The sequence below is a fragment of the Siccirubricoccus sp. G192 genome (assembly GCF_019084075.1).
Classification (GTDB): domain Bacteria; phylum Pseudomonadota; class Alphaproteobacteria; order Acetobacterales; family Acetobacteraceae; genus G192.
In genome coordinates this window covers 3144654-3202324 of sequence record NZ_JAHREN010000001.1, presented here as the reverse complement: position 1 = coordinate 3202324, position 57671 = coordinate 3144654, and the positions used below count along the sequence as shown (strand labels likewise).

48 protein-coding genes, 3 tRNA genes and 6 pseudogenes (2 of these 57 cut by a window edge) are annotated in these 57671 nt (G+C 67.5%); 8 read left to right on the top strand and 49 right to left on the bottom strand.

The features are described from left to right. The 3 genes from KSF81_RS15370 to KSF81_RS15360 all read left to right on the top strand — a co-directional run. Positions 1–274: the 3' end of a bifunctional enoyl-CoA hydratase/phosphate acetyltransferase gene (locus KSF81_RS15370; RefSeq protein ID WP_375293333.1), read on the top strand. It extends 677 nt beyond the left edge of the window; 274 of the gene's 951 nt are visible here — the last part of the coding sequence; the start codon falls outside the window, past its left edge; the stop codon is at positions 272–274. Positions 275–384: 110 nt separating this feature from the next. Further along, complete coding sequence (locus KSF81_RS15365) at positions 385–1362, top strand: tripartite tricarboxylate transporter substrate binding protein (protein WP_217379740.1); 978 nt, start codon at positions 385–387, stop codon at positions 1360–1362. Between the two features lie 4 nt (positions 1363–1366). After that, positions 1367–2359 (top strand): tripartite tricarboxylate transporter substrate binding protein, encoded by a 993-nt coding sequence (locus KSF81_RS15360; RefSeq protein ID WP_217379739.1) that lies wholly within the window; start codon positions 1367–1369, stop codon positions 2357–2359. Positions 2360–2370: 11 nt separating this feature from the next. On the opposite strand, the gene KSF81_RS31500 is transcribed toward KSF81_RS15360, so the two are convergent. The 18 genes and pseudogenes from KSF81_RS31500 to dnaE all read right to left on the bottom strand — a co-directional run bounded on the left by KSF81_RS31500 (position 2371) and on the right by dnaE (position 22764). After that, entirely contained in the window at positions 2371–3249 is an 879-nt protein-coding gene (locus KSF81_RS31500; RefSeq protein WP_217379738.1) for a DUF697 domain-containing protein, read from the bottom strand. Further along, positions 3246–4649, bottom strand: coding sequence for a YcjX family protein (locus tag KSF81_RS15350; RefSeq protein ID WP_217379737.1), 1404 nt, complete (start codon positions 4647–4649; stop codon positions 3246–3248). The genes KSF81_RS31500 and KSF81_RS15350 overlap by 4 nt, the downstream gene beginning before the upstream one ends. Positions 4650–4660: 11 nt before the next feature. Further along, positions 4661–5053: a lactoylglutathione lyase gene (gene gloA, locus KSF81_RS15345; RefSeq protein ID WP_217379736.1), complete on the bottom strand. Its 393-nt coding sequence runs from the start codon at positions 5051–5053 to the stop codon at positions 4661–4663. Further along, a complete protein-coding gene (locus KSF81_RS15340) occupies positions 5050–5943 on the bottom strand; it encodes an LpxI family protein (protein WP_217381713.1) in 894 nt (297 codons plus the stop codon). Before KSF81_RS15340 ends, gloA begins: the two co-directional genes overlap by 4 nt. Positions 5944–5945: 2 nt before the next feature. Beyond that, entirely contained in the window at positions 5946–6806 is an 861-nt protein-coding gene (gene lpxA / locus KSF81_RS15335; RefSeq protein ID WP_217379735.1) for an acyl-ACP--UDP-N-acetylglucosamine O-acyltransferase, read from the bottom strand. 5 nt (positions 6807–6811) lie between these two features. Further along, the gene (gene fabZ, locus KSF81_RS15330) at positions 6812–7315 is read right to left on the bottom strand and encodes a 3-hydroxyacyl-ACP dehydratase FabZ (protein WP_217379734.1); all 504 of its coding nucleotides are present in this window, start codon (positions 7313–7315) and stop codon (positions 6812–6814) included. 3 nt (positions 7316–7318) lie between these two features. Further along, a complete protein-coding gene (gene lpxD, locus KSF81_RS15325; protein ID WP_217379733.1) occupies positions 7319–8359 on the bottom strand; it encodes a UDP-3-O-(3-hydroxymyristoyl)glucosamine N-acyltransferase in 1041 nt (346 codons plus the stop codon). 18 nt (positions 8360–8377) lie between these two features. Continuing rightward, positions 8378–8911, bottom strand: a complete 534-nt coding sequence (locus tag KSF81_RS15320; RefSeq protein ID WP_309139572.1) for an OmpH family outer membrane protein — start codon at positions 8909–8911, stop codon at positions 8378–8380. Positions 8912–9234: 323 nt separating this feature from the next. Further along, positions 9235–11568 (bottom strand): outer membrane protein assembly factor BamA, encoded by a 2334-nt coding sequence (gene bamA / locus KSF81_RS15315; protein WP_217379732.1) that lies wholly within the window; start codon positions 11566–11568, stop codon positions 9235–9237. A gap of 165 nt (positions 11569–11733) precedes the next feature. Beyond that, positions 11734–12864, bottom strand: coding sequence for an RIP metalloprotease RseP (gene rseP, locus KSF81_RS15310; RefSeq protein ID WP_254453544.1), 1131 nt, complete (start codon positions 12862–12864; stop codon positions 11734–11736). A gap of 50 nt (positions 12865–12914) precedes the next feature. Beyond that, positions 12915–14096 carry a 1-deoxy-D-xylulose-5-phosphate reductoisomerase gene (gene dxr / locus KSF81_RS29755; protein WP_309139571.1) on the bottom strand — a complete coding sequence of 394 codons (1182 nt, stop codon included), beginning with the start codon at positions 14094–14096 and terminating at the stop codon, positions 12915–12917. Continuing rightward, positions 14087–14965: a phosphatidate cytidylyltransferase gene (locus KSF81_RS29750; protein WP_309139570.1), complete on the bottom strand. Its 879-nt coding sequence runs from the start codon at positions 14963–14965 to the stop codon at positions 14087–14089. The genes dxr and KSF81_RS29750 overlap by 10 nt, the downstream gene beginning before the upstream one ends. Beyond that, the gene (uppS, locus tag KSF81_RS15300; RefSeq protein WP_217379730.1) at positions 14949–15710 is read right to left on the bottom strand and encodes a polyprenyl diphosphate synthase; all 762 of its coding nucleotides are present in this window, start codon (positions 15708–15710) and stop codon (positions 14949–14951) included. Before uppS ends, KSF81_RS29750 begins: the two co-directional genes overlap by 17 nt. A gap of 19 nt (positions 15711–15729) precedes the next feature. Then, positions 15730–16296, bottom strand: a complete 567-nt coding sequence (frr, locus tag KSF81_RS15295) for a ribosome recycling factor (RefSeq protein WP_217379729.1) — start codon at positions 16294–16296, stop codon at positions 15730–15732. 73 nt (positions 16297–16369) lie between these two features. Further along, complete coding sequence (pyrH, locus tag KSF81_RS15290) at positions 16370–17092, bottom strand: UMP kinase (RefSeq protein WP_217379728.1); 723 nt, start codon at positions 17090–17092, stop codon at positions 16370–16372. 152 nt (positions 17093–17244) lie between these two features. Beyond that, complete coding sequence (gene tsf / locus KSF81_RS15285) at positions 17245–18165, bottom strand: translation elongation factor Ts (RefSeq protein WP_217379727.1); 921 nt, start codon at positions 18163–18165, stop codon at positions 17245–17247. Between the two features lie 26 nt (positions 18166–18191). Beyond that, positions 18192–19064 carry a 30S ribosomal protein S2 gene (gene rpsB, locus KSF81_RS15280; protein WP_217379726.1) on the bottom strand — a complete coding sequence of 291 codons (873 nt, stop codon included), beginning with the start codon at positions 19062–19064 and terminating at the stop codon, positions 18192–18194. Between the two features lie 248 nt (positions 19065–19312). Continuing rightward, positions 19313–22764: pseudogene (gene dnaE / locus KSF81_RS15275) on the bottom strand (DNA polymerase III subunit alpha). A gap of 114 nt (positions 22765–22878) precedes the next feature. Between dnaE and KSF81_RS15270 the strand changes: the two are divergent. From KSF81_RS15270 to KSF81_RS15260, 3 genes are all read left to right on the top strand, one after another. Further along, complete coding sequence (locus KSF81_RS15270) at positions 22879–23082, top strand: hypothetical protein (RefSeq protein ID WP_217379725.1); 204 nt, start codon at positions 22879–22881, stop codon at positions 23080–23082. A gap of 119 nt (positions 23083–23201) precedes the next feature. Continuing rightward, positions 23202–23807 carry a DMT family transporter gene (locus KSF81_RS15265; protein ID WP_217379724.1) on the top strand — a complete coding sequence of 202 codons (606 nt, stop codon included), beginning with the start codon at positions 23202–23204 and terminating at the stop codon, positions 23805–23807. 62 nt (positions 23808–23869) lie between these two features. Beyond that, complete coding sequence (locus KSF81_RS15260; RefSeq protein WP_217379723.1) at positions 23870–24289, top strand: hypothetical protein; 420 nt, start codon at positions 23870–23872, stop codon at positions 24287–24289. Positions 24290–24292: 3 nt separating this feature from the next. On the opposite strand, the gene KSF81_RS15255 is transcribed toward KSF81_RS15260, so the two are convergent. The 31 genes and pseudogenes from KSF81_RS15255 to KSF81_RS15110 form a co-directional block, all read right to left on the bottom strand. Continuing rightward, the gene (locus KSF81_RS15255) at positions 24293–24979 is read right to left on the bottom strand and encodes an ABC transporter ATP-binding protein (protein WP_217379722.1); all 687 of its coding nucleotides are present in this window, start codon (positions 24977–24979) and stop codon (positions 24293–24295) included. Further along, positions 24972–26225 carry a lipoprotein-releasing ABC transporter permease subunit gene (locus tag KSF81_RS15250; RefSeq protein WP_217379721.1) on the bottom strand — a complete coding sequence of 418 codons (1254 nt, stop codon included), beginning with the start codon at positions 26223–26225 and terminating at the stop codon, positions 24972–24974. The genes KSF81_RS15255 and KSF81_RS15250 overlap by 8 nt, the downstream gene beginning before the upstream one ends. Before the next feature lie 2 nt (positions 26226–26227). After that, positions 26228–27535, bottom strand: coding sequence for a proline--tRNA ligase (gene proS, locus KSF81_RS15245; protein ID WP_217379720.1), 1308 nt, complete (start codon positions 27533–27535; stop codon positions 26228–26230). Between the two features lie 430 nt (positions 27536–27965). Then, positions 27966–28229: a DUF1467 family protein gene (locus tag KSF81_RS15240; protein ID WP_217379719.1), complete on the bottom strand. Its 264-nt coding sequence runs from the start codon at positions 28227–28229 to the stop codon at positions 27966–27968. 86 nt (positions 28230–28315) lie between these two features. Further along, positions 28316–29989 (bottom strand): ribonuclease J, encoded by a 1674-nt coding sequence (locus KSF81_RS15235; RefSeq protein ID WP_254453543.1) that lies wholly within the window; start codon positions 29987–29989, stop codon positions 28316–28318. Positions 29990–30027: 38 nt separating this feature from the next. Continuing rightward, positions 30028–30816 (bottom strand): type III pantothenate kinase, encoded by a 789-nt coding sequence (locus tag KSF81_RS15230; RefSeq protein ID WP_217379718.1) that lies wholly within the window; start codon positions 30814–30816, stop codon positions 30028–30030. Between the two features lie 4 nt (positions 30817–30820). Beyond that, positions 30821–31573 (bottom strand): biotin--[acetyl-CoA-carboxylase] ligase, encoded by a 753-nt coding sequence (locus KSF81_RS15225; protein ID WP_217379717.1) that lies wholly within the window; start codon positions 31571–31573, stop codon positions 30821–30823. Positions 31574–31592: 19 nt separating this feature from the next. Then, a pseudogene (gene nuoN, locus KSF81_RS15220) lies at positions 31593–33015 on the bottom strand (NADH-quinone oxidoreductase subunit NuoN). 5 nt (positions 33016–33020) lie between these two features. Next, positions 33021–34533: pseudogene (locus KSF81_RS15215) on the bottom strand (NADH-quinone oxidoreductase subunit M). Positions 34534–34535: 2 nt separating this feature from the next. Beyond that, entirely contained in the window at positions 34536–35846 is a 1311-nt protein-coding gene (nuoL, locus tag KSF81_RS15210) for an NADH-quinone oxidoreductase subunit L (protein ID WP_375293332.1), read from the bottom strand. A 61-nt stretch (positions 35847–35907) separates the two neighbouring features. After that, a pseudogene (locus KSF81_RS32185) lies at positions 35908–36234 on the bottom strand (proton-conducting transporter membrane subunit); the annotation flags it as partial. A 219-nt stretch (positions 36235–36453) separates the two neighbouring features. Next, the gene (nuoK, locus tag KSF81_RS15205) at positions 36454–36762 is read right to left on the bottom strand and encodes an NADH-quinone oxidoreductase subunit NuoK (protein ID WP_217381710.1); all 309 of its coding nucleotides are present in this window, start codon (positions 36760–36762) and stop codon (positions 36454–36456) included. A 1-nt stretch (position 36763) separates the two neighbouring features. Beyond that, positions 36764–37450: an NADH-quinone oxidoreductase subunit J gene (locus KSF81_RS15200; RefSeq protein ID WP_217379716.1), complete on the bottom strand. Its 687-nt coding sequence runs from the start codon at positions 37448–37450 to the stop codon at positions 36764–36766. Between the two features lie 81 nt (positions 37451–37531). Further along, a pseudogene (gene nuoI / locus KSF81_RS15195) lies at positions 37532–38019 on the bottom strand (NADH-quinone oxidoreductase subunit NuoI). 7 nt (positions 38020–38026) lie between these two features. Further along, positions 38027–39037, bottom strand: a complete 1011-nt coding sequence (nuoH, locus tag KSF81_RS15190; RefSeq protein ID WP_217379715.1) for an NADH-quinone oxidoreductase subunit NuoH — start codon at positions 39035–39037, stop codon at positions 38027–38029. 6 nt (positions 39038–39043) lie between these two features. Beyond that, positions 39044–41092 (bottom strand): NADH-quinone oxidoreductase subunit NuoG, encoded by a 2049-nt coding sequence (nuoG, locus tag KSF81_RS15185; RefSeq protein WP_217379714.1) that lies wholly within the window; start codon positions 41090–41092, stop codon positions 39044–39046. 4 nt (positions 41093–41096) lie between these two features. Beyond that, on the bottom strand, positions 41097–42410 hold the full coding sequence (gene nuoF, locus KSF81_RS15180) for an NADH-quinone oxidoreductase subunit NuoF (protein WP_217379713.1): 1314 nt from the start codon (positions 42408–42410) through the stop codon (positions 41097–41099). A 16-nt stretch (positions 42411–42426) separates the two neighbouring features. After that, positions 42427–43053 (bottom strand): annotated as a pseudogene (locus KSF81_RS15175) (complex I 24 kDa subunit family protein); the annotation flags it as partial. Next, entirely contained in the window at positions 43053–44285 is a 1233-nt protein-coding gene (locus KSF81_RS15170; protein WP_309139723.1) for an NADH-quinone oxidoreductase subunit D, read from the bottom strand. The pseudogene KSF81_RS15175 and the gene KSF81_RS15170, both read right to left, overlap by 1 nt. Before the next feature lie 26 nt (positions 44286–44311). Next, complete coding sequence (locus tag KSF81_RS15165; RefSeq protein ID WP_254454055.1) at positions 44312–44902, bottom strand: NADH-quinone oxidoreductase subunit C; 591 nt, start codon at positions 44900–44902, stop codon at positions 44312–44314. 49 nt (positions 44903–44951) lie between these two features. Continuing rightward, on the bottom strand, positions 44952–45509 hold the full coding sequence (locus KSF81_RS15160) for an NADH-quinone oxidoreductase subunit B family protein (RefSeq protein ID WP_217379710.1): 558 nt from the start codon (positions 45507–45509) through the stop codon (positions 44952–44954). A 7-nt stretch (positions 45510–45516) separates the two neighbouring features. Further along, on the bottom strand, positions 45517–45885 hold the full coding sequence (locus tag KSF81_RS15155) for an NADH-quinone oxidoreductase subunit A (protein ID WP_217379709.1): 369 nt from the start codon (positions 45883–45885) through the stop codon (positions 45517–45519). A 244-nt stretch (positions 45886–46129) separates the two neighbouring features. Beyond that, positions 46130–46206: transfer RNA gene (locus KSF81_RS15150), tRNA-Asp, on the bottom strand. 95 nt (positions 46207–46301) lie between these two features. Next, a tRNA-Val gene (locus KSF81_RS15145) sits at positions 46302–46373 on the bottom strand. A gap of 113 nt (positions 46374–46486) precedes the next feature. Continuing rightward, positions 46487–46759: an HU family DNA-binding protein gene (locus KSF81_RS15140; protein WP_217379708.1), complete on the bottom strand. Its 273-nt coding sequence runs from the start codon at positions 46757–46759 to the stop codon at positions 46487–46489. A 217-nt stretch (positions 46760–46976) separates the two neighbouring features. Further along, the gene (gene lon / locus KSF81_RS15135) at positions 46977–49394 is read right to left on the bottom strand and encodes an endopeptidase La (RefSeq protein WP_217379707.1); all 2418 of its coding nucleotides are present in this window, start codon (positions 49392–49394) and stop codon (positions 46977–46979) included. Between the two features lie 209 nt (positions 49395–49603). Then, positions 49604–50860, bottom strand: coding sequence for an ATP-dependent Clp protease ATP-binding subunit ClpX (gene clpX / locus KSF81_RS15130; protein WP_217379706.1), 1257 nt, complete (start codon positions 50858–50860; stop codon positions 49604–49606). Between the two features lie 174 nt (positions 50861–51034). Then, complete coding sequence (gene clpP / locus KSF81_RS15125) at positions 51035–51682, bottom strand: ATP-dependent Clp endopeptidase proteolytic subunit ClpP (RefSeq protein ID WP_217379705.1); 648 nt, start codon at positions 51680–51682, stop codon at positions 51035–51037. Between the two features lie 132 nt (positions 51683–51814). Beyond that, positions 51815–53158 (bottom strand): trigger factor, encoded by a 1344-nt coding sequence (gene tig, locus KSF81_RS15120; RefSeq protein ID WP_217379704.1) that lies wholly within the window; start codon positions 53156–53158, stop codon positions 51815–51817. Positions 53159–53213: 55 nt separating this feature from the next. Next, a tRNA-Leu gene (locus KSF81_RS15115) sits at positions 53214–53298 on the bottom strand. Positions 53299–53403: 105 nt separating this feature from the next. After that, positions 53404–55689: a 1-deoxy-D-xylulose-5-phosphate synthase N-terminal domain-containing protein gene (locus KSF81_RS15110; RefSeq protein ID WP_217381709.1), complete on the bottom strand. Its 2286-nt coding sequence runs from the start codon at positions 55687–55689 to the stop codon at positions 53404–53406. Between the two features lie 285 nt (positions 55690–55974). Between KSF81_RS15110 and KSF81_RS15105 the strand changes: the two genes are divergently transcribed. Together KSF81_RS15105 and KSF81_RS15100 are read left to right on the top strand one after the other, a co-directional pair. Then, positions 55975–57468: a CHASE3 domain-containing protein gene (locus KSF81_RS15105; RefSeq protein WP_217379703.1), complete on the top strand. Its 1494-nt coding sequence runs from the start codon at positions 55975–55977 to the stop codon at positions 57466–57468. Next, on the top strand, positions 57465–57671 hold the 5' end (the start) of the coding sequence (locus tag KSF81_RS15100) for a response regulator (RefSeq protein WP_217379702.1). Its footprint extends 228 nt past the window's final position; the window shows 207 of its 435 coding nt (coding positions 1–207); the start codon lies at positions 57465–57467; its stop codon lies off the right edge, out of view. Before KSF81_RS15105 ends, KSF81_RS15100 begins: the two co-directional genes overlap by 4 nt.

Here is a 57671-nt window from a genome sequence, read left to right as displayed (position 1 = left end):
CGCCATCAATGCCGATGCAGCGCGGGCCAAGGGCCTGACCGGCCCGGTGGCTGGCGATGCCGATATCCTGCTGGTGCCGGATCTGGAGGCCGGGAACATGCTGGCCAAGCAGTTGCAGTACCTGTCAGGGGCGGAAGCGGCAGGGGTGGTGATCGGCGCCCGGGTGCCGATCGCGCTGACCAGCCGGGCGGATGGCATGCGGGCAAGGCTGGCCTCCTGCGCGGTGATGCGGCTGGGGGCGGCGATGCGGCTGCGGAAGCATGGGGCGAGTTGAAGAATATTCTAAATACACAATCATAGGTAGTATTTGTGTTCGGCAGGCGCGCCGGTAGCGGCGGCGCCGGGCGGCCTGTAGCATCCCGAAAAACCACGGGAGGATCCGCCATGACCAGCCGCCGCGCCCTGCTCGCAGCCACTGCCGCCATGCTGGCCGCACCGCGCCTCCTGCGGGCCCAGGGCGCATGGCCGGAACGGCCGGTGCGGATCATCGTCCCTTTCCCGCCTGGCCAGGCCGCCGATATCTTCACCCGCGTCTATGCCGATGAGTTGTCGCGCCGCTGGCCGCAGCGCGTGGTGGTGGAGAATCGCGGCGGCGGCGCGGGCGCCCCGGCGCTGGAGGCAGGCGCGCGGGCAGCGCCGGATGGCTATACGCTGATCGCCGGCACCTCCGGCACGCTGGGTGTCAACCCGTCGGTGCTGCCGCGGATTCCCTATGATGCCGAGCGGGACTTCGCCTTCATCACCAATGTCGTCGTGCTGCCGCTGCTGATCGTGGCGCATCCCTCCTTCCCCGGCCGCACCGTGCAGCAGGTGGTCGAGGTGGCGCGGGCCGAGGACGGCAAGCTCGACCTTGCCACCGCCGGGCCAGCCAGCAGCCAGCACATGGCAGCGGAGCTCTTCGCGCACCGCACCGGCGTGAAGCTCAACATGGTGCATTACCGCGGCAGCGGCCCGGCCATGGCGGATCTATTGGCGGGCAACGTGAAGCTGATGATGGACAGCGTCGCTTCCTCCCTGCCGCATATCCGGGCGGGCTCGCTGGTGCCGATCGCTGTCACCACGCCGACCCGCGCGCCGCAATTGCCCGAGGTGCCGACCATCGCCGAGACGGTGGCGCCGGGCTATGGCGCCTATGGCTGGACCGGGCTCTGCGCGCCGGCGGCGGTACCGCAGGAGATCATCCGGAAGGTGAATGCGGATGTCACCGCCATCCTGCGCGAGCCCGCGGTGGTGGCGCGCTTTCTGGAACTCGGCGGCACCGCGACACCCACGACGTCGGAGGAATTCGGCAGCTTCGTCCGTGCCGAAATCGCGCAGTGGCGCGAGATCGCCCGCATCGCCAATGTCCGGCTGGAGGGCTAGCGCGATGCGCCGCCGCCATCTGCTCGCGCTGCCCGCCGCGCTGCTGCCGGGCGCGGCAGTGGCGCAGGGGGCCGCCCCGGGGACGGCCCAGACGGCCACCTATCCGAACCGCACGGTGCGGATCATCGTGCCCTATGGGCCCGGCGGCAGCAGCGACATCGTGGCCCGCATCCTGGCGCAGCGGGCCACGGAACTCACCGGCCATTCCTTCGTGGTGGAGAATCGCGGCGGCGGCGCCTCCATTCCGGGCACCCAGGCTGTCGCTGCCGCACCGCCCGATGGCTACACCATCGGCACGGCCGACAATGCGCTGGTGGTGAACCCGGCGCTGTTCCGCGAACGGTTACCCTACGACACCGAACGCGACCTCGGCACGCTTGGCCTTGCCGTCACTGCGCCGCTGCTTTTGCTGGCGCACCCTTCCGCACCCGCGCGCAATGTGGCGGAGGTGCTGGCGGAGGCGCGCGCGCAGCCCGGCGCCCTCGGCATTTCGCATGGCGGCATCGCCACGCCGACGCATCTGGCGGCCGTGCAATTGCAGCTCGCCACCGGGCTGGAATTCACCCAGGTCGGCTATCGCGGCGGCGGGCCGCAACTTGCCGGGCTGGTGGCGGGCGAGGTGCACTACGGGCTTGTGGCGATCTCCTCGGCGCTCGGCCATGTGCAGGGCGGGCGGCTGCGGGCGCTGGCCGTCACCGGCAATGCGCGCAGCCCGCTGCTGCCGGAAGTGCCAACCATGGCCGAGGCCGGGCTGCCAAGCGTCGATCTGGTTGGCTGGTGGGGCTTCATCAGCCCCGCCGGCCTGCCGCCGGAGGTGGCGCGGCGCCTCCATGCCGTGCTGCTGGCTCCGGCGCGGGAGGCGGCGATCAAGGCCAGGCTGGAGGGGCTCGGCTATGGTGTCGTGGCAGGCAGCCCGGAGGATTACGCGGCACTGATCCGGCGCGAAATCGCGCAATGGAACGAGATCGTGGCGCGGGTCGGGATCAAGGTGGAATAGCGCCGGCCGCCTCAGCGCGGCGGCGTGATCCGGCACGCCTCCGCCGCCACTCGCGCCAGCCGCAACATGCGCCGCGCCGCGAGCGCCCCCGCCGCGGCCTCCCCGGCGAATTGCTCCAGCAATTTGTTGGAGAGCAGGGCTCGCGCCGCCGCATCCACCGCGATATCGGTGGCCGCCACCGCCGCCGCATCGAAGACCGTGCGCCGCAGCAGCGCCACCGTGCCCGCCAGCCCCGGCCGCAGCCCGTGCAGCGCCGCCACCTGCCGCACCAGCCTGACACCGCGCCAGGCGAAGACCAGCGCATCCAGCCCTGGCGAGGGGCTGATGGCGGTGACGGCGAAAGCCTGCACCGCCGCGGCGCGGCCGAGCGCATTGGCCTGGGTTTCCAGCCCGGCCAGCGGCCCGGCTTCCAGCAGGGCGCGGAGTTCCGCGATGCTGCCGACCTGGCGGAGCGCCGGCTGCAAGGGCGCTGCCTCGGCCATGCCGCCGGCCCAGCGCAGCGCCTCGGATCGCGCGGCTTCCAGATCGCCACGGGCGAAGGCGGCGCGGGCGCGGTCCACGGCGCGGATGGACAGCAGGCCACGCAACTCGGCCCAGCCCGCGGAAGCGATCAGTCCAAACCCTGCGACGACCACGCCCAGCGTCAGCCAGCCCTGCACGGCACCGCGGGTGAATTGCGCGGCGGTGAAATTCGCGGCCTCCAGCGCCCCGAGGCCGAGCCCCAGCACCACCACCCCGGCAGCCGCGCGTCCAAACCCGGACCAGCGCGAGGGCGGGTTCGGCGGCACTACCGGCACCACCGCCTGGTCCCAGCCGAAATCGAGCCGTGGTGCGATCTGGGGCTGGTCATCCTCCAGGATCACGCGGGGCCCCTTGGGCGGGTCGCTCACAGCAGATCTCCGATCAGCCAAGCCAGCAGGCTATCCAGGCCGAGATGCGGAACGCCCGAGACCCCCTGCGCATCCAGGCGCGGTGGCTGGAATTCCGGCATCTCGAAGAATCCATGGTCCCAGAAGCCGGGCTCGGGTGGACGCAGCGGCACCTCGCCGGGATAGATGCGGGCGGAGCGGCCATCCCGCAGCAGCACGCCGCGCACCGCGGCGACCGGGCGGCCCTCCAGGGTTACGACATCATCCTCGGTGCAGCGGATGGCGGCGATGGCATGCACCGCGGTGGCGGCGCCGGCGCCCTCCGCCCGATTCTGCGGCGCAGCCACCAACGCGCCCAACAGGGCCGCCAGCGCATCCCGCTGCCGCCCCGGCACATGGTCGGCCTTGGTGGCAACGAAGGCGGCACGGTCGACGCCAGCGCCGGTAAGGCGATCGAGCCAGGAGCCACCATAGCGCAGTGCCGCGGCGATGGCGGCCAGGGCTTCGGCTGTATCCTCGAAAGCCTCCTGGCCGGCATGCAGCGCGCCCAGCACGTCCACCAGCACCGCCTGGCGCTGGAAACGGCGGAAATAGGGTTCGAAGAAATTATCGCGCTGATCCGCGACATAGGCCGCATGGCGACGCGCCAGTAGCATGGCGAGGCCGCTGCCCTCGGGGTGCGGCAGCGGGAAGAACCAGAGGATCGGCGCCTCGCCGCGTGGCCCCGGGTTGAGCACGCGGCCGGGCTGGAGGAAGCGGAGGCCGAGCCGGTCCCGGCAGTGCCGCAGCGCGTCGCGGTAGAGGATGAAGCCGCGCCGGGCCAGTGCCTCGTCATCCGGCGTGCCGGCGGGCAGTGCATCCACGAAGGCGAGGAAGTCCCGCGCCGCCTCCGCGCGCGGTCCACGTCGCAGGCGTTGCAGCGTTGCCGCCGACCACTCAGCGAAATCCTGCGACAGCATCGGCAGGTCGAGCAGCCATTCGCCGGGATAGTCGAGCAGTTCGAGCGTGATGCTGCGGCTGCCAAGCAGCCCGCCGAGCCAGGAGCGGCGCTCCACCTCCAGGGTGAGTTCCAGGGTGGAGAGATCCTCGGTGCGGCCGGGCCAGGCGGGCGGGTCGGCGGCCAGCGCCGCGAGATGCGCCGCCACATCGAAGCGCGGCAGGCTCTCGATACCGGCCGGCACCAGGCGCACGCCGCGCAAACGCCCGCCCGCCGCCGCCTCCAGCGCCGGCAAGGTCCGCCGCCCCTGCCCCGCCGCCAGCAGATTGGCGAGCAGCGAGGTGAGGAACACCGTCTTGCCGGCCCGGGTCAGGCCGGTGACGGCGAGCCGGATGCGCTCCTGCCCAAGCAGCCCGCGGCCGAGCTGCTCGGCGCCCATGGCGGCGTCGCGGAGCAGCCCGAGCGGGTCTGTGAGCGATGCCACGGCAGCGCGGATCAGCCGCGCTGGATCAGCTCAATCTTGTAGCCGTCCGGGTCTTCCACGAAGGCGATGATGGTGGTGCCGAATTTCACCGGCCCAGCCTGGCGCGTGACCTTGCCGCCGCCGGCCCGTACCGCTTCGCAAGTGGCGGCCACATCGGGCACGCCGATCGCCAGATGGCCGAAGGCGCTGCCCTGCTCGTATTTGTCGACGCCGTAATTATAGGTGAGTTCGATCTCGGCTCCGCCGGATGCATTGCCGTCGCCGAAGCCGAGGAAGACCAGCGTGTACTTGCCATCCGGCACGTCGCGCCGGCGCAATTCCTTGAGGCCGAGCAGGCGGGTGTAGAAATCGACACTGCGTTGCAGGTCGCCGACCCGGATCATGGTGTGCAGGAAGCTGCTCATGGGGATGTCTCCTTGGGCTGGAATTCCTCGGGGCGGAACGCCAGCAGGAAGAGTCCGGCCGCATCCGCCGCCGCCACCGTGGCCGCGCGGTCCACCAGGATGGTGCCCTCGGCCTCGATGGCAATGCCGGCGAGCCCCGCCGCGATAGCGCCCCGAATGGTGACCGGCCCAACGGTGGGCAGGTCCAGGCGCCGATCCTGCCCGGGCTTCACCAGCTTGACCAGCACCCCGCCCGGGCCCTCCCGCCTGAGCCCGCCGCAACGCGCGAGCAAGGCATCGGTGCCCTCGATGGCTTCCACGCCAAGCACCAGCCCCTGCTGCACCACCGCACCCTGGCCGACATCTACGGCACCGAGCGCCTGCACCACGGCGATGCCGCGGGCGATATCGGCGCGGGACGCTGCATCAGGCACGGCCCGAGTCAGCAGGCCAGGAGGTGGCAGGATGTCCTGGAGCACAGCATGGGCCGCCTGGATGTCAAAGCCTTCCTCCTCCAGCACGCGGGCCACGGCACGGAGCAACCCGTCATCGCCGGCGAAGAAGGCGCGGCCGATCCGCGCCAGCAGTCGTGCCCCGGCGGCATCGGGCCTGAGCCCGAGCATGGAGGGGCGTTGCGCCTGCCCGATCATGACCAGTTGCCGCACGCCCTCGGCCCGCAGCCGAGCCAGGATGCGGCCGGCGGCGCCGGGGCGCTCCAGCACATGCGGAATGCCGGCCCAGGCAGCGGGATCGGCCCAGCCGGCCAGCGCCACGACGAAGACCGGGCGGCCGGCGGCCAGCGCGGTCCGAGCAACGTGCAGCGGCAGTTCCCCGCCGCCGGCCAGAATGCCAAGCGGCGCGCCCGAGGCCCGATGGTCGGGCCCGGGGGTCTGAACCGAACCGCCAGACAGACTCACGGTCCTTCCCCGTTCTCCTCATCGACGCCGCCCAATTCCGGGGCGGCCATGCGGCCGGGGCGGACCAATTGGCGGCGGCGGGAGGGCTCGCGGATGAAGGCGATGATCTCCTCCACCAGGGCCTCCCCGGCGAAGCGGGTGGCGGCCTGCTCCATCTTCGCGGCGAATTCGCCGGGGTCCTTGAACAGCAGGTTGCTGGCGACGCGCAAGGTGCGAAGCTGCTCGCGCGAGGCGCCGCGGCGCAGCAAGCCGATTCGGTTGAGACCAACGAGCCGGGCCGGCAGGCCGAAGACATAGCCGAAGGGTGGGATGTCGTTGGTCACGCCGGCCAGGCCGCTCACCATGGCGAGCCGGCCGATCCGCACCGTCTGGTGCACCGCCGCGCCGCCGCCGATGAAGGCACCGTCGCCCACATGCACATGGCCACCCAGCATGACGTTGTTGGCGAGGATCACGCCATCGCCGAGCATGCAGTCATGCGCGACATGCGCCATGGCCATGATCATGCAGCCGGCGCCGACCCGCGTGACACCCTCGGCGCCGACGCTGGCGCGGTGGATGGTGACCCCCTCGCGTACCAGGGTGCGGGCACCGACCTCGCAGCGTGTGGGTTCGTTCTTGTATTTCGTATCCTGCGGCGGCGTGCCGATGCTGGCGAAAGGCAGCACCTTCACACCAGTGCCGAGCCGTGTGGCGCCGTCGAGCACGACATGCGAGACGAGTTCGACACCTTCCTCGAGCACCACTTCGGGGCCGATGCTGCAGAAGGGACCGATGCGGCAGCCGGCGCCGATGACGGCACCCGAAGCAATGCTGGCGCTTGGGGCGATGACGGCGCCTGGGTCGATATGGGACAAGAGAATCAGCGATCCATGATCATGGCGGCATAGGTGGCTTCCGCCACGATCTTCCCGTCGACCTTCGCCTCGGCATGGAATTTCCAGATATTGCCACGCTGGCGCTGCTTCACGACATGCACGCGCATCTGGTCGCCGGGACCCACGGGCCGGCGGAACTTGGCGTTCTCGACAGTCATGAAATAGACCAGCTTGCCACGCGCATCCGGGCCCAGCGTCTCCACCACCAGCACGGCGGCGGTTTGCGCCATGCATTCGATGATGAGCACGCCCGGCATCACCGGCCGCTCCGGAAAATGGCCCTGGAAGAAATTCTCGTTGATGGTGACGTTCTTGATGCCGATGGCGGAGACGTTCTTCACCACCTCCACCATGCGGTCCACCATCAGGAAGGGGTAGCGGTGTGGAATCGCGCCCATGATCTGCGCGATCTCGAAGGTCTCCACCGCGTACCCGCCAGCCTGTTGCGGGGCCGCGCCCTGCGCCGGTCCTTCGCTGGTCGCGTCCATACCCTAACCCGCCTTCCCATCATCTCGCCGGCTACCGACGCCGAGCTTCCTCAGCCGGGCTATGGCACGCCAGAACTCCCGCGCCGGCCAAGCCGGGCTGCCAAGCATATCACTGCCGGCAGGCACGTTGTTCGTCACGCCGGCCTGCGCACCGATCCGCGCCCTGGCGCCGACATGGAGGTGTCCGACCAGCCCCGCCTGTGCCGCGACCGTGACGTAGTCGCCAAGCGTGGTGGAGCCGGAAATGCCAGCCTGCGCCACAATCACGCAGCCGCGCCCAACCCGGACGTTGTGCCCGATCTGCACCAGATTGTCGAGGCGGGTGCCCGGGCCGAGCACGGTGTCGCCCTGGCTGCCACGATCCACGCAGGCATTGGCGCCGACCTCGGCACCGTCGCCGAGCAGCACGCGCCCGAGTTGCGGCATCGTCTCGAAGTGCCCGTCCGGCGTGGGCGCGAAGCCGAAGCCCTCCTGCCCGATCCGGGCACCGGGATGCAGCACCACACCCTCGCCCAGCACCGCATGGCTAACGCTGCAATGCGCATGCAACCGGCAGCGGTCGCCAATTTCAACGCCCGAGCCGACCACGGCATGCGGATGCAGGATGCAGAAGCGGCCGATACGCGCGCCCGCACCGACCACGACATAGGGGCCGATCTCCGTCCCCTCCCCCAGTACCGCATCCGCAGCAATGACGGCGGTGGGGTGAATGCCGGGCACCGGGGCGGGCATCGGGTGGAACAGTGCGGCGACGCGGGCGAAGCCGAGATAGGGTGTCTCGGTCAGGATCGCCGCAGCGCCTGCGGGCATCTCCCCGGCCATGGCGGGAGCGAGCACCACGGCGCCGGCGCGGGTGGCGCGCAATGCGTCCACATAGCGGCGGTTGTCGAGGAAGCTCACCTGATCCGGGCCGGCCTCCTGCAAGGGCGCGACGCCCTGGGATTGCCGCGTGCCATCACCCTCGAAGCGACCACCAGCCGCGGCGGCGATGGTGGCCAAGGTCTGCGGACCGCTCGAAGCGAAGAAGCGCGGATCGGCCGCCATGGCGGTAGTCCCCCGTGGTCAGCGGCGCTGCGCAGGCTGCCCCTGCTGTGCCGCAGGCGGCGGAGCAGCAGCGCGGGGCGGCGTTGCCGCTGGCGCCGCTGGCGCCGCGCTCGCCTCGGCCGGCATGCTGACATTGCGCAGCATGCGATTGAACTGCTGCGACACCTCCTCGGTCAGATCGAAGGGCGGGTCGTTGAAGATCACCAGCGGCCGCGGTAGCACCAGGTTGACGTTGCGGCTGGCGGCGACCTGGCGAATCACCACGCCGAGCGCCTGCTCGATCTCAACCAGGGCACCCTGCGCCGCCTGTTCGATGGCGCGGGAGCGTTCACGGAAGATGCGCTGGCTGTCGGTGATGCGATCCTGCAGGTCGCGTTCGCGCTGGCGAAGCTGCTCGGGCGGCAGGCTGGCGCGCTGATTGGCCAGTTGCTGCTGCTGCTCGCGCCAGTTGTTCTGCTCGCGCTGGAGGTCGTCGTTCAGCCGCTGCCGGCGACGCTCGATCTCTTCGCGCACCTGGTTGAAGGCGGTGGAGACGCGCTGGATCTCCGGCACATCCACGATGCCGATGACGGCGGCGGGTGGTTGTTGGCCAGCTGGCAGGGGCGGTGGTGCCTCGGTCCGGGTGGCAGGGGGGGCGCTGCTGCTGCTGCTGGCGCTGCTGCTGGCGCTGCTGCGGCTGGGCCTGGGCCGGACGCTGCTGGCCCTGGTTCGGCACGAACCACTCCTGCTGCTGTGCCGAAGCCGGCCAGGCCGCAACAGAGGAAAGCAGGAGCGACGAGGCCGCGATGGTGCCGAGGAAACGCCCCCGGGAATGCCGGTGGAGGCCGGGTTGGGCCGAAGCGGGCTGTGCTGGCATTTGCAATGGAATCCCGAATTCAGAAGCGGGTGCCGAAGCCGAAACGGAAGACCTGGGTCTCGTCATAGGACTTCTTCACCACGGCCTGGGCAAGGTCGATGTTGATCAGGCCGAAGGGGCTGCGCCAGGAAACGCCAACGCCTGCACCGACACGCGGGCTGGCATCGTCGCGCACCTCCGGCCCCTTCACCGATTGCGACAGCGAGCCGATATCGACGAAGGCCCGGCCGATCAGGCCAAGCTCCGCCGGCAGCGGCAGCGGATAGCGGATTTCGGTGCTCTGGGTCCAGAGGAAGCGGCCACCGAGGCTGTCGCGGGTGTCGATATCACGCGGCCCGGCGCCGGCGATGCGGAAGCCGCGCAGATTCTCGCCGCCCAGGAAGAAGCGGTCGACGATGCGGTCCTGCTTGTTGAACAGCGTTTCGAGATAGCCGACGCTGCCCGAAACCGAGACCACATATTCCGGGTCGCCGAGCAGCGATTCCAGCGGGATGAAATAGGTGCCGTCCAGCCGCGCCCGGAGGTAAGCAACATCGCCGCCAAGGCCGGCGAAATCGGTGCCAAGGCGTAGCACCGCGCCACGCCGTGGGTCGATGATCGAATCCCGCATGTCGAAGGTCAGCGTCTGGCCGATCTGGGAGAGGAGCGTGGTGCCGCGCTGCTCCTGCACGAAACGGGAAGCATTGGCCGAGATGTCGAAGATCTCGCGGTTCGACAGGGTATAGGCCCAGGTCTGCCGCAACCGCTCATTGAAGGCATAGCCGACCCGTAGCGCGAATCCAGCCCGCCGCTCCCGGTAGTTGGCGATGGTGAGCAGGTTGCGCTGGATATAGAACAGATCCGCGCCGGCGGCGAGGTTGCGGTCGAGGAAGGCCGGGTCCGTCACCGAAATATCAAGCTGACTGCGGCGCTGCGCCAGGGTGCCGTTGATACGCGCGTCGATACCGGTTCCGAGCAGGTTGCGCTCGCGCAGGCCCACATCCGCCAGCAGGCCGGCGTCGGTCGAATAGCCGCCGCCGAGCGAGACCTCGCCGGTGGCGCGCTCCACGACCTGGGTGTTCAGCACCGCCCGATCCGGCGCCGAGCCGGGAGAGGAGCTCACCTGCACATCCGAGAAGTAGCCGAGATCGCGGATGCGCTGGCGCGAGCGGCGGATCTGCGCGGCGTTGAAGGCATCGCCCTCGGCCAGGCGGAATTCCCGCCGGATCACCCGGTCCTGGGTGCGGGTATTGCCGTTGATCTCGATGCGCTCGACATAGACGCGCGGCGCCTCGTTGATTTCGAAGGTGAGGTCGACCCGGCGCTCCTCGCGGTTGCGCTGGATGCGGGGCTGCACATCGACGAAGGGAAAGCCGCGCAGGTTCACCGCATCCTGCAGCGCCTGCGCCACCCGCTCCACCGTGTCGCCATCGTACCAGTCACCCTCGGAGACATCGACCAGGCCGCGGACGCTATCGGCATCGAGGTTGCGCAGGTTGGAAACAACATCGACCTTGCCGATGCGGTAGCGCGGCCCCTCGTCGATGGAATAGGTCACGAAGAAGCCGGTGCGGTCCGGCGCCAGCTCCGCAGTGGCGTTGGTGACCTGCACATCGGCATAGCCGTTGCGCAGATAGAAGCGGCGCAGCAGCTCACGATCGAAGGAAAGCCGCTCCGGGTCGAACTGATCGGAGGAGGAGAAGATGCGGTACCAGGCCTGCTCCTTGGTCGCCACGACCTCCCTCAGGCGGCTGTCGGAATAGGAGCGGTTGCCGACGAAGTTGACGCGCGCGATCAGCGCCACGTCCCCCTCCTGGATCTCGTAGACCACGTCAACGCGATTCTGGTCGAGCTGGATGATCTTCGGCTCGACGCTCGCAGCGAAGCGGCCGCGGCGGGCATAGAGTTCCAGGATGCGCTGGCGGTCCGCCGTGGCGGCCTGGGTGGTGAAGACGGCGCGCGAGCGCATCTGCACTTCGCCCCGCAGCACATCGTCCGAGATCTTGCGGTTGCCCTCAAAGGCCACGCGGTTGACGATCGGGTTCTCCACCACGTCCACGATCACGCGGCCGCCCTCGCGGCGAAGCTGCACATCGCGGAACAGGCCCGTGGCGTAGAGCGACTTCAGGCTGCGGTCCAACCGGTCGGCGTCATAGGGGTCGCCGGGCTGCAGCAACATGTAGGAGCGGACGGTATCCGCCTCGATGCGCTGGTTGCCGTGCACTTCAATGGATTGCACCACCCCGGTGGGCGCCGCTGGCGGCGCAGTGCGGGCGGGCGGGCGCGGCCGTTGCTGCGCCTCCGCCCCGCCTGGCAGCAGGCTGGGCAGAAGACAGGCGGAGGCGAGCAGGAGGACGCGAAGGGAGAGGGGCAAGGGCTGGGCCGTAACTCTATGGGTTTCGCAAGCGGGGCGGAGAATAGCGGCGGCTTCCCGGCACCGCCACCCCAGGCTTTCGACGTCGCAGCCTTTAGCGGGCTGCGGTGCCGCGGCGCCACGTCGCGGGCGAGAGGCGGCCCGGTTCGCCCGCCACGGCCTGCGTCACCCTACCAATCCGGCCACCCAGGCGCCGATCTTGCCATTCGCGATATCGTTCCAGGACGCGAACAGGAACAGCGTGACGAGCAGCGCGAATCCTGCGCGGAAGCCGTATTCCTGTGCCTTGGGCGGCAGCGGCCGACCGCGAATCGCCTCCGCCGCATAGAAGACCAGGTGCCCGCCATCGAGCAGGGGAATCGGGAAGAGGTTGAGCAGCCCGAGGCTGACCGAGAGCAGCGCCATCAGGTTGACCAGCGGCACGATGCCGAGCGAGGCCGCCTCCCCCGAAATCTCGGCGATGCGGATCGGCCCGCCAAGCTCCTTCGCGCTGCGGCTGCCGGTCAGCATCTCAGCGACTCCGGCCAGGGTCTGCCAGGTCACATCCGCCGTCTGCACCGCCCCCGCGACCAGGGCCGAGGCCGGGTCCAGCCGCTCGAAACGAGCTGCGCCACCCTGGACGCCGAGCACGCCCACCGCCCCTTGCGCCCCGTCGCGCGCCTCCGGTACCGCGTGGAGTGTCACTTCCGTGCCGTCGCGTGCGACGCGCAGTTCCACCGATTGGCCGGCGCGCGGCTGGATATGCCGCTGCACCTGCTCAAACCGGGTCACCCGCACGCCGTCCAGTTCCAGGATCTCGTCGCCCGGCCGCAACCCGGCACGGGCGGCGGGCGAGCCCTCCACCACGGCACCGATGCCGGTGCCGCCCATCGGCTGGCCGATGGTCCCGTACAGTCCAGCGAAAAGCAGGATGGCGAGCAGGAAATTGGCGATGGGGCCAGCGGCCACAACAATGGCGCGGCTGCCGACCGGCTTCTCGTGGAAGGTATGGCCGGCGCGCCAGGTGGCACGCTGTTCCGCCGGCACCTCCGCGGGCGTCTCCTGCCCATGCAGCTTCACGTAGCCGCCGAGCGGGATCCAGCCGAGCCGCCATTCCGTGCCGCGCCGATCCGTCCCCTGCAGCAGCGGACGGCCGAAGCCGATGGAGAAGGCATCCACATGCACGCCGCGCCAGCGTGCTGCAAGGTAATGGCCGAGTTCATGCACGAAAACCAGCACACCCAGCACCACCGCGAAGGCAATCAGGGTGCGCGGCAGGGAGGGCAGCAGGTTCCAGAGATTCGCCAGCAGGTCCAACGCGGTCTCCTATCGATCGGCGAGGCATGTCCATGGTGCCGCGGGCGGCATCACGCCGCGGAGCGGCGGGTGGCCAACCTCGCGGCCTCGCGCCGCGCCGCGGCGTCGAGGGCCAGGATATCCTCAAGCGTCGCTGCGGCCGGGGTGCCGAAGAGTTCGAGCGTTTCCTCCACCACCGCCGCGATGTCGAGGAAGCCGAGCCGGCGATCCAGGAACAGCGCCACTGCCACCTCATTGGCGGCATTCAGCACAGTTGGGGTGCCTGCCCCGTCCCGCAAAGCCTGCCGGGCCAGGCGGAGCGACGGAAACCGCAGCGGGTCCGGCGCCAGGAATTCCAGCCGCCCCAATTGCGCCAGGTCGAGCCGCGGCAGGTCCACCGCCATCCGGTCCGGCCAGGCGAGGCTATGGGCGATCGGGGTTCGCATATCCGGCGTACCGAGCTGCGCCAGGATGGAGCCGTCCGCGTATTGAACCAACCCGTGCACGGTGGATTGCGGATGGACCAGCACCTCGATCCGCGGCTCGGGCACCGGGAAGAGCCGGGCGGCCTCAATGAGTTCCAGCCCCTTGTTCATCATGGTGGCGCTGTCCACCGAGATCTTGGCGCCCATCTTCCAGATCGGATGGCGCACGGCGATCTCGGGCGTCACGGCCCGCATCTCGGCCAGGTCCATCATCCGGCAGGGACCGCCGGAAGCGGTCAGCACGATCTTCTCGATCATCGCCGGGTCACGGGCATCGAGCGCCTGGAAGATGGCGTTGTGCTCCGAATCGACCGGCAGCAGTCGCGCGCCGGAGCGGCTTGCGGCGGCCAGCACGATCTCGCCGGCGCAGACCAGGCTCTCCTTGTTGGCCAGCGCCAGGGTGCCGCCGCGCTGCAGCGCGGCCAGGGTGGAGCGAAGCCCGGCCGAGCCCACGATGGCCGCCATGGTCCAGTCGACCGGGCGGGCGGCGGCCTCGACCACCGCCTCCGGCCCGGCAGCGGTCTCAATGCCGCTGCCGGCCAAAGCCTCCCGCAGCACGCCATAAGCGGCCGGGTCGGCCACCACCGCCAGGCGGGCGCCGAGCCGGCGGGCCTGGCCGGCCAGCGCCGTCGCATCGCGACCGGCGACCAGCGCCTCCACCACGAAGCTGCCGGGCGGCGCGGCATCGAGCAGCGCCAGGGTGCTGGTGCCCACGGAGCCGGTGCTGCCGAGGATACTGACCCGGCGCGGCGGGCAGTTCAGTGCCACAGCGCTTCCCCTGGGCCAAGCAGGACGCCAAGCAGCGCCGCCGCCGGGGCGGCGGCCAACACGCCATCCAGCCGGTCGAGCAGCCCGCCATGGCCGGGGATGAGGGAGGAGGTGTCCTTCACGTGGAAACGCCGCTTGATCCAGCTTTCGAACAGATCGCCCACTTGCGCCAGCAGCCCGAGCACAGCCGCCACCAGCAATACCCGGGGCAACGGTACCGCGCCGCCGGCCGCCTCCATCACATACGCTGCCGCGCCGCCCGCCGCCATGGCTGAGAGCAGCCCACCCAGCGCCCCCGACCAGGTCTTGTTCGGGGAGACCGCCGGGGCGAGTTTTGGCCCGCCCAGGCAGCGCCCGGCCAGATAGGCCCCGATGTCGCTGGCCCAGACCACCATGAACAGGAACAGCACATTCACCCGCCCGGCCATCGCATCGCCGCGCAGGTGAATCAACGCCACCCCGGCCAGGCCGATATAGACCACGCCGAAGGCGAGCCACCCCCCCGGCAGTATCTGACGATAGCGCGGCGGCCGACCGATGACCCAGGTGAGACCGGCGCCCAGGCCAAGCACCACCAGCGCCGCCAGCCAGAGCCCCTCCACTGCCAACGTGCCCGCTAGCAGCACCACGACCGGCACGGCCAAGCCAGGCAACCGGCGCGTCGAGAAGCCGCAGAGCCGAACCCATTCCCAGGCAAGCAAAGCTACGGCCGCCGCCATGAGCGCGGTCCAGGCCTCCGCGCCCAACCAGATGCAGAGGATCGCCGCTGGCAGCAGCAGCGCGGCCGAAAGCGCCCGCTTCCGCAGGTCCCGCCAACGGGAGGCCACAGCGGGCGAAGACGTGGGGCCGGAGTCAGCCAGCACGGGCACCGTAGCGGCGCTCCCGCCGGCCAAATTCCTGGATGGCCCGGGCCATGTGCTCGGCGCCGAAATCGGGCCACAGCACATCCTGGAAGACGAATTCGGCATAGGCCGCCTGCCAGAGCAGGAAATTCGACAGGCGCTGCTCTCCGGAGGTGCGGATGATGAGGTCGGGATCGGGCATGCCCGCGGTATAAAGGCGGGCGGCGAAGCCGGCCTCGTCCAGGCCGGCGGGGTCCAGGCTGCCGGCCGCCGCCGCGGCCGCTACCGCCCGCGCGGCCGCCAGGATCTCCGCCCGGGCGCCATAGGACAGCGCGACGGTGAGATTCAGTCTGGTCCCTTCGGCGGTCCGAGCCTCGGCCCTTTCGATCTCCCGCATCGTCTCGAGACCGAAGCGAGCCCGGTCGCCGATGACGCGTAGCCGCACACCCTCCTTGGCCAGGGTTCCGACTTCGGAACGCAGATAGAGGCGGAGCAGGCCGGTGAGCGCGGTGACCTCCTCGGGCGGTCGGTGCCAATTCTCGGAGGAGAAGGCAAAGAGGGTGAGCCAGCCCACCCCCTCGCGCACCGCAGACTCGATGGCGCGCCGCGCCGCCTCGGCGCCGGCCTTGTGGCCGAGCGCCACCGGCAGGCCACGCGCCTCCGCCCAGCGCCGGTTGCCATCCATGATAATGGCGACATGCGCAGGCGGCGGCGCGGCCGTGTCCGCAACAGCAGGGACGGCAGCGAGCTTGGCGGAGGAGAGGAGGGACATCCTGCGGGCTCTTGTAGCCTCAGACCTGCCGGATGTCCTTTTCCTTCTCGGCCAGGGCCTGATCGATCTGCTTGATATACTGGTCGGTCAGCTTCTGGACCTCCTCGGCCCAGGTCTTGGCATCATCCTCGCCGATCTCGTGCTTCTTTTCCCAGGTCTTGATCTGTTCCATGCCGTCTCGGCGGACGCCGCGAACCGCCACCCGCGTCCCTTCGGAATATTTGCCGGCGGCCTTCACCAGGTCGTTGCGGCGCTCCTGGGTCAGTGGCGGCAGGGGCACCCGGATGACCTGGCCCTCGGTTTGCGGGTTCAGGCCGAGGCCGCTGTCCCGGATCGCGACCTCCACGGCCTTGATCACAGATTTGTCCCAGACCTGCACGGAAAGCAGGCCGGGCCCGGCGATGGAAACATTGGCCACCTGGTTCAGCGGCTGCTCCGTGCCATAGGCCTCGACCCGGATCGGCTCCAGCAATGCAGGGCTGGCGCGGCCGGTGCGGAGGCCCGAAAATTCCTTGCGTAGCATCTCCATGGCGCCGTCCATGCGGCGCTGCAGATCCTGCTTCAGTGCCTTCACGTCGGCCGGCATGGCCTGTCTTCCCCCTTCTATGAGCGGCCCGGACCGGGGCTTCGGGCGAAACCGCCCTCCACCCGAGGCGCCATTACTGCTCGACCACCGTAGTGAAACGTCCCTCGCCCTTCATTACCGCCGTGAAGGCGCCGGGTTCGTGGATATTGAAGACGATGATCGGCAGGCGGTTCTCGCGCGCAAGTGAAATGGCGGCGGCATCCATCACCTGCAGGTCGCGCGACAGGATATCCAGATAAGTAAGCGTCAGGTAGCGCTCCGCCTGCGGATTCTTGCGGGGATCGGCGGAATAGACGCCGTCCACCTGGGTGCCCTTCAGCAGCGCGTCGCAGCCCATCTCGGCCGCCCGCAAGGCTGCGGCGGTATCGGTGGTGAAGAAGGGATTGCCCGTTCCGGCGGCAAAGATCACGACCCTGCCCTTCTCCATGTGCCGAATGGCGCGCCGGCGGATATAGGGCTCGCAGACCGATTCCATGGCGATCGCACTCTGCACCCGGGTCGGCACGCCGACCTTCTCCAGTGCGGATTGCATCGCCAGCGCATTCATCACGGTCGCCAGCATGCCCATGAAATCGGCCTGGGACCGGTCCATGCCCGCAGCGGCCCCAGAGATGCCCCGGAAGATGTTGCCGCCGCCGATTACCAGGCACACCTCGACCCCAAGCGCGATCACGCCCCGCACATCCTCCGCTATGGCACGGCAGGTGGCGGTGTCGAGGCCGTAGTCGCGGCCGCCCATCAGGGCCTCGCCGGAAACTTTGAGCAGGACACGCTTGTAGCTCGGCGACATGCTCATTCTTCGATCATGGTTACGGACAGAGGCAGAAGCCGGGGAACCATAGGGAGCCCCTATTGCCCTCGCAAGGATGGGGGTCCCCGGCCGGATGTCACGATGCCGTAGCCGGCAACCCGGATCGGCGACGGCCTGGTTGCCGCCGCCAAGCCGGTTCAGGCCGGCCCGGTGCCGGCCGCAGCCGCGACCTCGCTGGCGAAATCCGGGCCGGTCGGCTTGTCGATGCCCTCGCCAAGCTGGAAGCGGGCGAAGCCGGTCAGATTGCCGCCGGCCTTCTGGACCACCGCCTTCACCCGGCTCTCGCCGTCATGCACCCAGACCTGCTCCAGCAGCACCACTTCCTCGTAGTATTTGCGGATGCGGCCCTCGACCATCTTCTCGATAATCGCCTCCGGCTTGCCGGAGACACGGGCCTGTTCCATCAGCACCGCCTTCTCGCGCACCAGGGCGGAGGGGTCGACGGCGCTGACATCCAGCGCCTCCGGCCGCGCCGCGGCGACATGCATGCCGATCTGGCGGCCAAGCTGCTCCAGCGCCTCGATCTCGGACTTGCCCTCCAGCGCGACCAGCACGCCGATCTTACCCAGACCCGGGCGGATCGCGTTATGAGTATAGGTCGCCACCACGCCCTCACCGACCTCCAGCCGCTTGGCGCGACGGATGGTCATGTTCTCGCCGATGGTGGCGATGAGGCGAGTGAGTTCCTCCATCACGCTATGGCCGGTGCCGGGATAGGTGGCCGCCTTCAACCGCTCCACATCGTCGCCGACCGCGAGCGCCAGGCCCGCCACCTCGGCGACGAAATCCTGGAACTTCTCGTTGCGTGCGACGAAATCGGTCTCGGCATTCACCTCGACCATGGCGGCGACCTGGGGGCCGCTGGCGACGCCGACCAGCCCTTCCGCGGCAAGGCGGCCGGACTTCTTGGCGGCGGCCGAGAGGCCCTTCTTCCGCAACCAGTCGATGGCGCCTTCCATGTCGCCGGCGCTTTCGACCAGCGCCTTCTTGCAATCCATCATGCCTGCGCCGGTCTTCTCGCGCAGGTCGCGGACCATCGCCGCGGTGATCTCGGCCATTGGCTTTCTCCCGTGCCTTGCTGCGCTCAGACCTTGCCGGCCTGGTTGCCGTCGTCGCGGTTCTCCTGGACCATCTGCTCAAGCGACTCATGGTCGAGGCCGATGGTCGGGCTCGCCTGCGCCTCCTCGAGCACCGGCTCCGCGGCGAGGTCGGCCGGGATTTCCTCGGCCACATCCTCGGCGGCGCCGAGATCAACGCCGGAGGCCTTCAACTCGGCCGAGATGCCGTCGAAGACCGCGCCGGCGACGAGATCGCAATAGAGGTTGATGGCGCGGATCGCATCGTCATTGCCCGGGATCGGGAAGGCGACGCCCTGCGGATCGGCATTGCTGTCCACCACCGCGACGACCGGGATGCCGAGCTTGTTGGCCTCCTCGATCGCCAGCTTCTCCTTCACCACGTCGATCACGAAGATGATGTCGGGCAGGCCCCCCATCTCCTTGATGCCGCCGAGCGCGCGGTTCAGCTTGTCGCGCTCGCGCGTCAGCATCAGGATCTCCTTCTTGGTGAGACCCGTGATGTTGCCGGCAAGCTGCTCCTCCATCTGCTTCAGGCGCTTGATGGAGCCGGTGATGGTCTTCCAGTTGGTCAGCATGCCGCCGAGCCAGCGGTGGTTCACGTAATACTGGCCGCAGCGGGTGGAGGCTTCCGCCACATACTCCGCTGCCGACTTCTTGGTGCCGACGAAAAGCACGCGGCCGCCGGCCGCTACCACATCGCGGACAGCGCGCAGCGCACGGTCCAGCATCGGCACGGTCTGCTGCAGGTCGAGGATATGGACCTGGTTGCGGACGCCGAAGATGTAGGGCGCCATGCGCGGGTTCCAGCGCCGCGTATGGTGGCCGAAATGCACGCCGGCTTCGAGCAGCAGACGCAGGGAAACCTGTGGCATCGCCATGGGGCGAGATCCTTCCATTCAGTCCGGTTGAGCCTCCGCGGCGCAATTCCCTGTAAGGGGACCGGACCCGACCGTTACGGAAGGGCGCGCCGCGTGCGAATTTGCCGGCACCAGGGGAACTCCCGGCACCAGCGGCCCGGCATATGGCATGGGCCGGGCCGCCAAGCAACCGGGCTCGACGGCTTGTATCTTGCTGGCCGATTCACCCTCCGGCTACGCCTTCGGACGACCGGGAGGTTCAGAGGTATTCAAACCGCCTCCGCATCCGCCACCCCGGGCAGGACCTTCATGGCCTGCACCAGCCGGGGCGAGACGTTGAAGCCCCCCCGGCAGGGCCAGTTCCACCTCCTGCCCCGTCCCAGTGCGGGCCACCACCACCACCCTGCCCTTCCCCCGGCCTTCGCGGGTGAGCAATGCCCGAATCGGCTCCACCGCTGCCGAAGCCTCCAGCCAGAGACGGATGCCCTGGCCAACGCCCTGGGCGGCCCGCTCCATCCCCTCCATCTCCTGCGCGGTGAGGCGGAGCGTCTCGCCTTCCAGCCGCGCCTCGGCCGTGACCAGCACGATCGTGCCTTCAGCCAGAAGGTCGCGGGAGCGGGAAAGCACCTCGGAAAACAGCGTTACCTCATAGCTGCCTGCCGTGTCGGACAGGGTCACCCAGGCCATGCGGCTGCCGGTGCGGGTCGGGCGTTCCTTGCTGTTCACCACGGTTCCCGCCAGCTTCAGCCGCGCCGCCCCGCCTTTCGCGCGTTCGGCGATATGCGAGGAGCGCGTAACGCCGAGCCGTTGCAGCACCGCGCGGTAGGTATCCAGCGGATGCGCCGAAAGGTGGAAACCCACCGCCTCGGCCTCGTAGGAGAGCTTCTCAAGCTGCGGCCAGTCCGGAAGATCGGGCAGGCGCAGCGGCTCCGGCTTGGCCCCGGCGCCGCCGAACAGGGCGATCTGGGCGCTGGCGCGATCCTCCGCGCTGGCCTGAGCACGGCGCAGGATCACCTCGGCACCGGCCACCAGCCGGGCGCGATTCTGGCTCCAGCCGGTCGAAGGCGCCGGCCTTGGCCAGGTTCTCGATCTGCATCTTGTTGAGCAGCCGCGGCTCCACCCGCGCCGCGAAATCCGCAATGCTGGCGAAGGGCCCGGACGCATCGCGGGCCGCGACCAGGTCCCGCATGGCGGCGGCGCCGACCCGCTTCACCGCGGCGAGGGCGAAGCGGATGGCAGGCTGGCCGTCCGGCCCTTGCTCGGTGAGAAACTCGGCGCCGGAGTGGTTCACATCCGGCGGCAGCACGGCGATGCCGAGGCGCGACGCCTCCTGCATGTGTCCCGAAAGCTTCTCGGTCTTATCCAGGTCGAGCGTCATGGAGGCGGCGAGGAAGGCCACCGGATGGTTCGCCTTCAGCCAGGCGGTCTGGTAGCTGACCAGGGCATAGGCGGCAGCATGCGACTTGTTGAAGCCGTAATCGGCGAATTTCTCCATCAGGTCGAAGATCTCGCCAGCCTTGGCCGCTTCGACCCCCCGCTCCGTGGCACCGCGCGTGAAGATCTCGCGCTGCTGCTCCATCTCCTTGCGGATCTTCTTGCCCATGGCGCGGCGCAGCAGGTCGGCGGCGCCTAGCGAATAGCCCGCCAGCTCCTGGGCGATCTGCATCACCTGTTCCTGGTAGACCATGATGCCGTTGGTCTCGGCCAGGATGTGGTGGATTTTGGGATGCGGGCTATCCCAGGGCTCGCCATGCTTGCGGGCGCAATAGGCGGGGATATTGGCCATCGGGCCGGGACGGTAGAGCGCCACGGCGGCGACCAGGTCCTCGAAGCGGTCCACCTTCATCTGCCGCAGGCAGTCGCGCATGCCCTGGCCTTCGAACTGGAACACCCCGGCCGCATCGCCCTTCCGCAGCATGGCATAGGTGGCTTCATCATCCAGCGGGATGCGATCGATATCGATCTCGATGCCCTGGCCACGCAGGATCGCCAGCGCCTGCTGGATCACGGTGAGCGTCTTCAGGCCAAGGAAGTCGAACTTCACCAGCGATGCCTGCTCGACATACTTCATCGAGTACTGGGTGATCAGCATCTCGCTGCGCGGATCGCGGTAGAGCGGCACGATATCGATCAGCGGCGCCTGGCCGATCACCACGCCGGCGGCATGGGTGGAGGCGTTGCGATAGAGCCCTTCAAGCTGGTTGGCGATGTCGAGCAGGCGATGGACCGTCTCGTCCTCGCGCTGCATCTGTTGCAGGCGCGGCTCCCCATCGATCGCCTGCTGCAGCGTGACCGGCTTGGCGGGGTTGAAGGGGATCAGCGAGGCGATACGGTCCACCTGGCCATAGGGCATGCCGAGCACGCGGCCACAGTCGCGCACCGCCGCCTTGGCCTGGAGCTTGCCGAAGGTGATGATCTGCGCGACCCGGTCGTGGCCATATTCGTCGCGGACGTAATTGATCACTTCGTCGCGCCGGTCCTGGCAGAAATCGATGTCGAAATCCGGCATCGAGACGCGTTCGGGGTTGAGGAACCGCTCGAAGAGCAGGCCGAAGCGCATCGGGTCGAGATCGGTGATGGTCAGGGCCCAGGCGGCGACGCTGCCTGCGCCCGAACCGCGGCCCGGACCCACGGGAATACCGTGCTGCTTCGCCCATTGGATGAAATCGGCGACGATCAGGAAGTAGCCCGAGAAGCCCATCTTCTCGATGACGCCAAGCTCGTAAACCAGGCGCTGGTGATAGGTCTCGCGCGCCGCCGCATCCGCGCCCATGGCATCGAGGCGGAGGTCGAGCCCACGGCGCGCCATGTCCTGCACCGTCTCGGCTTCGGTCATGCCAGGCTGCACCTTGGGGCAGAGCGGCAAGGCGGGCTTCTTCGTCTCCACCATCACGGCGCAGCGGCGGGCGATGGCAAGCGTATTGTCGCAGGCCTCCGGCAGGTCGGCGAAGAGCGCGCGCATGGCGGCGGGCGGCTTGAACCAGTGTTCCGGCGTGACGCGGCGGCGATCGGGTTCGGCCAGCATGCGGCTCTCGGCGATGCAGAGCAGGGCGTCATGCGCTTCATGCATCGCGGCGGTGGCGAAATAGACGTCGTTGGCCGCCACGATCGGCAGTGCCTGCTCGTCCGCCAGGGCCAGGAGCGCGGGCTCCACCAGGCGTTCGGTATCGAGCCCGTGGCGGTGCAACTCCATCGCCAGCCGATCGGGGAAGGCTTCCTTGAGCTGCGCCAGCAGCCGGGCGGCGGGGTCGCGGCGGCCTTCCAGCAGCAGACGCGCGATCGGCCCCGTGGTGCCCCCTGTCAGCAGAATCAGCCCCGCCGCGTGGTCCTGCAAGGTGCCGAGCTTCAAGCAAGGCTTGCCGGAGGCATCGGCGGCGAGGAAGGAGCGCGAGGACAGGCGCTGGAGGTTGTCGAGGCCGCGCGCATCCATGGCCAGCGCAACGACGGGGTCGGGCGCCTGGCGCTCGGCCTCCGGCCGCTCATCGGCGGCGCTGCGGGAGAGCCAGAGCTGGCAGCCCATGATCGGCTGCACCCCCTTGCCCGCCGCCCCTTGGGCGAATTCCAGCGCGCCGAAGAGATTGGCGGTATCGGTCAGCGCCACCGCCGGCATGCCGGCCTCCCTGGCCAGACCGGGCAGCTTCTCCGCCTTGATGGCGCCTTCCGAGAGGGAATAGCTGGAATGGACGTGGAGATGGACGAAGGAGGCTGGATCCGCGGCCATGAAGGACTCCCCAAGGCCGCCTTCGTAGCACAGTGCGGCCTGCCCGGCACGACCGTTCCTGGCCAAACCACCGGCCATGGCGCGGCGTGATGGCGAAGGGCATGCTGCGCCGTGATGCCCGGCGCCGAACAGAGATCCCACCGCGCCGCGGTTGCCGGCGGCGTGCTTGCCATGCTGCTGTTCAGCGGCAATTTCGTCGCCTCGCGGCATGGGCTCCAGAATGGGCTCTCGGTGCCCGACCTGGTGCTGCTGCGCTATGCGGTGGCAGGGCCGCTCTTCCTGGTGCTGCTCCTGCGAATCGGGCTCGGGGGGGGCTGAGCCCTTGCCGTGCCGCTGTACTGGCGCTGCTGGCGGGCGCACCTTATTTCCTGCTGACCGTTCTGGCGCTGGAATTCGCGCCGGCGATTCACGCCTCCATCCTGAATCCGGGCGGCACCATGCTCTGCGCGCCGGTGCTGGGCTGGTTGGTGCTGCGGGAGAAGCCAGGGCCGGGCGTGCGACTCGGTATCCCGATCCTCGCCGCGGGATTGCTGCTGATCGGCGGGGCCAGCCTCTTTGAGGACGACGGCCCGATGGTCTGGATCGGCGACCTCCTGCTGTTCTGGAGCGGTTTCAACTGGGCGCTCTATGGCGTGCTGATGCGCCGCTGGGGGGTAACGGGGCTGCGCGCCGCCTGCGTCATCGGCGCCCTGTCCTTGGCCTGGGTGCCGGCCCATCTGGCGCTGCTGGGCCCGGGCGGGATCGGCATCGCCTGGAGCACGGGCCTTTGGGGTGAGGTCGCCTTGCAGGCCGGCTATCAGGGGCTTGTCGCAGGGGGTGTGGCCATCATCCTCTATAGCCGCGCCATCGCCGCCATGGGGCCGGTGCAGGGCGCGCTGCTGCCGCCACTCATGCCGGCGCTCGGCACCTTCTGGGCCTGGCTGTTGCTGGGGGAGCAGGTCACGCCGGCGCAGGGTTTCGGCATGTTGACGGTGATCGCAGGGATGCTGATCGGGGCACTATGGCGGCGTGAAACGGGCGAAACACTTTCGCGCCGCCCATGACATTCCGCTGAAACGCCGAGCCGGCATATCCGGCCGCGAACGGCAACACGGAGGAAATGTCCATGCCCAAACTCCCGCTTTGGTTCCTGGTCGCCGCGGCCACCTGCCTGCTGGGCGGTGTCTGCATGGGCATCGCCATGGGGATCGCGCATGATTTCCGCTTTTCGCCGGTGCATGCCCATCTCAACCTGCTCGGTTGGACCTCGCTCTCGCTGATGGGGCTGACCTATCGGGCCTATCCCGAACTGGCGGAGCGGCGGGTGCCAGCACTGGCTCAGTTCATCCTTTCGGCCGGCGCCGCGGTGGTGTTCCCGGTCGGGATCTGGTTGGCGATCGCACATGACGCGCCAGGCCTGGCGATCGGCGCGGCACTGGTCTGGCTGGCGGGGGTGGTGCTGTTCCTGGCGCGGCTGATCGGGCTGCTGCTGCGCCGCGCCCCGGCGGAGTGCGGCCGCGCGCCGGTGCTGCTGGCGGCCGAATAGGATTCAGCCCGCCACCACGTGGCCATCCCGCAAGGTCACGACCCGATCCATGCGCGCAGCAAGCTCCGGGTTGTGGGTGGCGATCAGCGCCGCGACGCCGTGGTTGCGAACCGCGTCCAGCAATTCGGCAAAGACCCGGCCGGAGGTGCCGACATCCAGATTGCCGGTGGGCTCATCGGCCAGCAGGATGCGCGGCGCATTGGCCAGGGCGCGCGCGATCGCCACCCGCTGCTGCTCGCCGCCCGAGAGGCGGCCGGGCCGATGATGCTCCCGCCCCGTCAGGCCGAAAGCGGCAAGCAGCGTATGGGCCCTGGCCTCGGCCGCGGCCCGTGCGACTCCGGCCGCCATCTGCGGCAGCAGGACATTCTCCAGTGCGGTGAATTCCGGCAGCAGATGATGGAACTGATAGACGAAGCCGATGGAATTACGCCGGATCGCTGTGCGGGCATCGTCGGAGAGCGTGCCGGCGGCCTGGCCGGCTATGAAAACCTCCCCGGCATCGGGCCTTTCGAGCAGCCCGGCCAAGTGCAGCAGCGTGGATTTGCCGGTGCCGGAAGGGGCGACGAGGGCCACGATCTCGCCCGCCTCCAAGGTAAGATCGGCGCCCTGGAGGACGGGAAGCTCGCCGGCCTCGGTGCGATAGTGCCGCTCGACGGCGGCGAGGCGAAGCGGTGGCGCGGGCTCACTCATTCCGCAACGCCTCCACCGGGTCGAGGCGCGCCGCGCGCCAACTGGGATAGAGCGTCGCCAGCAGCGACAGGCCGAGCCCCATGCCAACCACCTGCGCCACCTCCCCCGGGTCCACCACCGCTGGCAATTGCGATAGAAAATAGACCTCGGGGCTGAACAGCTCGGTACCCGTCAGCGCTTGCAGCGCCTGCCGGATGCTCTCGATGTTCAGGCAGAAGACCAGGCCGAGCGCGAAGCCGATGGCGGTGCCGAGCACGCCGACCGAGGCGCCGCAGAGCAGGAAAATGCGCAGGATCGCGCCACGCGTGGCGCCCATGGTGCGCAGGACGGCGATGTCCCGCCCCTTGTCCTTCACCAGCATGATGAGGCTGCTGATGATGTTGAAGGCGGCGACGATGATGATGAGGGTCAGGATCAGGAACATCACGTTCCGCTCGACCTGCACCGCATTGAAGAAGCTGCTGTTGGCGTCCTGCCAGTCGACGATGCGCACCGGCCGGTCCGCCAGGGCGCGGCGGATCTCGGGATTCACGACACGGACGCGGGTCGGGTCCTGGACGAAGACTTCCACCTGCGTCGCGGCTCCAGGCATCTGGAAGTAGATCTGCGCCGCCTCCAGCGGCAGGAAGACGAAGCTGCTGTCGTATTCGTTCATGCCGACATTGAACATCGCCACCACCCGATAGGCGCGCACCCGCGGCAGGGTGCCTACCACCGTGGCGCGGCCCTGCGGCGAGATCAGGGTGATGCGGTCGCCGATGCCGACCCGCATGCGAGCGGCGAGGCTGGTGCCGATGACGATGGCATCCTCGCCCCCGAACTCCTCCAGGCTGCCACGGCGGATATTGTCGGCGATGATCCCGCGGGCCCGGAGATCCTCCGGCCGGATGCCGCGCGCCAGGCCGCCGGAAGCGCCGCCGGCCTCGCTGGTGAGCAGCACCTGGCCTTCGATGATCGGCGCCGCCTCGACCACGCCGGGCAGACCGCGGATGCGGGTCACCACCGGATCGAAGTCCCGCATGGGCCCGCCCTCTGCGGCATAGACGCCCATATGGCCGTTGAGGCCGAGGATGCGGCCGAGCAGTTCCTGCCGGAAGCCATTCATCACGCTCATAACGATGATCAGCGTTGCGACGCCAAGCGCGATGCCGACCAGGGAGAAGATCGCGATCACCGAGACGAAGCGCTCGCCCTTCCGCGCCCGCAGATAGCGGAAGGCGACGGTGCGCTCGAAGGGGCCAAACATGCTCAGCCCCTGATCCGCGCGATCGCGTCCTCCACGGAGAGCTCGGCGCGTTCCCCGGTGGCACGGCGCTTCAGCTCGATCCGGCCGGCGGCGGCGCTGCGCGGGCCGATGATGGCCTGCCAGGGAAAGCCCATCAGATCGGCATCGGCGAATTTGGCGCCGGCGCGGTCCTCGCGGTCGTCGAGCACCGCATCGGGGTCAAAGGCGGCGTAGATCCGTTCGGAGAGTGCATCGCAGCCGGCATCGCCACGCTTCAGGTTCAGCACGGCAAGGCGGAAGGGTGCCACCGAATCCGGCCATTTGATGCCGGCTTCGTCGTGATTGGCCTCGATCAGGGCACCGACCAGGCGGGAGACGCCAATGCCGTAGCTGCCCATTTCCGGCACCACCATCTTGCCGTCGGCGCCCGAGACCTGCAGGCCCATGGCGGCGCTGTATTTGGTGCCGAAATAGAAGATGTGGCCGACCTCGATACCGCGGGCGGAAACCTGACGTTCCGCCGGCACCCGCGCCCAGGCGGCCGCATCGTGCTTCTCATCCGTCGCGGCGTAGCGGCTGGTCCAGAAATCGACGATGGGGGCAAGGTCGCCCTGGCGGTCCGGGGCGCTGGCCAATACGTCGAAATCCAGCAGGTCGCGATGAAGGTAGACTTGGCTCTCGCCGGTCTCGGCCAGGACGATGAATTCATGGCTGAGATTGCCGCCGATCGGGCCGGTATCCGCCTGCATCGGGATCGCTTTCAGGCCCATGCGGGCAAAGGTGCGCAGATAGGCGACGAACATCTGCCGGTAGCTGCGCTGCGCGCCTTCGTAATCGAGGTCGAAGCTGTAGGCGTCCTTCATCAGGAATTCGCGGCCGCGCATGACACCAAAGCGCGGGCGCATCTCATCCCGGAACTTCCACTGGATATGGTAGAGGTTGCGCGGCAGGTCGCGGTAGCTCTTCGCGTAGGATTTGAAGATATCGGTGACCATTTCCTCATTGGTCGGGCCGAACAGCATCTCCCGCTCATGCCGGTCGCGCAGCCGGAGCATCTCCGGCCCATAGGCGTCGTAGCGGCCGCTCTGGCGCCAGAGATCGGCGGTCTGGATCGTCGGCATCAGGATTTCCTGGGCGCCCGCGGCGTCTTGCTCCTGCCGCACGATCTCGGCCACCTTCTGGAGCACGCGCAGTCCCAGTGGCAGCCAGGCATAGATGCCGGCAGAGGTCTGCCGGATCATGCCGGCCCGCAGCATCAGGCGGTGGGACGCGATCTGCGCCTCCGCCGGGGTTTCCTTCAATGTCGGCAGAAAGGCGCGGGAAAGGCGCAAGACGCAGGCTCCTGGATGGGCGAAGGCGCGGGACAGTAGGGGCGCCAGGGGCAGTCCGCCAGGGGGGCTGCGGGGCGGATTGGCCGAAGCCCCGTAACCGCGGAGGTGAAGCAATTTCCTTTCCATGTTGCGATGCAGCACACACGAAAAGCGATCAAATTCTCCGTTGCAATAAAGAAAATTGCTTGGCCGCAATGCCGCCCTGGGTTAGAGAAAAAAGGGCCGCACCCATGGGATGCGGCCCGAGTTTAGGGAGGAAACGCCAGTCACACGGCAGGAAGAGAACCAACTCTCTTCCTGGTGCTGATGGTGGCGCGAAGGCCGAACGCGGCACAATGCCAAACGATGCCGCCTGAGCCGAAAAATTCGGCCTCCAGACTGCCCTTGCCCAATATGGAAGCGACACCGGCCTAAAAGCCCGGAAAGCCGCTTATTTTTCGGGCAGGGCCAGCCAGCCACTGCGGAAACTGAGCCAGTCGCTCTCGATCAGCGCATAGGCGCCCAGCCAGATCACCGCCGAGACCAGCGTTGTAACGGCCATTTTCCACGGCAGCCGAGGGCGCCGCGGCAGGCCGCGCCAGCCGCCCGTCTGCGGGTCGCCTTCCGGATCGGGGCTGGTGCCGATCGGCAGCACGGCAAAAAGCACCATCCACCAGATCATGATATAGACGGCAGTTCCCGAGACGAGGCTCATGCAAGCGGTCCTGTAGAGGCCAGAAAACCATCGTGCCCGGCCATCCGAAAGGCAGCGGCGCGGCGCCGCTGCAAGCGATGTAGGCGTCAAACCCGCAGGAGATGCACTTCGACCGTAGGCCGCTTGCGAAGCCGCCGGCCAACCGCCTTCCGCAGCACCGCCCGCGTCGCCTCCCGCAGGGCGTCGTCCTCGCGGCGGATGGCCTGCGGCAAGTCGGTGACGGCGCGCGCCACCTCGCCTGCGAGTTGAGCCGGCTCAAGATCGGCAGTGTCGAAAAGGCCGGGGGCGGAAACCTTGGGCTCGCCCAGCACGCGGCCGGCCGCATCCACCGCCAGGGATGCGATCACCACGCCATTGAACAGCATGCGCTTGCGCGCCGCCAGCACGCCGCCCTGAAGGGGCAGCAGCCGGCCATTGTCCACCGCCAGGCGCCCGGTCGGCACGCCCTCCACCACTTCCGGCCGGTTGGCGGGGGAGAGGCGCAGCACATCGCCATCCTCGACCAGGATCGGCGTGGCGCCGAGCGTCCTGGCCAGCGCCGCATGCTCGCTGAGGTGCCGCCATTCGCCATGCACCGGCACCGCATAGCGCGGCTTCACCAGGGCATAGAGCCGCTTCAGCTCGTCCCGCGCCGGATGGCCGGAGACATGCACCATATGGTCGTCCGCGGTCATCACCTGGCAGCCACGGCGGGCCAGGTCATCCTGCAGCCGCAGGATGCCGCGTTCGTTGCCGGGAATCATGCGGGACGAAAAGATCACCGTATCCCCCTCCCCCAGCGCGATCGAGGGATGGGTATCGGCGCCGATCTTGGCCAGGGCCGAGCGGGGTTCGCCCTGGCTGCCCGTGCAGATGATCAGCAGCGAATCATCGGGCAGGAACCCGGCCTCCTCCTCCGAGACGAAGGGCTCGATATCCCGCAGGTAGCCACATTCCCGCGCTGCCGCCTCGGCGTTCCGCAAGGACCGGCCGAACAGGGCCACCTGCCGCCCGGCCGCCTTGCCGGCACGGGCGATGCTCTCGACCCGTGCGACATTGGTGGCGAAACAGGTGACAGCCACCCGTCCCTTCAACCTCCGGATGATGGCAGCCAGGTTCCGCCGCACCTCGGCCTCGCTGCCTGAATGGCCTTCGACCAGGGCATTGGTCGAGTCGCAAACCATCGCCAGCACGCCCTCCTCGCCAAGGCGTGCGAAGGCATCCTCATCGGTCGGCAGGCCGACCAGCGGCTCAGGGTCGAGTTTCCAGTCGCCAGTATGCAGCACCAGTCCGTGCCTGGTGCGGATCGCAACCGCCTGGGCCTCCGGCACCGAATGGGCGACGCGGAGGAATTCCAGGTCGAAAGGCGGCAGCGATACCCTGCCACCAAGCGGAATGGTCGTGACCTTGGCCTCGCCCGCCAGCCCGGCCTCCCCCAGCTTCCGCCGCAACACGGCGGCAACGAAGGGGCTGGCGAAGATCGGGCAGCGCAGTTGCGGCCAGAGATAGGCGACGGCGCCCACATGGTCCTCATGCGCATGGGTGATGACGAGCCCCACCAGCCGGTCCCGGCGTTCCGCCAGCCAGACCGGGTCGGGGACCATCACCTCGACCTCCGGATTCTCCGGACCGCCGAAGCCGATGCCGCAATCAATCGCCAGAAGGCGGCCGTCGCATCGGTAGACATTGAGGTTCATTCCGATCTCGCCAGTACCGCCGAGCGGAATGAAAGCAAGATCGCCGTCCGGCTCGGGGCCGGCCGCAGCCATGAAATCGTCCATACGTCTCTTCTACGCGGGTTCGGCCGCGCTGGGTTGGGTTATCCTGTCCTCGTCAAATTGGGGGCGGAATTGCGTTCCGCCAACAGGCGCAGGCCCTCCAGCGTGATATCGGGGTCGATCCGGTCGATCACGGCCGTGCCTTCGGCGAAAAGCGGGGCCAGGCCGCCGGTGGCAATCACCTTCAGCGCCGCCTCCTGCTCCCCCCGGATGCGGCCGATGATGCCCTCGATCATCCCGACATAGCCCCAATAGATTCCCGACTGCATGGCGGCGACGGTGTCCCGCCCCACCACCGCCTGGGGCCGGCCGATGCCGATTCGCGGCAGCCGGGCCGCCGCCTGGTGCAGCGCCTCCAGCGAGAGGTTGACCCCAGGCGCGATCACCCCACCCAGATAGGCGCCATCCGTATCCACCACATCGAAGGTGGTGGCGGTGCCGAAATCGATCACCACCAGCGGTCCCCCGTAGTGATGATGCGCGGCCAGCGAGTTCAGCAGCCGGTCGGCGCCGACCTCCTGCGGCCGGTCCACCCGGATCTCGAAGCCCCAATCCACCGCGGCCCGGGCCACCAAGGGCTCGCAGGCGAACCATTCACGGCACAGGCGGCGGAGATTGTAGAGCGCGGCAGGGACCACCGTGCCGATGGCGCAGCGATCAACATCGGTCGGCTTCAGGCCGGAGAATTGCAGCAGCGCCAGCAGCCAGACCGCGTATTCGTCCGAGGTTCTGTCGGGGCGCGTGGCGATGCGCCAGCGGCCGCGCCACTCGGAGCCATCATGCACCGCGAAGACGACATTGGTATTGCCTGCATCGACTGCCAGCAGCATGGGACTACAGCGCCTCCCCCGACCGGGCTTCCTGTTCCTGCACCTCGCCGGCGGTGATGCTGAGGCGAATTCCGCCACTTTCCAACAACAGGCTGCCATCGGGGGCCAAGCCTGCGAAGCCACCGGCGATTGTCCCGGTTCCACGGCGCACGGCAATCACTTGGCCATGCCCGGGGCCAAACCCCGCCCAGGCGGCGCGGATGGGGGCGAAACCCTCCGCCGCCTGGAGGCGCCGCCAATGGTCGAGCCGGGCCAGCAGGTGGCTGGCGAAATCCTCGGGCGGCACGGCCCGGCCAAGGCAGGCCGTGGGCCGGTCCGGCAGGGCTGGTGCGGCCATCAGATTGACGCCGAAGCCAAGCACCAGCCAGGCCAGTCCTCCGTCGGACCGCAGCGAAGATTCGGCGAGGATGCCGCCGCATTTCGCCCCGTGCCGCAGCAGGTCATTCGGCCATTTCAGGCGCAGGGCATCGGGCTCCGGGTCGATCCCGCGTGCTGCCTCGGCCAGCGCGACACCGGCCAGCAGGCTCCATTGCGCCGCATCCCGCGCCGGCCCTGCGGGGCGAAGGAGCGCCGAGAGATAGAGGTTGCCGGGCGGCGAGGACCAGGCCCGGCCACTCCGGCCGCGGCCGGCGGTCTGCTGCCCGGCCAGGATCACCAGGCATTCGGCCTCGCCGGCCTCCGCCAGCCCGGTCAGCCGGTCCGAGGTGCTGGGGAGAGCCGAGTGCAGCTCCACCCGCCAGCCAGCGGGCGCGATCATGTGCCGGCGCCCCTCGACCTCAGCCCAGCAGCGCCGCCGCTGCCGCTTGCGCAGCACCCAGTATCGGCGCCGGCCAGAGCGCGAAAAGGGTGTTGAACAGCCCAGTGCCGGCCATCACCACGGTCAGGCTGGCCGGCGCGCGATCCAGCGCGCCCACCGGCGCATCGAAATACATCGCCTTGACGATGCGAAGATAATAGTAGGCCGAGACCACGCTGGTCAGCACGCCGATGACCGCCAGGGTCCAGAACCCGCCCTGCACCGCCGCCAGGAAGACGTAGAGCTTGCCGAAGAAGCCGGCCAGCGGCGGGATGCCGGCCATCGAGAACATGAAGACCGCCATCCACATCGCCATTGCAGGGTCGGTGCGGCCGAGCCCGGCGAGATCCTCGATCTCCTCGACCGCCCTGCCCTGCCGGCGCATCGCCACCAGCACGGCAAAGGCGCCGAGGCTCATGAACAGGTAGATCGCCATGTAGATCAGCAGCCCGCGCAGCCCGATGTCATTGGCGACCGCAAGCCCCATCAGCGCGTAGCCGACATGGCTGATGGAGGAATAGGCCATCAGCCGCTTCAGGTTGGGCTGCCTGATCGCGGCGAAGCTGCCGAGGATCATCGAGGCCATGGATACCAGCAGGATGACCTGCTGCCACTGCCCCACCAGATCGCCGAAGGGCCCAAGGAGCACGCGCGCCAGCAACGCGATGGCGGCAATCTTGGGGGCCGTAGCGAAGAAGGCGGTGACCGGCGTCGGCGCCCCCTCATAGACGTCCGGCGTCCACATATGGAAGGGCACCGCCGAAATCTTGAAGGCAAGCCCGGCGATGACGAAGACCACCCCCACCACCACGCCGGGGGGAGACGCCCTGCGCCGCGGAGAAGGCATCGGCCAGCCGGTCGAAATTCGTGCTCCCCGCGAAGCCGTAGACCAGCGAACTGCCATAGAGCAGCAGGCCGGACGCGAGCGCGCCAAGCACGAAATACTTCAGCCCCGCCTCGGCCGAGCGTGCATTGTCACGGTGGAAGGCGGCGATGACGTAGAGCGGCAGCGACAGCAATTCCAACCCGAGATAAAGGGCCATCAGGTCATTGGCCGAGATCATGACCATGGTGCCAAGCGTCGCGAAGAGCACCAGCACCGGGTATTCGAAACGCGCCAGCCCCTCCCGCTCGTTGAAGTCGAGGGCGAGCAGCAGGCAGAGCGCGCCACCGGTCAGCGCCAGCAGCTTCATGAAAGCACCGAAGGAATCGGCAACGTACTGCCCGCCAAGCGCTGTGCCCTCCGGCTGGCCAAGCACCAGCACCCCGGTCAGCAACAGGGCACCGATCACCGCCATGGCAGCGGGGAAGAACGGATCCCGCTTCGGGATCACCCCGATCACCAGGATGATGAGGCCGCAGCAGGCAAGCACCAACTCCGGCAGGGCAAGGGTCCAGGCCATGGCGCTCACATCCCCGCCAAGCGCGACACCGACAGCGCGGCTTCATGCCGCTCCACCAGGGCAGCCACGCTGGCCTCGAAAATTTCCAGGAAGGATTGCGGATAGACGCCCATCCAGAGCGTGAGGAGGATGAGCGGCGCGAAGACCGCGTATTCGCGCGGGCTGAGGTCGAGCAGCGCGCGGAGATCATCCCGCGTGATGCGGCCGAAGGCGACGCGCCGATACAGCCAGAGCATATAGGCGGCACCCAGGATCATGCCGAGCGCCGCACCGAAGGCGACCCAGGGGTTCACCTGCCAGGCGCCGACGATCACCAGGAGTTCGCCCACGGAAATTCGCCAGCCCGGGAAGGCTGATACTGGCCATGGTGAAGAACATGAAGACCAGCGCATAGGACGGCATGATGCCCGCCACGCCGCCATAGCGCGCAATCTCCCGGCTATGCACGCGGTCATAGAGCACGCCCACGCAGAGGAAGAGCGCGGCGGAAACCACGCCATGCGCCAGCATGGTGAAGAGCGCGCCCGACAGGCCCTGCTGGTTGAAGGTGAAGATGCCGAGCGTGACGATGCCCATATGCGCGACGGAGGAATAGGCGATCAGCTTCTTCATGTCCGCCTGCGCCAGCGCCACCAGGGAGGTATAGACCACGGCGATGATCGAAAGCGCGTAGATCAGCGGTGCGAATTCGGCGCTGGCTTCGGGCAGCAGCGGCAGGGAGAAGCGGAGGAAGCCATAGGCGCCCATCTTCAGCAGTACGCCAGCCAGGATGACGGAGCCCGCGGTCGGCGCCTCCACATGCGCATCCGGCAACCAGGTATGCACCGGCCACATCGGCACCTTCACCGCGAAGCTGGCGAGAAAGGCAAAGAAGATCCAGGTCTGCGCCGCGCGCGGGACTGGGTAGTCGAACAACATCGGGATGTCGGTGGTGCCGGCCTGGTACCAGAGATAAAGGATCGCCAGCAGCATCAGCACGCTGCCAAGCAGCGTGTAGAGGAAGAATTTGAAGGCGGCATAGACCCGCCGCTGCCCGCCCCAGACACCGATGATGAGAAACATCGGGATCAGCACGGCCTCGAAGAACACATAGAAGACAATGAAGTCGAGGGCGCAGAACATGCCGACCATCATGGTTTCGAGCACCAGGAAGGACACCATGTAGTCCCGCACCCGGTTCTCGATCGCTTCCCAGGAGGCAAGGATGCAGATGGGCGTCAGCACCGTGGAGAGCAGCACGAACAGCACCGAGAGCCCGTCCACGCCCATATGGTAACCGACACCGAATTCCGGCAACCAGGAGAGCTGCTCCTCGAACTGGAACTCGGCCGAACTGCGGTCGAAGCGGACCCAGAGGATCAGGCTCAGGACAAGAACGATCAGGCTGGTCCAGAGCGCGGTCCAGCGGGCGCTGCGGGCAATGACTGCCTCTTCGCCCCGGGTGAACATGATGATCGCCGCCCCCGCCAATGGCAGAAAAGTCAGCAGCGAGAGCAGCGGGAAGCCGGCGGCGTTCATTCTCAGCGCCCGATCAGGAAGAGGGAGACGAAGAGGACGAGCCCGATGATCATGGCGAAGGCGTAGTTCGCCACCCGCCCCGTCTGGATCCGCACCGCGCCTCGGGCAACGCCAACTGCGAGATCGGCGGCACCATTCGGCATGCCGTCGATGATTCGCGCGTCGCCGGTCCTCCAGAAGACCAGCGCCAGCCGCCGCGCGGGGCGGACCAGGATCGCGTCATAGAGCTCGTCGAAATACCATTTGTTCAGCAGGAACAGGTAGAGGCCGCGAAACTGCGCCGCGAGCCGCCCCGGGATGCCCGGGGCCAACATGTAAAACAGGTAGGCGAGCCCAATTCCAGCCACACCGACTACCACCGGCGCGAGCGGCACCCAGGCCGGCACCTCATGCATCGCATGCAGGATGTGGTTCTGCGGGCCGTTCAGGATCGAGCTGTTCCAGAATTCCTGCTCATGCTCGCCGATGAAGAGCGGCGCGAAAATGAAGCCGGTCACTGTGGCACCCACCGCCAGCAGCAGCAGCGGGATCAGCATCACCGCCGGGCTTTCATGGACGTGTTCCATGGTGTGGTGATCGGCGCGCGGCCGTCCATGGAAGGTCATGATGAGCAGACGCCAGGAATAGAAGGCGGTGAGGAAGGCTGCCGCCATGCCGCAGAGGAAGGCATAGAAGCCGACCCCGCTATGCGCAGCAAAGGCGACCTCCAGGATGGCGTCCTTGGAATAGTAGCCGGCGAAAAAGGGAATGCCGGCCAGCGCCAGGCTTCCGATCCACATCACCACATAGGTGATCGGGATCTTCGACCAGATGCCGCCCATCTTTCGCATGTCCTGCTCATCCGACATGGCATGGATCACGCTGCCGGCGCCAAGGAAGAGCAGGGCCTTGAAAAAGGCATGGGTGATCAGGTGGAACATCGCCACCTGGTACGCACCGACCCCGGCCGCGAAGAACATGTAGCCAAGCTGCGAGCAGGTGGAATAGGCGATCACCCGCTTGATGTCGTTCTGCACGCAGCCAACCGTCGCTGCGAAGAAGGCGGTGGAGGCACCAACCACAGTGACGATAGCCAGCGCCACCGGCGCATATTCCATCAGCGGCGACATGCGACAGATCAGGAAGACACCGGCCGTGACCATGGTTGCAGCATGGATCAGCGCCGAAACCGGCGTCGGCCCCTCCATCGCATCCGGCAGCCAGGTGTGCAGGCCGAGCTGCGCCGATTTGCTGCAAGCGCCGAGGAAGAGCAGCACGCCAATCAGTTCGATCGAGTTGATGCCGAGGAAGAGGTCCTCGGTATGCTGCGGCACGGCAGCGAAAAATTTCGGCGAACTCGATGCTGTTGAAGGTGAAGAAGGTCAGCGCCAAACCCAGGGCGAAGAAAAAATCGCCGACGCGGTTAACGATGAAAGCCTTCATCGCCGCACGGTTGGCACTTTCACGGTCGTACCAGTAGCCGATCAGCAGGTAGCTTGCAAGACCCACTCCCTCCCAGCCGAAGTAGAGCTGCGCCAAGTTATCCGCGCTCACCAGCATCAGCATCATAAAGGTGAAGAGGCTAAGATAGGCGAAGAAGCGCGCCGGCGTCGCGTCATGCGACATGTAGCCGACACTGTAGATGTGGATCAGCGTCGAGATGAAGGTGACCATGGCCACCATCACCGCTGCGATCGTGTCGTAGCGCAGCGCCCAGGACATCTCGAAGCCACCGACATCGATCCAAGTGACAATCGACACGGTGGTGGGATTGCCACCCAGCGCCACCTGGCCGAAGGCCAGGATGCCGCAGAGCGTGGCCAGCGCCATGCAGACGACAGTGGACCATTGCGCGGCCCGATCGCCGATCCAGCGGCCGAAGAAGCCGCTGAGGCAGGCCCCGAGCAGGGGGGAAGAAGATGGCGCCGACGAACATGGGACTCAGCCCTTCAGGGTCGAGATATCCTCGACCTCGATACTGCCGCGGTTGCGGAAATAGATCACGACGATGGCGAGGCCGATCGCCGCCTCCGCCGCTGCGACGGTGAGGACGAACATCGCAAAAATCTGGCCTGCCAGGTCATCCAGCCAGGCCGAGAAGGCGACGAAGTTCAGGTTCACCGACAGAAGGATGAGCTCCACCGACATCAGGATGACGATGACGTTCTTTCGGTTCATGAAGATTCCGAAGATGCCCAGCACCAGCAGGATGGCGCCGACGGTCAGGTAATGGGCGAGGCCAATGGTCATCTCAATGGTGCCCCTCATGGCCGGCGTCATGCGTGACAGCGGGTTTCGGCTCCTCCGGCAGCGGCGGCCGCTCGATGCCGAGTGTCTTCAGCCCGGCGCCCAGGGGTACCTGCCGCAGGTTGACCGAACCGGCCCGGGCGACCTGGGCCGCGATGTCCTGGCGGCGAGTGCCCGGCCGGCTGCGATGGGTGAGCACGATTGCGCCGATCATCGCGACCAGCAACACCAGGCCCGATGCCTGGAACAGGTAGACATAATCCGTATAGAGGATGCGCCCCAGCGCCTCGGCATTGGTCACGTCGCCGCCGGGATTGGGCGAGAGGCGCAGGTCCTCAGCCAGGTCGGCGAAGGACCAGGTGCCCAGCACCAGCACCAATTCCAGGAACAGGATCCCGCCGATCACCGCGCCCAACGGGGCGTAGCGCTGGAACCCTTCGCGCAGCCGCGCGAAGTCGACATCCAGCATCATCACCACGAAGAGGAACAGCACCGCGACCGCGCCGACATAGACGATGACCAGGATCATCGCCAGGAATTCGGCCCCTGCGATCAGGAACAGCGCCGATGCGTTGAAGAAGGCAAGAATCAGGAACAGCACGCTGTGCACCGGATTCCGCGATGTCACCACCATGACCGCGGAAGCGATCAGGATGGCCGCGAATAGGTAGAAGGCTGCTGCCGCGATCATCGCGCGCCTCCGTCACCGTTGGGGATCATGGCGTCGTCCGGTGGTATGGCCCCGTTGGGGCAGGGGAAAAATTCGGGCAGATCAGCGGTAGGGAGCGTCGAGTTCGAGCCGCTTGGCGAGTTCCGGCTCCCACCGGTCCCCGTTCGCGAGCAGGCGCTGCTTGTCATAGAGCAACTCCTCCCGCGTCTCGACCGAGAACTCGAAATCGGCCCCTCGACAATGGCATCCACCGGGCAGGCTTCCTCGCACATGCCGCAATAGATGCACTTCACCATGTCGATGTCATAGCGCGTGGTGCGGCGGCTGCCATCCTCGCGCGGCTCGGCCTCGATGGTGATGGCCTGGGCAGGGCAGATCGCCTCGCAGAGCTTGCAGGCGATGCAGCGTTCCTCCCCGTTCGGATAGCGGCGCAACGCGTGCTCGCCCTTGAAGCGGGGGGAGAGGGGGCCCTTCTCGAAGGGGTAGTTGAGCGTCACCTTGGGCTTGAAGAAATACTTCAAGGTCAGCGCCATGCCCGAGACCAACTCGGACAGTAGCAGGCTGCGGGCGGCGCGATCGAGCGTTGCCATCAAATCCTCACGCCGGCAGCCAGCCGGTCAGCTTGAGCACTGCCGCGGTCAGCACCAGCCAAACCAGGCTGAAAGGCAGGAAGACCTTCCAGCCCAGCCGCATCAGCTGGTCATAACGGTAGCGCGGGAAGGTCGCGCGGACCCAGATGAAGGTGAAGAGGCAAAGGCAGATCTTCAGCGCGAACCAGATCGGACCGGGAATCCAGGTGAAGGGCTCCATCTGCATCGGCGGCAGCCAACCGCCAAGGAACAGGATGGTGGTCAGCGCCGACATCAGGATCATGTTCGCGTATTCGCCGAGGAAGAACAGGGCGAAGGACATGGCGCTGTATTCGACGAAGAAGCCCGCCACCAGCTCGCTTTCACCTTCCGGCAGATCGAAGGGCGCGCGGTTGGTCTCCGCCAGCGTGCTGATGAAGAAGATGATGAACATCGGGAACAGCGGGATGAAGAACCACACCGTCTGCTGCGCCAGCACGATGTCCGAGAGGTTCAGGCTGCCCACGCAAAGCAGCACGGTGACGATGACGAAGCCCATTGAGACTTCGTAGCTCACCATCTGCGCCGCGCTGCGCAGCGCGCCGAGGAAGGCGTATTTCGAGTTGCTCGCCCAGCCGGCGATGATGATGCCATAGACGCCGAGCGAGGAGATGGCGAAGAGGTACAGGATGCCAACATTGATATCGGCAATGGCCCAGCCCTCATTCACCGGGATCACCGCCCAGGCCAGCATCGCCAGCATGAAGGTGAGCATCGGCGCGAAGAGGAACAGCAGGCGATTGGCCCCGGAGGGGACGATCGTCTCCTTCATGAGCATCTTGATGGCGTCGGCGAAGGGCTGCAGCAGTCCGAGAGGGCCCACCACGTTCGGCCCCTTGCGGAGTTGCATGGCCGCCAGGACCTTGCGCTCCGCATAGGTGAGATAGGCGACGGCGAGCAGAACCGGCACCAGCAGGGCCAGGGTCTGCGCCACCGTGATGGCCAGGATGCCGGCGGGGGATGCGAGGAAGTCTTCCATGCCGCCCTACTCCGCCGCGATCTGCGCCGCGGGCGCCAGATAGACCTTCGCGCATTCCGCCATGGTGGCGGAGGCACGGCTGATGACATCCGCCTGCCAGTAGTTCGTGAGCGGCAGGGTGAAAGGCGCGTCGGACAGCGAGGCGAAGCCCCCGCCCGGGCCGCCGGTGTCCGTGCAGCCACCCCGCTCCAGCCGTGCTGTCTCGGCGAAGATCGGGTTCACCTCGGCAAGCCGCGCGCGTATGCCGTCCAGCGTGTCATAGGGCAGGCGCTGACCCAACAACTCGCTCGCGGCGCGGATGATCTTCCAATCCTCCCGCGCCTCGCCGGGCGGATAGACGGCTAGGCGACCGCGCTGCACCCGACCTTCAGTATTGACCCAGGTGGCATCCTTCTCGGTATAGGCCGCGCCCGGCAGGATCACATCCGCCCGGCCCGCCGCGGCCTCGCCGTGATGGCCCTGGTAGATGACGAAGGTGCCGGCCGGAATGCGCGCCGGGTCCACATTATCGGCGCCGAGCAGCCACAGCGCCTCCAACCCATCCGGCGCAGGCGCCGCCTTCCCCGGAACGAAGCCCAATTCCAGTGCGCCGACCTGGCCGCCGAACAGATGCAGCATATTGAAACCATGCCAGTCGGGCTTCAGCATTCCATTCGCCGAGGCCACCTGCCAAGCGGCGGCCAGCACGGCCGCGCCATCCGGCCGGGTTAAGGCGCCGCGGCCAAGGATCAGCATCGGCCGCTCCGCCGCCCGCAGCACCTCGCAGAACCGATGCGAGCCATCGGCCAGCGCGCGCAGGGTCGCGCCCCCCTCCCCCAGCCAGTCGTGGCCATAGGTAAGGTCGAGGCCGCGCGGCCCGACGAAACCCACCGGGAATTTGCCGGCCACCACGCGTTTGCGGATGCGCGCATTGATGACCGGCGCCTCCTGCCGCGGGTTGCTGCCAATGATGAGCAGCGCATCCGCCTCCTCGATGCCGGCGATACTGGTGTTGAAGCGATAGAAATCGGGGCGCGACGTATCGACGGCCGCGCCATCCGTGCGGCATTCCAGATGCGTGCTGCCCAGCGCGGTCATCAGGTCGCGCAGTGCGATGATCGCCTCCGCGTCCACAAGGTCGCCAACCACGGCGCCGATACGGTCGCCCGGCATGCCCCGCAGCCGCGCCGCGATGGCGCCGAAAACCTCCGCCCAACTCGCGGGCTGCAACTTGCCATCGCGCCTTATCCAGGGCCGATCAAGGCGCCGCCGCTTCAACCCGTCGAAGGAGAAGCGGCCGCGATCGGCCATCCACTCCTCGTTCACGTCGTCATTGATGCGCGGCAGCATCCGGAGAACCTCCCCGGAGCGGGCATCGATGCGGATATTGGTCCCCGTCGCGTCCAACACGTCGATGCTGTCGGTCTTCCGCAACTCCCAGGGCCGGGAGACGAAGGCATAGGGTCGGCTGGTCAACGCCCCAACCGGGCAGATGTCGATCAGGTTGCCGGAAAGCTCCGTGGTGAGCGCCTTCTCGACATAGGTGCCGATCTCCATGTTCTCGCCGCGATTGGTCGCGCCAAGCTCCGGTACGCCGGCCACCTCGGTGGCGAAGCGGATGCAGCGGGTGCACTGGATGCAGCGGGTCATGATCGTCTTGATCAGCGGACCCATGTACTTGTCTTTGACTGACCGCTTGGCCTCGCGGTAGCGGCTATGGTCCATGCCGTAGGCAACGGCTTGGTCCTGCAGGTCGCATTCGCCGCCCTGATCGCAGATCGGGCAATCCAGCGGATGGTTGATCAGCAGGAATTCCATGACGCCGCGGCGGCCATTCCGCACCATCGGGCTGTCGGTAAAGACCTTCATCCCATCGGCGACCGGATAGGCGCAGGAGGCGATGGGCTTCGGCGCCTTCTCCACCTCGACCAGGCACATCCGGCAATTGCCGGCGACAGAAAGCCGTTCATGGTAGCAGAAGCGCGGGATCTCCTTGCCCGCGGCCTCGCAGGCTTGCAGGACGGAGACGCCGTTCGGGACCTCGACTTCGATCCCGTCAACCGTGACCTTTGCCATATGCCTACTCCGCCGCCATCGGCAGCGTTGGGGTGGGCGAGCCGCGTCGCGCCTGATACTCGGCGATGCGTTCTTCCATCATCGGCCGGAAATGCCGGATCAGCCCCTGCACGGGCCAGACACCGCCATCGGCCAGCGCGCAGATCGTGTGGCCCTCGATCTGCCGCGTCACCTGTTCCAGCACATCGATCTCGGCACTTTCGGCGCGGCCTTCCACCATGCGGTCCATCACGCGCTTCACCCAGCCCATGCCCTCGCGGCAGGGCGTGCACTGGCCGCAGCTTTCGTGCTTGTAGAAGGCCGAGAGCCGAGCGATCGCCTTGATGAGGTCGGTGGACTTGTCCATCACGATCACGCCCGCGGTACCAAGACCGGTCTTGTGGTCGCGCAGCGCGTCGAAGTCCATCAGCACATCGTCGCAGACGGATTTCGGGATCATGGGCGTCGAGGAGCCACCAGGGATCACCGCCAGCAGATTGTCCCAGCCGCCGCGCACGCCGCCGGCATGCCGCTCGATCAGCTCGCGCAGCGGGATGCTCATCTCCTCCTCCACATTGCAGGGCTTGTTCACATGGCCCTGGATGCAGAAGATCTTGGTGCCGGAATTCTTCGGCCGGCCGAACCCCGCGAACCACGCCGCGCCACGGCGCAGGATGGTCGGCACCACGGCGATGGTCTCGACATTATTCACCGTGGTCGGCGCGCCGTAGAGGCCGACCGCCGCCGGAAAGGGCGGCTTCAGGCGCGGCATGCCCTTCTTGCCCTCCAGCGACTCGATCAGCGCGGTTTCCTCGCCGCAGATATAGGCGCCGGCGCCGCGATGCACATAAAGGTCGAAATCCCAGCCGCTGCCGCAGGCATTGGGGCCGATCAGCCCGGCGGCATAGGCCTCGTCGATCGCCGCCTGAAGCACCAGGTGCTCGTTGTAGTATTCGCCGCGGACATAGATGTAGCCGGCATGCGCGCCCATCGCGAGACCGGCGATGAGGCAACCCTCGATCAGCGTGTGCGGGTCATGCCGCAGGATATCGCGGTCCTTGCAGGTGCCGGGCTCAGATTCATCGGCATTCACCACCAGGTAGTGCGGCCGCTCGCTCGCCTGCTTCGGCATGAAGGACCATTTCAGGCCGGTCGGGAAACCGGCACCGCCGCGGCCGCGCAGTCCCGAATTCTTTACCTCCTCGATGATCCAGTCGCGCCCCTTGGCCAGCAGCGCGCCGGTGCCATCCCAATTGCCGCGCCTGCGCGCTGCCGCCAGGCGCCAGTCCTGCATGCCATAGAGATTGGTGAAGATGCGGTCCTTGTCGGAGAGCGCCATGGTCCCTCACTCCCCCCGGAACATCAGTGAGCGTCAGCGGCCCGCCGACCGGCGCACTGGTCTGACGGCCAATGACGGAGCCCGGCTCCGGCCTTTCGCCGCGCTTCAGCGCCTCCATCAGCCGAACGGTGCTCTCGTAGTCCAGGTCCTCGTAATAGTCGTCATCGACCTGCAGGATCGGCGCATTCACGCAGCCGCCGAGGCATTCCACCTCGGTGATGGTGAAAAGCCCGTCGGCGCTGGTGTCGCCGTAGCCCTGGAGCTGCCCGGCATCCTTGCAGGCACGAAACACCTCCTCCGAACCCCGCAACCAGCAGGGCGTCGTGCCGCAGACCTGCAAATGGTAGCGGCCAATCGGCTTGGTATTGAACATGAAGTAGAAGGTCGCGACCTCATAGACCCGGATCGGAGCCATCCCAAGCCGGGCCGCCACGGCATCCATCGCGACATTCGGCAGCCAGGCGCTGCCGGTCTCACGCCCCATCTGCCGCTGCGCGACATAGAGCGCCGGGATCACCGCGCTGGCCTGCTTGCCGGCCGGGTAGCGCTTGACGATCTTATCGATCGCCGCCTCGCTCTCCGCGTCGAAGGCGAAATGCGTGGGCTGCGGAATCTCGTTCGCCGTGGAGACGTCGGTTGCCATCAGCGGTCGATCTCCCCGAAGACGATGTCGAGCGAGCCGATGATCGCTACCGCATCGGCCAGCATATGGCCCTTGGAGAGCACCTCCATGGCCTGCAAATGCGCATAGCCTGGCGCACGGATCTTGCATCGATAGGGCCGGTTGGTGCCGTCCGCCACCATGTAGACGCCGAACTCGCCCTTCGGCGCCTCGGTCACCGTGTAGGTGGCGCCTTCCGGCACGTGGTAGCCCTCGGTGTAGAGCTTGAAGTGATGGATCAGCGCTTCCATCGAGCACTTCATCTCGCCACGCTTCGGTGGCGCGATCTTGTTGTCCAGGATCCTCACCGGCCCGGGCTTCAGCAGCGCAAGGCACTGCTCGATGATGCGCTGGCTCTGCCGCATCTCCTGGATGCGCACGAGATAGCGGTCGTAGCAATCACCCTGACGGCCGACCGGGATGTCGAAGTCAAGCTGGTCGTAGATCTCGTAGGGCTGCGACTTCCGCAGGTCCCAGGCGCAGCCGGAGGCTCGCAGGCAGGGGCCGCTGAATCCCCATTCCATCGCCTGTTCCGCGGTCATGACGCCGATATCGACGGTACGCTGCTTGAAGATCCGGTTCTCGGTCAGGATTCCTTCGAGATCGGACAGGAAACCGGGAAACTGCCGACACCAGTTGCCGATCCGGTCCTCCAGCGATTTCGGGATATCGCGGCCGACACCGCCGGCGCGGAAGTAGTTGACGTGGTAGTGGCTGCCGCCCGCTGCCTCGTAGAATTCCAGCAGATGCTCGCGCTGCTCGAAGCCCCAGAGCGCCGGGGTGATGGCGCCGCAATCCAGCGCATAGGTGGTGACGTTCAGCAGGTGGTTCAGGATGCGCGTCAACTCCGCGAACATGGTGCGGATCACCCGCGCCCGCTCCGGTACCTGCCCCTCGATGCGCAGCAGCCGCTCCACCGCGAGCACGAAGCTGTGCTCCATGGACATGGGCGAGACATAATCCAGGCGGTCCATATAGGGCATCGCCTGGAGATAGGTCTTGTACTCGATCAGCTTCTCGGTGCCGCGGTGCAGCAGGCCGATATGCGGATCGGCGCGCTCCACCATCTCGCCCTTCAGTTCGAGGATGAGGCGCAACACGCCATGCGCGGCCGGGTGCTGCGGGCCATAATTGATGGTGTGGCTGTCCACCTCGACGGTGGTGCGGGAGCGGGTATCCTCCTGGGTTGGCGAAGGATCGGTGACGCTCCGCACCGGCTCGGAGGGAACGGCGGTGACGCTCACGGTTTCGGCCCCTCGATGCGGTTGAGATGCACCTTCTCGTCCCCGGGCAGCGTGGTCATGCCTTCCCAGGGAGAGAGGAAGTCGAAATTGCGGAAGTCCTGCGTCAGCTTCACCGGCTCATAGACCACCTGCTTTCGCTCTTCGTCGTAGCGGACCTCGACATAGCCGGTGAGCGGGAAGTCCTTGCGCAGCGGATGGCCCTCGAAGCCGTAATCGGTGAGCAGGCGACGCAGATCGGTCTGCCCTTGGAAGACGATGCCATACATGTCCCAGGCCTCACGCTCATACCAGGTGGCGCATGGCCAGAGACCCGCCACGCTCGGCACCGGCGAGGCCGCATCGGTCGCGGCAATGACGCGGATGCGCTGGTTCAGCGACAGCGAGAGCAGATTGTAGACCACCTCGAAACGCAGCGGCCGCTCCGGGAAGTCCGTGCCGCAAAGGTCCATCAACTGCTCGAAAGCGAAGGCATCGCCGTCGCGCAGCAAGGTCATCGTCTCGATGAGCGCCTCGCGGCGGACGCGCAGCACCAGCTCCGCGCCGCGCTCCACCAGCACCTGCTGCACCACGCCATGCGGCAGCGCCATGCGCGCCGCTTCGCCGAGCGCCTGCAACTGCGCTTCCCTGTCCACGATGTCAGCCACGCAGAATCGTCCCCTGCCGCCGGATCTTCTTCTGCAATTGCATGATGCCGTAGACCAGCCCCTCGGCCGTCGGCGGGCAGCCCGGGACATAGACATCCACCGGCACGATACGGTCGCAGCCGCGCACCACGCTGTAGGAGTAGTGGTAATAGCCGCCGCCATTGGCGCAGCTACCCATGCTGATCACCCAGCGCGGCTCCGACATCTGGTCGTAGACCTTGCGGAGCGCGGGAGCCATCTTGTTGGTCAGCGTCCCCGCCACGATCATCACATCCGACTGCCGCGGCGAGCCACGCGGGATGATGCCGAAGCGGTCCAGGTCGTACCGCGCCATATAGGCGTGGATCATCGGCACCGCGCAGCAGGCGAGGCCGAAGGTCATCGGCCAGAGGCTGCCGGTGCGGGCCCAGTTCACCACCTTGTCGATATTGGCGACGACGAAGCCCTTGTCCTCGATCTCACCGGTGATGCCTTTCACCACGGCATCCTGCGCCGGGCCCGGCGCCAGGTGCTCACGGTTCCAGGCGATTGTGTCGGTATTGCCGCTCATGAGAGCGTCACTCCCAATCCAGGGCGCCCTTGCGCCATTCATAGACGAAGCCCGCCGTCAGAACGGTAAGGAAGGCGATCATCGACAGGAAGCCGAACCAGCCGATATCGCCGAGCGCCACCGCCCAGGGGAACAGGAAGGCCACCTCCAGGTCAAAGATGATGAACAGGATGGCGACCAGATAGAATCGCACATCGAAGCGGCGGCGCGTGTCGTCGAAGGGCTCGAAGCCGCATTCATAGGCCGAGAGCTTCTCGGCATAGGGCTTCTGCCGCGCCACCAGCAGGCTGCCGCCCACCATGGCCAGCGCGATTCCCCCGGCGATCGCCAGGAAGACGAGGATGGGGAAATACTCGGCCAGCAGTGGCTGGGTCATGCTTGCTTCGCCCTTCGAGACACCATCGCGGCCCCGATGGGACCGGCAACCGGCCGGGCCGCAGCGGATGCCGCAGCGCAGCGCGGCCGGACATTACCTGCGCCCCGCATACTCCGCCATAGCGGGAAGATTGCCTTCGGACCGAACATTTTGGCTCGCCGCGCCGGAACGAAAAGGGGCCAGAATACGGCGACGGCGCCGCCCCGTAAGCGGGTGCGACGCCGTTGCTGTTACTGCTGTCGCGTGGCGCGAGTGACGGGGCTCGAACCCGCGACCTCCGGCGTGACAGGCCGGCGCTCTAACCAACTGAGCTACACCCGCCCGCGACAGGCGGCGGGGTTTAGGCCCCCACGCCGTAGGTGTCAAGCGCGTCCCGCGCATTGCGCGAGGCGCCGGTTTCCCGTCATCGGTCTCCATGGGCACTGACGGGATCGAACCGCCGACATCCTGTGTGTAAGACAGGCGCTCTACCGCTGAGCTAAGTGCCCGCGGGGCCCCTTCCTAGCCGCACTGCCGGCGGCCGGCAAAGCCCTGAAATGCGAAAGGGCCGGCGCTTGGCGCCGCCCCCCGACTCGCCAGTCCGGTCCCGAATGGCCTCGGATCAGTTCACCGCATCCTTCAGGCCCTTGCCGGCCTTGAAGCGCACAGTAGTGCTAGCGGGAATCTTGATCTCCTCACCGGTGCGCGGGTTGCGCCCCTTGCCCGCCTTGCGACGGGTGGTGGAGAAGGTGCCGAAGCCGACCAGGCGCACGTCCTGCTTCTTCTTCAGTGCCCTCTTGATCTCATCGAACACCGCATCGAGCACCTCGCCCGCCCGCGCCTTCGGCAGGTCGCCCGCTTCCGCAACGACCGAAATGAGATCCTGCTTGTTCACGTGGAAAACCCCCCTTCCCTGAAGAAGCCACCGCCGGCCCGGACGATTCCGGGTCTGAAACCCATAGCGAATGTAAGGGGCAGGATTCTCGCGCGTCAATCACGCGCAACTCGATTCAGGGCGGTTAACCGCCGCTTTTCGCGGGTTCTGTGGCTGGAAAGATGCGCGGCGGGCGATTCGGCATGCCGATCGCGGCGCCGCGCATCGATTCCATGCCTCAATGCGGCAAGGCTGGCTGCGAGGCGTCCCCGTCCTTGGACCGCGCGGGCGCGGGCTCCGGTGGTTCCTCCCACTCGATCGCCTCGGGCTTCCGGGCCAGTGCCTGGGCGATGACCTCATCCACATGCGAGACAGGCAGGATGGTCAGCCCCTTCTTTACATTATCCGGGATCTCGGCCAGGTCCTTCTCATTGTCCTTCGGGATGAACACGGTAGTGACGCCGGAACGCAGCGCCGCCAGCAGCTTCTCCTTCAGGCCGCCGATCGGCAGCACCCGGCCGCGCAGCGTGATTTCGCCCGTCATCGCCACATCCTTCCGCACCGGAATGCCGGTGAGGACGGAGACGATGCTGGTCGCCATCGCGATGCCCGCGGAAGGCCCATCCTTCGGGGTCGCGCCTTCCGGGACATGCACATGGATGTCCCGCTTCTCGAAGAGCGTCGGCTTGAGGCCGAAGCTCGGCGCCCGCGACCGCACATAGGACATGGCGGCCGAGACGCTTTCCTGCATCACGTCGCCCAGCTTGCCGGTGTGCTGGATCTTGCCCTTGCCCGGGACGGTGACCGATTCGATGGTCAGGATCTCGCCGCCCACCTCGGTCCAGGCGAGGCCGGTGACAACGCCGACCATGTCCTCGGCCTCGAGGTCGCCGTAGCGGAACTTCCGCACACCGGCGAATTTGTCGAGGTTCTTGGCGGTGATCGCAACCTTCTTCGACTTCTTCGCCACGATCTCGCGCACCGCCTTGCGGGCGAGGCCGCCGATCTCGCGCTCCAGGCTGCGGACGCCGGCCTCGCGGGTGTAGTAGCGCACCAGGTCGCGCAGCGCGTCCTCGCTGACGCTCCACTCCGTGATCTTCAGCCCATTCGCCTCGGACTGCTTCGGCATCAGGTGGCGCTTGGCAATCTCGACCTTCTCATCCTCGGTGTAGCCGGGGATACGGATGATCTCCATGCGGTCCATCAGCGGCTGCGGCATGCGCAGACTATTGGCCGTGGTGACGAACATCACGTCCGAGAGGTCGTAATCCACCTCCAGATAGTGGTCGGCGAAGGTGGAGTTCTGCTCGGGGTCCAACACCTCCAGCAGCGCCGAGGAGGGGTCGCCGCGCCAGTCGGCACCAAGCTTGTCGATCTCGTCGAGCAGGAACAGCGGGTTCGAGGTCTTCGCCTTCTTCATGCCCTGGATCACCTTCCCGGGCATGGAGCCGATATAGGTGCGGCGGTGGCCACGCACCTCCGCCTCATCCCGCACGCCTCCGAGCGACATGCGCACGAAGCTCCGCCCCGTCGCCTTGGCGATCGACTTGCCGAGCGAGGTCTTGCCAACGCCGGGCGGGCCCACCAGGCAGAGGATCGGGCCACGGATCTTGGGCGAGCGCGACTGCACCGCCAGATATTCGAGGATCCGCTCCTTGATCTTCTCAAGCCCGTAGTGGTCGGCGTCGAGCACCTTCTCCGCCTCGAGAATGTCGTTGCGGACGCGGCTCTTCTTCTTCCACGGGATCGACAGCATCCAGTCGAGGTAGTTGCGGACCACCGTCGCCTCGGCGCTCATCGGCGACATGGTGCGGAGCTTCTTCAGCTCGGCCATCGCCTTCTCGCGAGCTTCCTTGGAGAATTTGGTGGTCTTGATGCGGGCCTCCAACTCGGCGGCCTCGTCCTTGCCGTCCTCGCCCTCGCCGAGTTCCTTCTGGATCGCCTTGAGCTGCTCGTTCAGGTAGTACTCGCGCTGCGTCTTCTCCATCTGCCGCTTGACGCGGTTGCGGATGCGCTTCTCCACCTGCAGCACGCCGATCTCGGATTCCATATGGCCGAAGACCCGCTCCAGCCGCGCGGAGACGCCGCCGGTCTCCAGCAGTTCCTGCTTCTCCGGGATCTTCAGGCTGAGATGCGCGGCGACGGTATCGGCCAGCTTGGCCGGGTCGTCGATCTGGTTGATCGAGACCAGCACCTCGGGCGCAATTTTCTTATTGAGCTTGATGTACTGCTCGAACTGCCCGACCACGGTGCGGGCCAGCGCCTCCGTCTCCGGCGGCTCGGCCGGCTGCTCCTCGAGCGGCGCGGCATAGGCCTCGAAATGCGACTGGGTCTCCTTGAACCCGGTGATGCGCGCGCGGCGGCCGCCCTCGACCAGCACCTTCACCGTACCGTCCGGCAGCTTCAAAAGCTGCAGCACCGTGGAAATGGTGCCGACCTGGTAGAGATCCTCGGCGCCGGGATCATCCTGCGAAGCGTTCTTCTGCGCGACCAGGAGGATCTGCTTGTCCTCGCGCTGCACCGTCTCCAGCGCGCGGACGCTTTTCTCGCGCCCGACGAAAAGCGGCACGATCATATGCGGGAACACGACGATATCCCGCAACGGCAGGACGGGCAGCAATTCGCCGCTTTGGGGTTCCAGGGTCTTATCCGCCATTGGGGACCTCGCTATGGGACAGTCGACGCACGGGCCGCCCCCAGGGATGCTTCCATCGCTGCCTGGTGCGCGGCACGGCCCGCGGCGTCACGGGATACAGGAGAAATGGGTCCCCCCGGCATCCTCCAACAAGGTCTTGAACGCGGCGCGCCACCCCAGGGTGCCGCGCCAGCGCCAGGACCGGATGCGGTTGCCGGATCAGCCTCTTCTCAGGCCGAACTCTGCTCGGCCGCCCGCTCGCCATAGATGAAGAGCGGGCTTGCGCGGCCCTCCGCCACCTCCCGGTTCACCACCACCTCATCCACATCTTCGAGCCCAGGCAGGTCGAACATGGTGGAGAGCAGGATCGCCTCCATGATCGAACGCAGGCCACGGGCGCCGGTCTTGCGCTGGATGGCGCGGGTCGAGACCGAGCGCAGCGCATCCTCGGTGAAGGTGAGTTTGGTTCCCTCCATCTCGAAGAGGCGCTGGTACTGCTTGACCAGGGCGTTCTTCGGCCTGGTCAGGATCTCGACCAGCGCCTTCTCATCGAGGTCCTCGAGGGTCGCCACAACAGGCAGGCGGCCGATGAATTCCGGAATCAGGCCGAACTTCAGCAGATCCTCGGGCTCCACCTCGCGCAGCACCGCCCCCATCCGCCGCTCATCCGAGGAGCGGACCTCGGCGCCGAAGCCGATGCCGCTGCCCTTGCCGCGGGCGGCGATGATCTTCTCAAGGCCCGAGAAGGCGCCGCCGCAGATGAACAGGATGTTCGAGGTATCGACCTGCAGGAATTCCTGCTGCGGATGCTTCCGCCCGCCCTGGGGTGGCACGGAGGCCACCGTGCCCTCCATGATCTTCAGCAGGGCCTGCTGCACCCCCTCCCCGCTGACGTCGCGCGTGATCGAGGGGTTGTCGGACTTGCGGCTGATTTTGTCGACCTCGTCGATATAGACGATGCCGCGCTGCGCCCGCTCCACGTTGTAGTCGGCTGATTGCAGCAGCTTGAGGATGATGTTCTCCACATCCTCGCCGACGTAGCCGGCCTCGGTCAGGGTGGTGGCGTCCGCCATGGTGAAGGGCACGTCGAGGATGCGGGCGAGGGTCTGCGCCAGCAGCGTCTTGCCCGACCCGGTCGGACCGACCAGCATGATGTTCGACTTGGCGATCTCGACGTCGTTGTTCTTGGCGCCGTGGGCCAGCCGCTTGTAATGGTTGTGCACCGCAACCGAAAGGACCTTCTTCGCGTGATCCTGGCCGATGACATAGTCATCGAGGACCTTGCAGATCTCCTTGGGCGTGGGCACCCCATCACGGGACTTCACGAGGTGCGTCTTGTGCTCCTCGCGGATGATGTCCATGCACAGCTCGACGCATTCGTCACAGATGAACACGGTAGGTCCGGCGATGAGCTTCCGGACCTCGTGCTGCGACTTGCCGCAGAACGAGCAGTAGAGGGTATTCTTAGAGTCGCCGGACTTGCTCATGGGCACTCCCCGCCCCCCCGGCCGCCGGAAGGGTCGGCAAGGGGGGGCGCTTCGCTTGACTGTAGCCCCCCTGTCATCGGGGGAAAAGCATTAGGCCGACCCGGCGCGCTCGCGGAACGGTGAGGTCAGGCGTCAGGGCCAGCGCCCCGCCTGCCCCGCCGCACTCCGGCCGGGTCAGACCTTGCCCGCTTCGGCCCCCGGCGCTGGCGGCCGCTGTTCGACCACCTGATCGATTAGGCCGAAGTCCCGGGCTTCCTCGGCAGACATATAGGTATCGCGCTCCAGCTTGCGCTCGATCGCTTCGAGGGGCTGACCCGTATGCTTCACATAGATCTCGTTCAGCCGCTGCCGCAGCTTCAGGATCTCGCGCGCCTGGATCTCGATGTCGGTGGCCTGGCCCTGGGCGCCGCCGGAGGGCTGGTGGACCATGATCCGGGCATTCGGCAGGGCGAAGCGCTTGTCCTTGGCGCCGGCCGTGAGCAGCAGGCTGCCCATGGAGGCGGCCTGGCCAATGCAGACCGTGCTCACCGGGCTGCGGATATACTGCATGGTGTCGTACATCGCGAGGCCGGCCGAAACCACGCCACCAGGACTATTGATATAGAAGGCGATGTCCTTGTTCGGGTTCTCGCTCTCCAGGAACAGTAGCTGCGCGCAGGTGAGCGCAGCAACCTGGTCGAAGACCGGGCCGGTCAGGAAGATGATCCGTTCCTTCAGCAGCCGCGAATAGATATCGAAGGCACGCTCGCCGCGGGCCGTCTGCTCGACGACCATGGGCACCAGCGTATTGTTGTAGACCTCGACCGGATCACGGTCCCGCATGACTATGCCTTTCAGTCCCTGGAGGGCGCACCGGAGGCGGCGGCCCCCAGCATCGCCCATCAGGGTTAATGTGGTGCAGCGGAAGCCGCGCCGAAAGGCCCCCTTGGCAAGGCAGCCTCCGGAATCCCGGGCTCAGGCCGCCGCGGCGGTGGAAAGTTCCTCGGGCGCCACGCTGCGCTCAGTCACTTTGGCGAGTTCCAGCATGAAATCCACCACTTTCTCCTCGAAGATGGGGGAGCGCAGATTCTCGGCCGCCTGCGGGTTCTTGCGGAAGAACTCCATCACCTGCTGCTCCTGGCCCGGGTAGCGGGCGGCTTCCTGCCGCATCGCCCGGCCCAGCTCCTCGGCGGTGACGCTGATATTGTTGGTCCGGCCGATCTCGGAAAGCAGCAGGCCGAGCCGAATCCGCCGTTCGGCGATGCCGCGATACTCGGCCCGGAGCGCCGCCTCGTCCTTGCCCTTGTCGTCCTCGTCCAGCCGCCCGGCCTTGAGGTCGGCCTCGATCCGTTGCCAGATCTGGCCGAATTCCGCCTCGACCATCCCCTCCGGGACTGCGAAATCCGCCCGGGAGGCCAGCGCATCGAGCAGCGCCCGCTTCACCTTGAGGCGGGAGAGGCCGTCATATTCCTGCTGCAGGCTCTGGGTCACCACCTCCCGCAGCTTGCCCAGTTCCTCAAATCCCAGGGTCTTGGCAAATTCGTCATCGATGGCCGGCAGGCTGGGCTTCTTCAGCCCCTTGCAGGTGACCTCGAATTTCGCCGCCTTGCCGGCCAGGTCCTTGGCCCCGTATTCGGCCGGGAAGCTGACTTCGATCGTGCGGGTCTCGCCCGGGGCAATGCCTTCCAGTTGCTCGGTGAAGCCCGGGATGAAGCCCTCGCCCGCGACCTCGATCGGCATGTCGGTCGCGGAGCCGCCCGGGAAGGGCTCGCCGGGCTCGGCACCCGGCTCCTCCACCAGCCGGCCGATGAAGTCGCAGACCGCGACCTCGCCCTTCTCGGCGCCACGGGTCTCGGTGACATCGTCCAGCTTGCGGTTGCGCTGGGCGATCTGCTCCAGCGCCTTGGCGACCTGCTCCTCACTGGGCTCGGCCTTCAGGCGCTCCACCTCGATGCCGGCGAAGTCGGGCATCGGCACCTCGGGCATGAGTTCCAGCTCGACCTTGAATTCCAGGTCGGTGCCATCGGCGAAATTCACCACCTCGACCTTGGGCTGCAGGGCCGGGCGGAGGCCGCGGTCGGTCACCACCTGCTGTGTTGCGGTATTGACCGATTGCTCCAGCACCTCGCCCATCACGGCCTGGCCGTAGCGGGCCTGCACCACCTTGGGCGGGATCTTGCCGGGGCGGAAGCCGGGCAGGCGCAGCTCCCGGCCCAACTGGGCCAGCCGCCGCTCGCGCTCGGCCGCGATGTCGCCCGCGGGGACCACAACTGTATAGGCCCGCTTCAGCCCCTCATTCGCGACCTCGGTCACCTGCATCGTCTTCAGTTCCATCCCAAGAAAAGCGCTGGCCCAGGAAAAACGCCGGCGGCGGTGGTGCGGGCGGAGGGATTTGAACCCCCACGGCTTGCGCCACCGGAACCTAAATCCGGCGTGTCTGCCAGTTCCACCACGCCCGCAAGCCGCCGGCCCGGCGGGCCGCCGCAGCCGTGAAGGGCGGCGTGTAGCGCAGGCGGTGACGGTTTCCAAGGTGAGGCATGGCAGCAATGGCCATATTCGCCGCCCTACCCCCCGAGCAGCGCCTGGGCGCAGCCATCCAGGATGGCCTCCGCGTCCAGCCCATATTCACGGTAGAGGTCCGGCAGGTCGCCGGCCTGTCCGAAATGATCGACGCCGAGCGGCACCACCCGTTGCCCGCGCACCGCGCCGAGCCAGGCATGCGCCGCCGGATGGCCATCCAGCACCGTCACCAGCGCAGCATCCCGTGCCAGGGGGCCAAGCAGTTGCTCGATATGGCTCGGGGTCGCACCACCGCCGCTGCGGGCGCCGCGACGGTGGGCCAGCCATTCCGCATGCAGCCGGTCCGAGCTGGTCAGGGCCAGCAGCCCGGCTTCCGGCACCTCCTCGCGCAATTGGGTGAAGGCATCCAGCGCTTCCGGTGCCACGGGTCCCTGATAGGCCAGGGCGATCCGTGCCCCCGGCGCCGGCGGCACCACCCAGTAGCCGCCGGCGACCACCGCGGCAGGGTCCAGGCTGCGACTGGGCTGTTCCAGCGCCCGGGTCGAGAGCCGCAGCCAGACCGCGGACCCATCGGGCTTCTGCATATGCTCGAAGGCCCAGGCCATCAGGATCGCCACTTCATCGGCATAGGTGGGCTCGTAGCTCGCCAGCCGGTCCTGGGCGATGCCGATCAGCGGCGTGTTGACCGACTGGTGCTGGCCACCTTCCGGTGCGAGGGTCAGGCCGGATGGCGTTGATACCAAAAGAAATCTCGCATCCTGATAACAGGCATAGATCAGCGCATCGAGGCCGCGGTTGACGAAGGGATCATAGACCGTGCCCACCGGCAGCAGCCGTGCCCCATAGAGCGAATGCGACAGGCCGAGGGCCGACATCAGCAGGAACAGGTTCTGCTCGGCGATGCCAAGCTCGATATGCTGGCCCTGCGGCGACATGCCCCAGCGCTGGGCGGAAGCAAGCTTCGCATCGCGGAAGACGTCGTTCTTCAGATGCCGGTCGAAGACGCCGCGGCGATTCACCCAGGGGCCGAGATTGGTCGAGACCGTTACATCCGGGCTGGTGGTGACGATACGCGAGGCCAGGGCGGCGGCCTCCCCCTGGCCCCTGCCCAATTCCGCCAGCACCTCGCCGAAGGCCGCCTGGGTGGAGAGCTTCCGGCCGGCCGGAACCTTCGGCACCGGGAAGGCAGCAGGCACCGGCACGGCCGGCGCGACCAGCCGGCGCCCCTCCGGCGCCAGCGGCCGGGCGAAGGGGACGCTTTCGATGAAGGCGCGGAGCTCCGCCTCCGGCACCTCCAGCCCCTCGAAGGGATCCCATTCATGGCCGTCGCGGATGCCGAGCTCGCGCTTGAACCCGGCCATCTGTTCCCGGCTCATCAGCCCGGCATGGTTGTCCTTGTGACCGGCGAAGGGCAGGCCCATGCCCTTGATGGTATAGGCGATGAAGCAGGTGGGCTGGTCGCCGGCGGCGTCCTGGGCGCGGAAGGCCTCCAGCAGGGTCTGCACGTCATGCCCGCCGAGATTGGTCATCAGCGCCCCCAGCTCCTCGTCCGAGAGGGGGTCGATGATCGCCCGCACGCCGGCGACGCGGCCAAGATCGGCCAGCAGCGCCACCCGCCAGGCGGCGCCGCCCTGGAAGGTCAGCGCGGAATAGAGGCTGTTCGGGCAGTCATCGATCCAGCGCCGCAGCGTCTCGCCCTCCTCCCGGGCGAAGGCGGCTTCCAGCATGCGGCCGTATTTCAGGGTGACGACGTTCCAGCCCATGTCCCGGAACAGCCCCTCGATCCGGCCGAAGAGCCGGTCCTGCACCACCGAATCGAGGCTCTGGCGGTTGTAGTCGATGATCCACCAGACATTGCGGATGTCGTGTTTCCAGCCCTCCAGCAGGGCCTCGTAGATATTGCCCTCATCGAGTTCGGCATCGCCAACGATGGCCACATGCCGCCCCGCCGGGATCTCCGCCCGGCCGAGCCCGTGCAGCCGCACGTAGTCCTGCACCAGCGAGCCGAAGGAGGTCAGCGCCACGCCGAGCCCGACCGAGCCGGTGGAGAAATCCACCTCCGCCCCGTCCTTCACCCGGGAGGGGTAGGGCTGGATGCCGCGGAAGGCCCTGAGCGTCTCCAGCCTGGCCCGCTCCTGCCGGCCGAACAGGTAGTTCATGGCGTGGAAGACCGGCCCGGCATGCGGCTTCACCGCGATCCGGTCCTCGGGCCGCAGGATCTCGAAATAGAGCGCCGTCATGATGGAGATGACCGAGGCGCAGGACGCCTGGTGGCCCCCCACCTTCAGCCCGTCCCGGTTCGGCCGAACATGGTTGGCGTGGTGAATCATCCAGGCCGAGAGCCAGAGCAGCTTCCGCTCGATCGCGTGCAGCAGCCGCAGCCGCGCGGCCTCGGCGCCCGAAGGGGTGGGGGCGGCGGTGCTGGTCAGGATGTTCACGGGACTCTCTCCCCTCGGGCTTGCCGCTGCATCTGGCCCTTCGGGACCGGGCTCGGCAAGGCTCTCCAACCGCGTTTCCGTCCCTTGCCGGTCCGCCAGGTGGCATCACGGGGATGTCATTGCGGCATACAGCCGGCTTCCCGGTAAGTCCCGCCCCTCCCCCTGGATCGCCCCCCCATGCCCTTGAACAAGGCCGTGTTTGGCCGAGCGATGCTGTTGCTGACCGCGGTCGGCTTCGCGGCGCTGCTCGGCCTCGGCGCCGGCTTGGTCTGGTTGGTGGACGAGGCGCGGGGCTATGCCACCGGCGTCGCCGCGACCCAGGAGGTACGGGTCAAGTTGAGCCAGGCGCTCAGCCTGCTCCAGGACGCCGAAACCGGTCAGCGCGGATACCTGCTGACCGGCCAGGAGCAGTACCTGGGCCCCTATCAGGACGCCACCACAGCCCTGCCGAAGGTGCTGCCCCTCCTGGCCGAGCAGGTCATCCGGGATGGCGGCCGCCCGGGTCCGGTCCAGGCGCTGCAGGACCTTGCCGAGCGAAAGCTCGCGGAGTTGCGGGAAACCCTCGCTCTCGCCGAAGCCGGCGACCGCGAGGCGGCCATCAACCGGGTCCGGAGGGGCGAAGGCAAGGAGGTGATGGACTCGATCCGGGAGACCTTGGCAGGAATCGAGTCCCGCAGCACCACTCGCCTCGCCGAGCGCAGCCAGGGCCTGCACCGGTCCAGCCGCGCATTGCTGCTCGGCGCCGCCGGGGCGCTCGGGTTGGTCGCGATAGTGGCGGTGGGTTCCGCCGGCCTTGCCTTCCGCTATGCGGGCGACCTGGAACGCGCCCGGCTGGAGGTCGAGGCGGCCAATGCCGGGCTGGAGGAGCGGGTGGCCGAGCGCACCGCCTTGCTTCAGGCGGCCAATGAGGAGGTCCAGCGCTTCGCCTATATCGTCTCGCACGACCTGCGGGCGCCGCTGGTGAATGTCATGGGCTTCACCGCCGAGCTGGAGGTTGCGGTGGCGGCACTGGACGCCTTGCTGCGCGAGGCCGAAGCCGAGGCGCCACACCTGGTGACCGACGCCGCCAGGGAAGCGGTGACGGCGGATATCCCGGAGGCGATCGGCTTCATCCGCTCCTCGACCGAGCGCATGGACCGGCTGATCAGCGCCATCCTCCGCCTCTCGCGCGAGGGGCGCCGCGCCCTGGCGCCGGAGCCGGTGGCAATGGGGGCGCTGATCGCCGGCATCGCCGATAGCCTGCGCCACCAGTTGGCGGAAGCGGGGGCGGAACTGACGATCGAGGGCAGCCTGCCGGACATCGTCACCGACCGGACCGCGCTGGAGCAGATCTTCGGCAACCTGATCGACAATGCGGTCAAGTACCTCGATCCCGCCAGGCCCGGCCGCATCACCGTCACTGGCCGGGCGGCGCGCGGCCTGGCCAGTTTCGACGTCGCCGACAATGGCCGCGGCATCGCTCCCCGCGACCATGGCCGCATCTTCGAGCTGTTCCGCCGCTCCGGCGCGCAGGACCGGCCGGGCGAGGGCATTGGTCTCGCGCATGTCCGGGCGCTGGCGCGGCGGCTTGGCGGTAATGTCGAATGCGACTCGACACCGGGCCAGGGCTCGGTGTTCCGTGTCACCCTGCCGCTCGCGCCGCTGCCCAGTTTCGGGGAGAACACCGCATGAATACCGCAGCGCATGCCGTGACCATCGTCATGATCGAGGATGACGAGGGCCATGCCCGGCTGATCGAGAAGAACCTGAAGCGCGCCGGCCTCTTCAACGAGGTGCGGCATTTCGCCAGCGGCACCGCCGCATTGCATCACCTGCTCGGCCCCGGCCGGAAGCAGCATCGCCCCCTGCTGGTGCTGCTCGACCTCAACCTGCCG

Excerpts from the sequence above, each read along its gene's own strand:
- lpxD (WP_217379733.1), bottom strand. The coding sequence starts at position 8,359 with ATGGCGGCCGATCCGCGCTTCTTCGCTTCGAGCGGTCCGCAGACCTTG.
- nuoG (WP_217379714.1), bottom strand. The coding sequence starts at position 41,092 with ATGGCAAAGGTCACGGTTGACGGGATCGAAGTCGAGGTCCCGAACGGC.
- uppS (WP_217379730.1), bottom strand. The coding sequence starts at position 15,710 with ATGTCCCTCCTCTCCTCCGCCAAGCTCGCTGCCGTCCCTGCTGTTGCG.
- KSF81_RS15155 (WP_217379709.1), bottom strand. The coding sequence starts at position 45,885 with ATGACCCAGCCACTGCTGGCCGAGTATTTCCCCATCCTCGTCTTCCTG.
- KSF81_RS15255 (WP_217379722.1), bottom strand. The coding sequence starts at position 24,979 with ATGAGTGAGCCCGCGCCACCGCTTCGCCTCGCCGCCGTCGAGCGGCAC.
- KSF81_RS15250 (WP_217379721.1), bottom strand. The coding sequence starts at position 26,225 with ATGTTTGGCCCCTTCGAGCGCACCGTCGCCTTCCGCTATCTGCGGGCG.
- KSF81_RS15260 (WP_217379723.1), top strand. The coding sequence starts at position 23,870 with ATGCCCAAACTCCCGCTTTGGTTCCTGGTCGCCGCGGCCACCTGCCTG.
- tsf (WP_217379727.1), bottom strand. The coding sequence starts at position 18,165 with ATGGCCGAGATCACCGCGGCGATGGTCCGCGACCTGCGCGAGAAGACC.
- frr (WP_217379729.1), bottom strand. The coding sequence starts at position 16,296 with ATGCCGGCCGACGTGAAGGCACTGAAGCAGGATCTGCAGCGCCGCATG.
- KSF81_RS15270 (WP_217379725.1), top strand. The coding sequence starts at position 22,879 with ATGCCCGGCGCCGAACAGAGATCCCACCGCGCCGCGGTTGCCGGCGGC.
- lon (WP_217379707.1), bottom strand. The coding sequence starts at position 49,394 with ATGGCGGATAAGACCCTGGAACCCCAAAGCGGCGAATTGCTGCCCGTC.
- KSF81_RS15165 (WP_254454055.1), bottom strand. The coding sequence starts at position 44,902 with ATGGCGCTGCCGCATGGCGTGGTGCAGCAGGTGCTGGTGGAGCGCGGC.
- KSF81_RS15235 (WP_254453543.1), bottom strand. The coding sequence starts at position 29,989 with ATGGACGATTTCATGGCTGCGGCCGGCCCCGAGCCGGACGGCGATCTT.
- KSF81_RS15110 (WP_217381709.1), bottom strand. The coding sequence starts at position 55,689 with ATGATTCACCACGCCAACCATGTTCGGCCGAACCGGGACGGGCTGAAG.
- rpsB (WP_217379726.1), bottom strand. The coding sequence starts at position 19,064 with ATGGCGATGCCACAGGTTTCCCTGCGTCTGCTGCTCGAAGCCGGCGTG.
- KSF81_RS15105 (WP_217379703.1), top strand. The coding sequence starts at position 55,975 with ATGCCCTTGAACAAGGCCGTGTTTGGCCGAGCGATGCTGTTGCTGACC.
- KSF81_RS15225 (WP_217379717.1), bottom strand. The coding sequence starts at position 31,573 with ATGATCGCGCCCGCTGGCTGGCGGGTGGAGCTGCACTCGGCTCTCCCC.
- KSF81_RS15160 (WP_217379710.1), bottom strand. The coding sequence starts at position 45,509 with ATGAGCGGCAATACCGACACAATCGCCTGGAACCGTGAGCACCTGGCG.
- KSF81_RS15200 (WP_217379716.1), bottom strand. The coding sequence starts at position 37,450 with ATGATCGCGGCAGCAGCCTTCTACCTATTCGCGGCCATCCTGATCGCT.
- nuoH (WP_217379715.1), bottom strand. The coding sequence starts at position 39,037 with ATGGAAGACTTCCTCGCATCCCCCGCCGGCATCCTGGCCATCACGGTG.
- tig (WP_217379704.1), bottom strand. The coding sequence starts at position 53,158 with ATGCAGGTGACCGAGGTCGCGAATGAGGGGCTGAAGCGGGCCTATACA.
- clpX (WP_217379706.1), bottom strand. The coding sequence starts at position 50,860 with ATGAGCAAGTCCGGCGACTCTAAGAATACCCTCTACTGCTCGTTCTGC.
- pyrH (WP_217379728.1), bottom strand. The coding sequence starts at position 17,092 with ATGAGCATGTCGCCGAGCTACAAGCGTGTCCTGCTCAAAGTTTCCGGC.
- gloA (WP_217379736.1), bottom strand. The coding sequence starts at position 5,053 with ATGAGCAGCTTCCTGCACACCATGATCCGGGTCGGCGACCTGCAACGC.
- KSF81_RS15230 (WP_217379718.1), bottom strand. The coding sequence starts at position 30,816 with ATGCTGCTGGCAGTCGATGCAGGCAATACCAATGTCGTCTTCGCGGTG.
- clpP (WP_217379705.1), bottom strand. The coding sequence starts at position 51,682 with ATGCGGGACCGTGATCCGGTCGAGGTCTACAACAATACGCTGGTGCCC.
- fabZ (WP_217379734.1), bottom strand. The coding sequence starts at position 7,315 with ATGGACGCGACCAGCGAAGGACCGGCGCAGGGCGCGGCCCCGCAACAG.
- KSF81_RS15240 (WP_217379719.1), bottom strand. The coding sequence starts at position 28,229 with ATGAGCCTCGTCTCGGGAACTGCCGTCTATATCATGATCTGGTGGATG.
- KSF81_RS15365 (WP_217379740.1), top strand. The coding sequence starts at position 385 with ATGACCAGCCGCCGCGCCCTGCTCGCAGCCACTGCCGCCATGCTGGCC.
- KSF81_RS15360 (WP_217379739.1), top strand. The coding sequence starts at position 1,367 with ATGCGCCGCCGCCATCTGCTCGCGCTGCCCGCCGCGCTGCTGCCGGGC.
- nuoK (WP_217381710.1), bottom strand. The coding sequence starts at position 36,762 with ATGACCATTGGCCTCGCCCATTACCTGACCGTCGGCGCCATCCTGCTG.
- KSF81_RS15265 (WP_217379724.1), top strand. The coding sequence starts at position 23,202 with ATGCTCTGCGCGCCGGTGCTGGGCTGGTTGGTGCTGCGGGAGAAGCCA.
- nuoF (WP_217379713.1), bottom strand. The coding sequence starts at position 42,410 with ATGGCGCTCTCCGACAAGGACCGCATCTTCACCAATCTCTATGGCATG.